Consider the following 57,671-nt stretch of genomic DNA (forward strand, 5'->3'; position numbering starts at 1 on the left):
ACTAACGGTTCCGACTACTACGGCCCGCAACGGACTTTCACCGTCTAGTTGATGCCCATGCCGGGCGCACTGAAATTCTTGTTGCAGCCTTGGCTGTTACAAGAAGGCTTGTCTTGGAGACAATTTTGCAAAAATTGGCTTCAAGCAATGCCCACTACGTTCCAGCGCTAAGTATTCTTTCGCCGCCACGACACCTCGCATGTTTCATATGCAACTTTTGCGCAGGCGCGCAGAAGTACAAAATGATAGTTTTAGTTTCCACTACCTTTATTAGCGAAGCCCAATGCGTTAAATAAGTAACAGTAAAAAAATAAGGTTCGACCACAATAATGCGGCTGAACCTTATCATACAAATTAAATTTTCAAAAAACGACGCATTGAGATTGAAGCACCAAACGCGCCAATCAACATGGCAATTACTAATAACGCAATATTCAGTGGCCACAATAATGCATTAGGCGACCACAAATGATAGCCAGAAGTCGCCAATTGTTGCCCAATACCTTGATAAACTGAACGGTAGCCTAAATCAATCACGATCAACGGTAAGATTGAACCCAGCAATCCGGTCCATGCACCTTCAAGAATAAATGGCCAGCGAATATACCAGCGAGTCGCACCAACCAGACGCATAATTTCAATCTCACTTTGTCGCGAAAGAATCGTAATTCGAATGGTATTCGCAATTAAGAAGACCGCCACAACTAGTAATAGAATTGAAAAAGCTGTGCCCCAATTACGAACGCCATTCATGGTGCGGAATAGATTCTTTGTTTGATCACCACCATAATTAGCCCGTGCAACATGCGTTAATTTTCGAGCTTGTTTGGCAATCGTCACCGTTTTCTGTGGATCAGTTGCCTGCAAGATAAAGACATCGCTTAGTGGATTATCATCACCATCAAACATTTTGAAAGAGTTTCCGTATTGCCGCACCACTTTCTTCAATTCGTGCTCTTTCGAAGAATAGGTAATTTTTTCGACATTTTTAATTTTTTGGAGTTGCTTTTTTAACGACGCCTCTTGTTTAGCCGTCGTTTTTGGTTCAATCGCTACTTGAACGCGAACGTCGTTTTCCACATCATGAGACAGCTTGGTCACGTTGAAAACTAAGGCCAAAGAAATACCAACTAATAAGATCGTCACCGCAACGCCGCTAATTGCAGCAAAAGCCATCCAACCATTCCGCCAGATACTTTTAAAACTATCACGCAAATGATTACGCATTGTCGTCCAATTCATGAGTATATTGGCCCCCTTCCTCATCACGAATGATTCTGCCACCAGCGACTTCAATGACCCGATGAGGTAATTCATCAACAATTTGTTGATTATGAGTGGCCATAATCACCGTTGTGCCATTCTCATTAATCCGCTGAAAAATCGTCATGATTCCTTCAGACGTTTTAGGATCAAGATTACCGGTTGGTTCGTCGGCAATCACAATTTGTGGTGAATTAACGATCGCCCGGGCAATTGCGATTCGCTGTTGCTGACCGCCAGAAAGCTCGTCAGGAAAACGATCCGCTTGTGCCTGCAAATCAACCTCCGCTAAAACTTGCGCCACCGCACTCTGAATTTCTTCGTTAGACTTACCTAATACTTGTAAAGCATAACCAATATTTTCAGCAACTGTCATTTTAGGTAATAATTTAAAATCTTGGAAAACTACGCCTAAGGTCCGCCGTAACTTTGGTACTTCGCGTTCACGTATGTTGCGTAGGTCAAAACCATTAACCACAATTTCGCCGTTCGTTGGTGTTAACTCACGATACAATAATTTGACTAACGTCGATTTACCCGCACCACTTTGACCAACTAAATAAACAAACTCACCGGTTTGAACAGTTAACGAAATATCTTGCAATGCCGCGACGCCATTCGGATAAATTTTTGCAACATCTTTTAATTTAATCGTGCCATTATTATTTTCCGTCATTTTCTCACCTCGTTAAACTAACTAATCAGGATTCTTCTGTTGGAGCTCCCATTGTAAATAATGATAAATAAACTCATCTAAATCGCCATCCATAACAGCTTGACCATTGCCGGTTTCATAATTGGTGCGATGATCTTTAACCATGGTATACGGATGAAAAACATACGAACGAATCTGCGAGCCCCAACCAATATCAGCTTGCACACCCTTAATGGCAGCCTCTTTTTGCCGTTGTTCTTCCTGCTTCAATTGATAGAGCTTAGCTTCCAACATACTCATAGCTGTTTCGCGGTTCTGTAATTGGGAACGTTGAGCTTGAGAACTAACGACAATTCCCGTCGGTAGATGCGTGATGCGCACTGCTGAAGAAGTCTTGTTAATATGTTGACCACCAGCACCGCTAGAACGAAAAACGTCAACTCGCAAGTCATCCGGATTAATTGCTACCTCGATATTATTGTCAAGCTCCGGCATAATTTCAACCGAAGCAAAAGATGTGTGACGTCGACCAGCAGCGTCAAATGGTGAGATCCGCACTAGCCGATGAACACCATTCTCAGAGCGCAATAATCCGTATGCATTGTGGCCTTTGATCAACATCGTAACACTCTTCAAGCCAGCCTCATCACCAGGTTGATAATCAGCAATCTCAGTAGTGAAATTGTGACTAGCAGACCAACGTTGATACATTCGCAACAACATCGCACCCCAGTCTTGTGATTCAGTGCCACCAGCACCAGGATGAATTTCTAAAATCGCATTGTTAGCATCATACTGCTCTGACAACAAGAGATCCATTTCATAGACATGCAGTTGTTCTTGTAATTCGGCGAGATCCGCTTCAACTTCACTAAGTAAGTCAGGATCATCATCTTCTTGCAATAATTCTAAACTCACTTCAATATTTTCAGCCGCAGTCACTAATTTTTCGAAATTGTCATACTTTTCTTTTAGTACATTATTCTCATCAATTAACTGTTTAGCGGCTGCACCGTCGTTCCAAAAATCTGGCGCCGCCATTCGATGTTCATTTAAAGCGATGGATTCCTCTAAGGCATCGAAGTCAAAGAGACCCCCTGAATTGCTTTATTTTGGCATTGGCCGTACTTAATTGATTCCTAATTTCACTTAATTCCATTCTTAAAACGTCCTTTCAAATCTTAATCGTCGTGAAACAAAAGACTCCTACTTTTATTTTTATATTAAAACTCGCTCAATGCAACTAATTGCTACGTCTAATTGGAAATCCTATCTGGGTTAGCCACCCAGCTGTGCTTTCGGTTAGAACTACGCAATCAACCCGTTGCTTTGCGCACTCTGATCTAAAATGTGCTCCGAACAACTGATGGCGAGTAATTTAAGTGAAAATCTTGCTGCGTTGACTCGCAATGATCTTCTCATTTAAAGCCATGTTGCCAACCCGTTGCTTCTTCGCACTCTTTTAAAAAAAGGCGCGCTCAAATAATGGAACTTTGAAACGCGCCCGTAAAAATATTCAGTTCTAACGCTTAATGTTGCGCCGAATTTCGGCTTTCATAAACAGACGGGTAACATCGTAATCGATATCAGCAATCATCTCTTCGAACTTACGATAACCTTCTTCTTGATATTCAACCAATGGGTTCATTTGACCATAACCCCGCAACCCAATTGATTGACGCAATTGATCCATTTCATCAATATGTTGAGTCCAATGATCGTCAACGACACGTAAAACAACAACCTTTTCGAATTCAAGCATTTGGGCAGGATCGACTAACTGTGCTTGTTTGTCAGCAAAGTTCTTGTCAACAAAGTCGAGTAGCAGCTTCTTCAATTCATCTGCAGACTTGCCTTGTAAACCTTCTAGATGTAAATCATCTTCAGTTACTAAGTTAGCCAAGGCATAGTCATAAATTGCTTGTAAGTTCCATTCTGATTGTGCACCTTGTGTATGCAAATCAACTTGATGGCCGATTGTGCGCTTCATCATTGGCTTAATGACACCTTCCAAGCCATCTGTTGCTGAAATAACTTCCATCCGTTGATTATAAATGACTTCACGTTGTTGCCGCATAACGTCATCATATTGCAAGGTATTTTTACGGGTATCATAGTTATTACCTTCAACTCGCTTCTGAGCTGATTCTACTTGCCGCGTAATCATCCGTGATTGAATAACCTGATCATCTTCAGAAAGATTTAAACGATCCAAAAATGATTTGATTCGCTCTGAACCGAAACGCTTCATTAAATCGTCTTGCAATGATAAATAGAATTGAGTTTCACCAGGATCACCCTGACGACCAGAACGACCTCGCAACTGGTTATCAATTCGCCGTGATTCATGACGTTCAGTCCCAATAACGGCCAAGCCGCCTAAATCAACCACACCAGGTCCCAGCTTAATATCTGTACCACGACCGGCCATGTTGGTGGCAATTGTAACGGCACCACGTTGACCGGCATTCATAATGATTTCAGCTTCTTTAGCGTGATTCTTAGCGTTTAAGACGGCATGAGGAATGCCTTGTCTATCCAGCATATCAGATAATAATTCAGAAGATTCAACGGCCACTGTACCAACTAACATTGGTTGACCTTTTGAATGACGTTCCTTGATATCTTCAACAACAGCCTTAAACTTACTTTCCAAACTTGGATACAACAAATCAGGCAAGTCTTTACGAATAACCGGTTTGTTCGTCGGAATGGAAATAACATCCATGTTGTAAATTTCTCGGAATTCTTCTTCTTCAGTCTTGGCAGTACCTGTCATACCAGCTAGCTTCTTGTACATCCGGAAGTAGTTCTGATAAGTAATATTAGCCATCGTCTGCGATTCGTCTTCAATCTTGACGCCTTCTTTTGCCTCAATGGCCTGATGTAAACCATCAGAGTAACGACGACCTTCCATAACCCGGCCGGTGAAGGAATCAACGATCATAACTTTGCCATCATGAACCACGTAATCAACGTCAAGTAACATCACGTAGTTAGCTCGTAATGCTTGATCCAAATGATGATTCAAAACCGTATTGTCAATATCATAAAGGTTCTTAGTCCCGAAGTATGCTTCAGCCTTCTTGATACCATCTTCAGTTAAAGAAATTGACTTTGTTTGCCAATCAATCTTGTAATCATCGTCTTCTTTTAACGTCTTAACGAAACGGTCAGTCCGAACGTACATCGCCGTTGAACGTGACGCTTGACCAGAAATAATCAGTGGTGTCCGCGCCTCATCAATCAAAATCGAGTCAACTTCATCGACAATAGCGTAATTTAATGGCCGTTGAACCATTTGTTCCTTATAAACAACCATGTTATCCCGCAAATAGTCGAAACCTAATTCACTATTGGTTGAATAAGTAATATCGCAATTATAGGCATCACGTTTTTGATCGGTGTTTAATTCGTTTAAGTTCAAACCGACCGTTAAACCAAGCCACTTGTATAATTCACCTAATTCTTCCGCGTCACGACCAGATAAATATTCGTTGACAGTAACGACGTGCACACCTTTACCAGCAAGTGCATTCAAATAAACTGGCATTGTCGCCGTTAAACTTTTACCTTCACCAGTTTTCATCTCGGCAATATTACCTTCATGCAAAGTAATACCACCAATAATTTGAACTCTAAATGGATAAAGACCTAAAACACGTTTGGAACCTTCGCGCACAACTGCAAATGCTTCTGGAAGGATCTCGTCTAAAGTTGCGCCATCTTCAATACGTTGTTTAAATTCAGGTGTTTTAGCCTGAAGCTCTTCGTCTGAAAGCTTAGCCATACTGGCGGCAAGTGCTTCAACTTTATCGGCAATCTTGCCCATTCGATTGACTTCACGTTTGTCACTTTCAACCCATGATTTTAAAATATTTGCCATCGTTTAAAAATCCTCTCTGTCAATTTATTTCGTAACTGTTGACAGTATTCAATCTATTTTAGTTTAGCATTTATTGGATATGATTTAAATAGTTTACCACAACAGTAATTGCCATAGTTGTAAATCGAACAAATTAAACCTTTTTGTCATTGTTTAAATACAATTTTGGCACTAAATTCACTTAAAATTACGGCCAATTTGTAAAACATCGTCAGTTTTGCTAATCTCTACAACTATTTTTGAGTGCTTAGCTCTGTTAAGACGAGTTAACGAAAAGTACGGCCTTGAAAATTGGCAGCGCTTATTTTTGAATCAAATTTAAAAGGTTCTGAGTTGCCGGTAACCGCATTTTAGAATTTACGATTTATTCTCATCTTAATTAGCTTACGACATCAAATTATAACGTGTCTAAGCGAGATCACGTAAGACATTTACAACGCAATTGTTGTCGTCTATAAAATAGTTCCTGATATGTATTTCAAAAATGATCACAATGGGAAAATCTATGCTGGATATTGGCATGACCAGCTTCGGTAAAATCGGCCCAAACTTCATTCCTCATTCTGTAAGAACACAATATTAAAATGGCGTTTATCTTATTAGTTCGGACTACCGTACAAACAACAAGTACTAGTTGCTTAGAATATATTTGTCCGCGCAAAATAAAAGAAGCCGGAATTTTCCAGCTCCTTCATTTCAAAATTAATTATTCGTCAGTTTCAATCAAACCATAACGGCCATCACGACGACGATAAACAATACTTGTGCCATTTGTTTCGGCATCCTCAAAGATAAAGAAGTTATGGCCCAACATGTCCATTTGTAAAATGGCTTCCTCAGAATCCATTGGCTTTAATGAGACACGCTTGGTCCGGACAACTTCTAAAGTATCCTTTGGTGTTTCTTTTTCAGGAGCATCGACAGCGCCATTAGCAGGACCAGTTAATTCAAAATTCTTAATACCTTTTTCACGGCTCTTGCGATTGATCTTAGTCTTATATTTGCGGATCTGGCGCTCTAACTTATCAGTTACCAAATCAACACTTGCATACATGTCAGGTGAAGTTTCCTCTGCACGTAATACTAAATAAGGCAAAGGAATCGTAACTTCAACCTTGGAAGTCTTATCAGCCGGATAAACCTTCAGATTAACATGGGCAATTGAATCTTGTGGTTCCTCGAAATACTTATTCAGTTTGCTAAGGCGTTTCTCAACATAACTCCGAATTGCCTCTGTGACTTCGATATTTTCTCCACGAACATTGAACGATAACATGGTCGCTCGCTCCTTTCAAGTAACAATACTAGCCAATGAATTATTGGCTCAACTTCATTATATCGAAGCGTTTACCAAGAAACAATCAAAACGAATGATTCCTTGTTATTACTGACTTTTTAAGAGTTATTTTCACTATAGTCATCATTAAAAAATGATAACCACCGTTTTTTGACGCCGATTTATGCTGGTGCAAATAGAATTAACGGGCCAATGTTAAAGCGCAAATTTCACCGGTAAATCCAGCCGTTCGCAGTGCAGTTGCGCCGCGGCGTAAAGTCGTTCCAGTCGTATAAATATCATCTAACAATAAAATTTTGTTCTTATCGACTATGGCAAGTCGTTCTTTTTGGGCAGCGAAGGTTTGCGGTGCTTTAAGCCGTTCTGCGCGTTTTAATTCTGATTGGTGCCAATCTATCTCATTACGACCTAGCAACGCTGTTAACGGGCATAAATCGCCAAATAAGCCTAACACCGGGTCAAACTGACGTTGCTGATAATGTTGAACGCTAGTGGGAATATAAACAAATAAATAATCAGCTTGATATTTCTGCAACGCTTGACGTAAGCTCCCTGCAAATAAAAGTCGCAAACAATAATCTCCGTGACGCTTATAAGCCTGAAAATAATCGTGCATCGCCGTATTATATTGAAGAAGCGCCTCATTCTTTAATGGCTCTAGATCCGCACGTTGCGCTTCTCGGCAATCCTGACACAGTGCCGTTGTTGCACCTAAGCGACCACATTGCGCGCAGGCATGGTTACGGTCAATTCTGACAAACTGACGTAAACAATGTTGACAAATTTGATCACCGTAAAAATGAGTTGTCCATAAAATCGCATGCAGTGTATAGTGACGCACAATTGACTGTCGGCACAATAAACATTCCATCCATTAAAAACCACCTTGCGTATTTAAATGACGAATCATCCGCACAGCGCGTCTCATCTTTAAGGTATAGTACTCGCTATAAAAAACCACCGTACCATTGGCGAACTCAGCCGCTCGGCCAACCCGACCCGCAATTTGAACTAAACTAGCCGTCGAATAATTACGATGATCTGCCGCCAAAATTAAAACATCAATATTGGCAAACGTTACCCCGCGTTCCAAAATTGTCGTAGTTAAAAGGACGGCCAATTTTTCATCACGAAAATTCTGAACTTTAGTTGCCCGCTGTTCATCGGCGGCATAGACAGTCGCCATTGACACCTGTGGGAATAATTGCTTAAATTTCTGAGCAATGGGTGCTAAATCGACAATTTCGGGTAAAAAGATTAAAAAGCGGCGTTGTCGCTGCACCCAATCACGTAATAAATTTTGTAAAGTGCTAGAAAATTCTTGACCAACCATAATTTTACCGAACTTGACTTCAGGAACCGGTAATTGACGCCCATGAAAGCGCCGGGCTAAATAATGCAACGGCAATTGTTTCCTTTTGGCGGCGCTTAATAATTGCGACGGCGGGGTTGCACTCAAATACAACCGATTACCCTGAGGCTTAACCGCAGTGGCCACAGCACGTTGTAACATTGGGTCACCGGCATAAGGAAAGGCATCAACTTCATCTACGATTAACAAATCGAAGGCCTGATAAAATCGTAGTAACTGGTGAGTTGTCGCGATAATTAATTGTTCATTTTGATACTGCTCATGAACTTGACCGTGAAATAAACCAACGGAACAGTGCGCAAAAGCCGCTTTAACACGTGGAAATAACTCGTTACAAACATCTACTCGCGGTGACACAAAACCGACTCGCTGTCCTTGCGCCAAAAACGCCGCGATCACTGGAAAAGTCATTTCAGTTTTACCTGCACCTGTTACCGCCCATAATAATTGTTCTGGTCGCTTTTGTTGCCGAAATTGTTGTAAGATATGATCAGAAACTTGCTGTTGAGCCGTCGTTAATTGGCCTGACCAAGTTAGACAATCTGACTGATGCGGATATTGATAATCTTGTTGCAACCGCACCAAATAATCAGCACTTGTGACTCGCCCTAGCGCTAAACATTGACGACAATATTCATGGCCCGTTGGCAAGCGATTGGTCGCGGGCACCAAACTACCACAGCGCTGACAAACTTGGTCGCCATGCCGCTCTTGAATGGCTGGTAGTAATTGAAAATATGTCAACTGCTGGCGGTTTGCCCACAATCTTTCGCTAACCTCTGTTGGCAATTGATTCAATAATAACTGGCGCCCATTAAATAGCTCTTGTTGTTCTCTGCTGAATTCTCGTTCATTGAAAGTCACCGCTATCTCACCCACTTTGTTCCTGCTATTATTAAATACGCAAAGGAGTCGATTTCTCATCGAAAAATATCGAACAATCGCTAAAAATGGCCAAACAGAATTAATCATTAAAAAGTCACGCTTCATTGCTTCAGTTGCACGAGTTGAAGATGAGACGGCTGCTCAAGATTTTTTAACTGCCACTAAGAAAAAATATCCCAAGGCCAATCATCATTGTTTTGCCTACCAATTAGGTTTCGACAGCGAAGCCCAACGTATGAGTGATGACGGTGAGCCCTCTGGAACAGCCGGTTCACCAATTCTAGAGGTTTTAGAAAAGCAAAATCTGGTTAACGTGATCTGTGTCGTCACGCGTTACTTTGGCGGCATCAAGCTTGGCGCTGGCGGCTTAATTCGTGCCTATGGTTCCGCAACAGCCGCCGGAATTGAAGCCGTCGGTAAAGTTGCCGGAATTTCTCAAGATCAATATGAGCTCACCATCAATTACAATCGCCTTGATTTGCTGACCCATTGGCTGACCGAACACAATATCGTCACGACAGATATTAACTACACGGATCAGGTTTGTCTCAAAATCTGGCTGGATCACGACCACGCAATTAAAACGTTAGCCGCAATTACAGATTTACTAGCAGACCAACTGACGAGTCAAAAAATAAATAGTGGTTTTAACGAAGTCCCCATTCAATAATAGGGATCACAACACCAAAAAAACGTCGACTTCAACTAAGAAAAATTATCTTAGTTAAAATCAACGTCTTTTTTTACTCTAAATTACAAAAAATCTTTTCGAATCGGGCTAAATGTGTCAAGCACTTCGGACCCTTGCTCCAACACAACGCAACCATGAGGAACATTAGCGGCAAACTTCAAAACAGCGCCGGCTGTCACAACATAGGACTCATCGCCTTCGTAAAAGCGCAACTTACCGCTCAAAACATAAGTGATCTGTTCCTCAGGATGATGATGTAAACTGACTGTCTCGGTAAAATCTTTAATTAACATTTATTATTAAAATAAAGTAGAGAAAACGGACTATCGGCTTCTAAAAATTATTGAACTTTTCTCAATCAAGGTGCCCTCTTAACTTGAAGACACACCCTAAAAATAACCAATAACCATAGATTATTCTCTTAAATATAAGTTTATTTGTTTGAATCATGCAAATCATCATTGTTAATATGCCCAGATAATTTTTGCGCGATTTTCAGTAAATGCAAGTTGGTAATCCCAATGGCTTCCAGTAACAAATCAACCCCGACTAAAATCGCTAATGTCAATAAAATATTGCCGGCTCTAGATGACAAAGGATACAGCAATGAAACAAACGAAAAAATCAAGGACAACCCATAGATAATCAGCACCGTCTGTCGCTGCGTAAAACCAAGTTTCAATAATTGGTGATGTAAATGCCGCTTGTCTGGCCGCATAATTGGCTCTTTGTTCCATAAGCGTCGGATAATCGCATAAGCAGTGTCAATAATCGGAATGCCTAAAATGACGATGGGAATAATCAACGATACAAAAGTCACATTTTTTAATCCCTTTAGTGAAAGAACCGCGATCATAAAGCCAATAAACAAAGAACCTGTATCACCGAGATAAATACTAGCCGGGTAAAAATTATGTGGCAAGAAACCGATCAACGCTGCTGCCAAACAAAAAATTAGAATACTGGGATAAGCATTGGCCACATTTAAAAAGAAAAAACCAATTACCCCCATTGTAAAAAGTCCAATGATCGACACCCCGGTTGCTAGGCCATCCAGCCCGTCAATTAAGTTGACCGCATTGGTAATCGCCACAATCCACACAATCGTCACTGGAAACTGCCACCAGCCTAAGTTGAAGTTACCAATGAATGGAATCGTTAAATTATTCATTCGAATGCCTGCCAAGAAATAAATTACCAAGCTGGCCATCACAATGCCAATCAGTTTCTTCCAAGGCGATATTTCTCGAATGTCATCAATAATTCCGACTAGAACAATTATACATTCTGCACAAAACACAGCAATTAATTCATGAGTAGGAAATTGATTCCGCAACAATACAAAAGTGGCGAAAGTAAACGCAACAAAAATACCGAGACCGCCTAAAGTCGGCATAGGTTTGGTGTTGATACGTCTAGCATTAGGTTGGTCCTCTGCGCCCAAGATAATCGCAATTTTACGAACGAACGGCGTCACAACAGCAGCTAAAATCATGGTAAAAATAAGTTTTACAACAATCGCAAACACTGACTTCACCTGTTTTCAGATTGATTTGTCTTAAATATAGCATACTCAGACATTTTTTTGCGTTTTCATACGACAATTAGCACGCCAAAATTTAATGATTGCCACAAAAAATAGAGCTGAGAAAAATCCCGGCTCTATTTTTGACGTTTTAAAACAACTGATTGCTATGCTTAACTAGAAATCTCATCTGGGTTACACCCAGCTGTACTTCCTCTTTAAGGCCACGCAATCAACCCGTTGCTTTTCGCACTCTCTTATTTTGCGTACTCGATTGTTCGCGTTTCGCGAATAACGGTAACTTTAACGTGTCCTGGATATTCAAGCTCTTGTTCAATTTGATTCTTAATTTCTCGAGCAAGAACAATCGCTTTATCATCAGAAATCTTATCGGGTTTCACAACCACCCGAATTTCTCGTCCAGCTTGAATTGCAAAACTATGATCAACACCCTCATGAGCATTGGCAATGTTTTCCAATTTTTCCAAACGATGAATATAGTTCTCTAATGACTCAGAACGTGCTCCTGGTCGTGCTGCTGAAATTGCATCGGCCGCTGCAACAATCACAGCGATTGATGACGTTGGTTCAACATCACCATGATGCGATGCAATCGTATTGATCACAACTGGAGATTCATGATATTTCGTTGCCAATTCTACCCCAATCTCAACATGAGAACCATCAACCTCATGATCGATTGCCTTACCTATATCGTGTAATAATCCTGCGCGTTTTGCTAAATCAACGTCTTCATCAAGTTCAGCCGCTAAAACACCAGATAATTTTGCTACTTCAATGGAGTGATTAAGGACATTTTGTCCATAACTTGTCCGGAAATGCATGCGACCGACAATCTTAATTAAGTCAGGGTTCATTGAATGAATTCCCAACTCAAAAATAGCCTGCTCGCCCAAATCGCGAATTCGCTCATCCATTTCTTTACGTGCTTTTTCAACCATCTCTTCAATTCGCGCCGGATGAATCCGACCGTCTTGAATCAACTTCTCTAATGCGAGTCGCGCAATTTCCCGTCTGATTGGATCAAAGCCGCTAAGAACTACCGTTTCTGGCGTATCATCAATAATTAAATCAATACCCGTCAACGTTTCTAGAGTTCTGATATTACGGCCTTCACGACCGATAATCCGGCCTTTCATCTCGTCATTAGGCAGTGTCACAACTGTCACAGTATTCTCAGTTACAAGATCCGCTGCACTACGCTGAATAGCATCAACAATTAGGCTACGTGCCTTCTTATCTGCTTCTTGCTTACCAGTTGCTTCACTCTCACGTATCATCACGGCACGCTCATGAGTCAATTGCTCACTCAATTCATCAGTGATCTCCTGACGCGCCTGTTCTTTCGTTAAACCAGCAACGCGTTCTAATTCCTGCTGTTGCTGCTCAACGATTTTCCCAACATTAGCTTGTTGCGTTTCAACCTCTGCCTGCTTAGCAGTTAACCGATTCTCACGATCGTCAAGATTAGTCTCCTTCTTATCGAGAGCATCGTCCTTGCGGTCAAGGGTTTCTTCGCGTTGTAAAACACGATTTTCGGAGCGTTGCACTTCATTACGACGTTCCTTCAGCTCATTTTCAACGTCAGTCCGATATTTATGACTTTCCTCACGAGCCTCAAGTAGTGCTTCTTTCTTAGCGGTTTTAGCTTCTTGATTAGCTTTTGCCAGGATATCTTCGGCCGTTTTCTTAGCCTCAATCATATTCTTTTCATAGGTATTCTTGCGGAACGTATAACCCACAGTTCCACCTACAGCTAGTCCGATGACGACAAACACGAGGATTATTAGTGTTGTTGCAAACATACACTACACCTCCGTATCATCAAAAAATACTAAAGTAAATTTTAAAGATGTTCAATTTTTAAAGATTATCTACACATGAATTATTTTAGCTTTAATAAATATCAGTGTCAATCAAGCAACTAGTGAATCCGCCCAATATAAAAAAATAAAGCCTGTCAATACAAGCTTTATCATCTATCTTTTAAAATATATCGTCGTTATAACGATTGTGCTATTCTGACAGCAAATCTGTCTCTTCAACCTTTTTGTCAGCTTCTGTTTCTTCAGCAGTCGCTGCTGGACCGTCCATCTCATAGGCAACGCGGACCTTTTGTCGAATCTCAGCTTCAGTATCAGGATGATCAACCAAATACTGTTTAGCATTTTCACGGCCTTGACCGATATGTTCGTCGTTATAAGAGTACCATGAACCACTCTTCTTAACAATTTCCTTGTCAGCGGCCATATCAATCAATTCACCGGTCTGGGAAATACCATGACCGTACATGATATCGACAATTGCCAGTTTAAATGGTGGCGCAACTTTATTTTTAACGACTTTGATTTTAACGCGGTTACCAATAATATCGGTACCTTCTTTAATCTGTTCAGCACGCCGAACTTCTAGACGAATCGTTGCATAGAATTTCAACGCACGACCACCCGGAGTTGTCTCTGGATTACCAAACATGATGCCGACTTTCTCACGAATCTGATTAATAAAAATAGCAATTGTTTTAGTCTTATTAATCTTACCAGAAAGTTTACGTAGTGCCTGCGACATTAAACGTGCTTGCAAACCCACATGTGCATCACCCATTTCGCCTTCAATTTCGGCACGAGGTACCAATGCGGCGACAGAGTCAATCACAATAATATCAACGGCACCACTGGTTACTAAGGCATCAGCAATTTCCAAACCCTGTTCACCTGTATCTGGCTGTGAAAGCAACAAGTCATCGATATTAACGCCTAAAGCGGTAGCATACGCTGGATCCATGGCATTTTCTGCATCAATATAGGCAGCCGTTCCGCCATTGCGTTGTACTTCAGCAACCGCATGCAACGCAACGGTTGTTTTACCTGAACTTTCAGGACCATAAACTTCGACAATTCGGCCACGCGGATATCCGCCAACACCAAGTGCGTTATCCAAAGCTAATGACCCGGTCGAAATTGTTTCAATTTGCGTATCGACTTTATCGCCCATGCGCATAATGGCACCCTTACCATAATTCTTTTCAATCTTTTTAAGTGCAGCGTCTAAAGCTGCTTGACGTTCATCTTTAGCCATACTAATCTCCTTTAACAGTTATGATGATGGTTAACTAATCAGAGCCTTTAATTATTGTTAACAAATCGATTATTCCCGTAATTAATTCACAACTAATTTTACCGATATTTTTCCTAAAAGGCAAGCAATAAACGAACAAATGTTCTATTTATTATTTAGTTGATCATAAAGCATCTTTAAACCTGCTTCAACAGAACGACCGCGAATTTCATTGCGCTCACCAGCAAAGTGATACTCCGCGACAATTGTTGGTCGATCTCGCATCGCTAAGGCAATAAAAACAGTACCTACTGGTTTACCTTCTAATTCATCTGGGCCGGCAACACCAGTAAAGCCTAACCCAAAATCCGTAGATAATTTGCGTTCTGAAAGTTCGGCCATCTCCTCGGCAACTTTGGCACTTACCACACCGTTGTCTTCAATCGTTGCGGATTTAATCCCGAGTAACTGTTCTTTCACCCCATTAGCATAAGTGACAAAACCACCTGGAAAAACTTCTGAAGCGCCAGAGATTGAAGCTAACGTTGCCTGAAATAATCCCGCCGTCAAGCTCTCTGCAGCAGTGACCGTCAGCTGTTTTTCTTTTAATAAACGAACAACTTCATCACTCACACGACGATCTTCACCCGCACCGACATAATACTCACTCAGGCGATTTTTTACCTCTGTAATTAGCGGCGTCAGCAACTGCATCGCCGCTTCTTCAGAATCGGCTCGTGCAGTTAGGCGGACGCCTACTTCGTAATCTTTAATATACGTGGCAATCGTCGGATTTCGCTGTTGGTCAATTAAATCGGCCAAACAATCAGCAATAGAGCTTTCACCACTACCAAAGAACCGCAACATCCGCGACATAAAAATCTGTTGCCTACCAGCTAACCGAGCCAAACGTGGTTCAACTTCATGATCAACCATTGGCAACATTTCTCGTGGCGGTCCAGGCAACACAAAATAATCATGATCATCCTTACTAAGATAACTACCAACGGCTAAGCCCGTTTGATTCTTCAATGGTTCACCACCATCAAGATAATAAGCTTGGGCCAAATTATTGGCGGGCATTTTCTTTTGGGTTTGTTGCTGCCAAGCCGTTAATTTTGCTAATGCATTAGCGTCCGTTTTTAACGAAATTCCCAGATGTTGTGCTAACGTTTGCTTCGTTAGATCGTCCGGTGTTGGTCCCAATCCACCAATTAGAAAAATAAGATGACTACGTGTTTCTGCCAATTCAATGGTACTTGCCAAACGTTTCGGATTGTCACCGACAACTGTTTGATAATATGAAGGGACACCGTAACGTGCCAATAATTTTGCAACATATTGCGCATTTGTATTTACAATTTCGCCAAGTAACATTTCCGTTCCCACAGCAATAATTTCTGCATTCATTGATTACCCTCCATAGTTTAATTACCCGAAAAGGTGATAGATTTTTTAAGAAATTTTCGAATTACTGCAACGTTTTAATTGTACGGCAAAACTACCATAAAAGCTCGCACTGACTGTTTCAAATTATTCGAAGTGATTACAAAAACGGGCAATATCAAATAACAAAGGAGCCAAGATAAAAATCTCTGCTCCTTTGTTTTGCCATAAGATTTAAGCCTAAATTTTAATGTCTTAACTATGTTGCCTTCTTCTTGTGATTTAAAGTAATGTCTGTCTCCTCAAAGTTAATTCCCAGACCACGCATAAATATAATATCTTTTCGATATAAAACTTCATCAGTCATCTTGGTGGCAACAAGAAAAATCTGTGCATCCTCACTTTGCCTGACACTGATATTTTTCTCTAGCAGATCAACGATAATGTTTAACAAGGTGATATGGTGTTTAACATAGAGAACATTCTGATCGAAATGAACGTCTTTCAAGCCTCCAATGAGTTTATGATAATTAATTTCACAAAACAAGGAATACTAAGAAGAGAGAGCTAAATCCAAAAATTGAATTTAGCTCTCTCTTCTTAGTATTCAAATCACTCATTCGTATCTTTAAAAACATCGCGGCCTTTGATGAAGTAATCAGCACCTGAATAAACTGTAAAGAATAAGCAGATGTATAACATAATTTCACCAAAAGGTAGCGAAATTGCTGCAAAGAAAATATTATTTAACAACAAGAAAATAATGGCCAACATTTGTGTGGTTGTTTTAATTTTGCCAGGCATTGCCGCGGCCATTACTTGACCGTTTTGTTCGACGATCAATAAGCGCAAGCCTGTCACTGCTAATTCACGGCACACGATAATTGCAGCCACCCAAGCCGGTACCTTACCTAACGACACTAAGAAAATAAAAGCAGTCATGACTAACATCTTGTCAGCTAGCGGATCAGCAAACTTACCAAAGTTCGTAACTAAATGATCACGTCGCGCCAACTTACCATCAAGCAGATCGGTTAGAGAAGCAACAATGAAGACAATCGCCGCAACAAATTGTTGTACGGGAATATCCGCGCCGCCAATACCAAGTTGTCCCCATTGCCAATTAATGGCAAGTAACAACATGAAAACGGGAATTAAAATAATACGAAAAACTGTCAATTTATTCGGTAAATTCATTTTCATTCTGGCTTAACCTCTAATTATCTGATTCGAAGTTCAATGTGTAATTCTGAACGGATGTGGCATCTGCTGAGATCGGCACATCTTTATCGTTGATCTTCATCGATGTTGCCGCTGCATTGCCTAAACGAATGGCAATTGATGTGACACCATCTGGAATAACGACATCATGCGACTCACCTGCTGCCAAAACTGCCTGCCAAGTACTGCCCGTACCACCAGTAACAGTGACCATTACCCACGCACGTCTAGTTGCTTCCACAACAAGTTTGTTACTACCTGAAGGTAAATGTTTAACATTAAACGTCTTAGCATCAGTAGCATCTTGTTTGATCGATAATTCTTGCTTCTTTGAACTTGACTTTGAGCTAGCACTTGTCGCTGAGCTCTCTTTGGAACTCGAATCAGTTGCAGACTTCTTCGAAGAAACGGCTTGAGAACTTTGATCAGGTATTTGTGTCTTAGGTTGGTTAGACAAACGCGAAACATAGAAATATAGACTAGCAATGATCACTAAAGCAACCAAGCCAATAATGATTTTACCTAAATTATTGCGAATTCGCTTGCCTACAGAATTATTACTGCGACCAGTTGTCCGTTTATTGTTCTCTGCAACTTGTTCATAATCTCGAGGACGCGTCACCGGTGTTTGGTCTTCATAATCTTGAACCATTTGTTCGCTATCTAGACCGACCGTTGCTGCATATTGTTTAATAAATCCGCGCACATAAAATTCACCAGGAAGTTCAGCAAACTTACCTTGTTCTAGTGCAAGTAAATAACGTTTCTGAATCTTTGTGATTTGTTGAAGATCATCTAATGTGTACCCTTTCTCAATTCGGGCACTGCGTAATCTCTTACCTACTTCATCCATGCTAAATTTCACCACCAGCTATTATCGTTCTTAATTATATCATATCCACCAAGGCGGACCAATTAAGATTGTCTTATTATTCTGGATTCGGCGCATACCAAGAAGCGTCATGCGTCAGTGCATGTTGCTACTTCAACCAGCCACCGTCAACATAAATTGTTTGACCAGTTAAATAATCAGCCTCTGGTGCTAATAAGTTGTTCACCCAAACGGCAATCTCCTGCGGACGCGCCATTCGGCCAACAGGAATTTCTGCAGCCAAGTCAGCTAACTGATCTTCAGAAAAGTCGGCGTTCATTTGCGTATTAACTGCTCCGGGTGCTACGACATTAACCGTTAAACCATTGGCCGCTACTTCACGGGCATAAGCGTTAGCAAAGCTGCTTTGCGCCCCCTTCACCGAACTATAGGCCACTTCCATTGCACTGCCGACACCGCCGTAAATCGAGCCAATAAAGATAATACGACCGTGTTGATGTTGTTGTAATCGTTCTTGAGCGGCCTTTATTAAACCCATCGGCGTAAATAACTGCTGCTGAAATAAGGTTTGAATTTGTGCATCACTGGTTTCGACAAATAACTGATAATCTGTCGTACCTTGTGCAAAAATCAAAGCCTGATAGTCACCACAACCAGTTAAAATTGCCTGATAGTCCAGATTAGTTTGACAAAAATCCAAAGGCAGACTTTGGAACTCCTGTTGGGGAAATTCTTGTTGCAATTCAACAATGCACTGCTCAACAACTGCTTGGTGCCGATGATATTGCATCATCAAAGACCAACCTGATTCCGCTAATGATTGACAAATCGCTTGCCCAATATTTCCTGATGCGCCAAATACTAACGCCCGCTTAAATTCAGTCATGCTAATTGACCTCCTAACAATGAATAAGACCGGAATTCACCGCTTTTTAAAAACGTTGCAACATTGATCAAACTTTCTGTCAGCGTTCGTTGACGCAATAGTTGACCAAAAGTTTGCCAGTCACAATCATAAAAGCCTAATTCTAGATTTTCTAAACACACGCCGCCTAAATCATCCTCGGCAAAGAGACTATTACCAACCATTAGTTGTTGGACCGCTGTAAAATTCTTAAAGTACTTGTCATTTAATTCTTTTAGAAGTGCTTCAATGTTGGTGGTCAACTGCTCGCCATCATCCGTATTGGCAGTGAACACCACATGACTGTATTGACGTTCTAAAGTTACCTGATATTGAAAGCTATCATCAATCAGACCTTGATGCCGCCAAGCTTGAAAAATTGGCGAAGTTTCACCGAACAACGTCGTTAATACTAAATCTAAATCCAGTTGTAATAAAATTCGTGCCGCTGGTTCAGCTGGCGTTGGTGAGATTAAACCTAGTGACCATTTATTGTTAGTTAACGTAGGCACGGAAATAGCTTGATCATGATTCTGACTAGGTTCTGCCGCAATCGTCGTAAAACTAGTCGCAAAATCTTCTTTGGCGGCCAGCTGACACCACAAATTCGATTCTTGCTGGAAATACTGAACTAATTGCTGATTGGCTAAATCGGCAACGACACATAATCTCATGTTAGTGGGCCGATAATAGGCCTGGTAAGCGGCATACAACACTTCTGGATCAATTGCCTGCAAAGATTCTGGCGTGCCAGCAATATCCTCAGCTAGCGGATGCCACGCACCATATAACCGCTTTAACAAACCCGTTTCTAATTGAAAATCTGGTTGATCCTGATACAAACTTAATTCTTGAGCAATAATCTGGCGTTCACGTGTCACACTCTCTGCTTGAAAATATGGTTGCCCGACCAATTGTGCCAACAAATCAAGATTAGCGGTTAGTTGACCTGTACTATTAAAAAAGTATGCTGTTTTTGACGGACTAGTAAATGCGTTTGTTTCAGCACCATTTTGAGCAAATTGTTGACTGATATCGCCAGCAACTTTGTTAAACAGTTGGTGCTCAATAAAATGAGCAATTCCTGCAGGTAATGGTTGCACTTGACCGTTACGGCGATATTGCTGGTCAACACCACCAAAATCAACCATCACGGCCGCAAATTGCTTCTTAAAACCGGGTTTATCAATTAACTGAACAGTTAACCCGTTGCACAAACTAAATTCTTCCATCACTGCACCGCCTGCCTATTCCTAACAACTGTCAGCACTCGCAACTGTAACTGTGCTGCCATTTGTTGCACTTCGGGCGCTGTCACTTGAGTCATTGAAGCAGTTATTTGTTCAAAATCGCGTGCCCACTCTTGAAAAATCACATCACGAAAAACTCGTGACTGTAAGAAACGAATATTATCCATCGAACGCAACTGTTGATTTAACAGATTATTAACTTCAGTCGTTAATAACACTTGATCAATTTGGTCAACCGCTGTATTAATAACCGCTTTAATCGCCGTTATTGCTGCAGCAGTCTGTTGAACATCAACACCGGCTTCCACAACTAACCATCCCAACAACAAATCCTCATGAGTACTAATATCATAAGCCAGCCCCAACTTTTCACGGACCTGTCTGAATAATAACGATTGTTCATCGCCGCCTAAATAAGCTGTTAACACTCGCAACACGTCACGCTGATGATTAGCGCCATGCGCCAAATTAGGAATTTGATAAGCCAACACTAAATGCGTTTGTTGACCAACGACTTCTCGGGTAATTTCTTGAACTGGTACGACTTGTTTAGATACTGCCACGTCTGGCAACTGAATCGCCCGCTGCACAAACGGCCAATCACTTAGGACCGTTTCATTGGGCAAGAACTGACCTGAAGCCACGATTTCCACACGCCAAGTTGCACATAATTGTTGATAAAGGTCAGCAAGTTGTTGATAATCTAGCACAGCTAACTCCTCTAAGGAACCAATAGTTGGTTGTTGTGCGTAACTTTGTTCAAAAAAAGCCGCTTTGGTTAAGGCGAAAGCTTGAAAATCGTGATCATTTTGTAAATCTGTTAATTCGTTTTTTAACGATTGATACTCAATTTCAAACGCCTGAACGCCAAAATGAGCCACTTTAAAAAGTGGCTCAAAGATGAGTTGTTTTAATAATTGTAAAGCTTGCTGACCAATCGCACCATGACCATCAGGATCAACATAACTGATCTCAAAATACAAATCATGCCAATTGCCTAACAGTTGATGTTCAACCTGTAAGTTGGCGCCATAAAGTTGCGCTAAAGCTAAGTTTAATTGATCATTTTGTGGATAAGCTTGGCAGCCATGACCTAAAACTCGTGTCAACAACGTTAAGGCGGTTTGACTGACATTCGTCGCTGGACCAATGAAATGACAAGTGATCACATTTGTTTGCCAGCGATCCGTTCGATTGATATTAAGCTTAACGCCAGATTTTAGTTGTTTTTGCAAAACTTAATCCTCATTTTTATGATAAATATTCATTTGAACTAGGTGTTTCAGGATTACTTAAGCCAAAATATTGTTGATAATTGGCAGTTCCCCATAAAACTTTGCGACCTTTACTACCTTCAGAAGCGCCAACAACACCAACCTGTTCCATATCATCAATAATTAATGCCGCACGATTATAACCAATGCGGAATCGACGCTGAATCATTGAGGTGCTTGCTTTTTTCTCTTGAATAACATACTCAACAGCTTCTTGGAAATGTTCATCGTGTTCTTGTTGATGATCATCCTCAGTCACATCATTAACGTGCGCAATCAAATCTTGATCGTAGTTAGCTGTCTGTTGATCTTTAACAAAGTCAATAATCTTTTGCACATCACGACCAGAAATGTAAGCCCCTTGAATTCGAATTGGTTTAGAGAGCCCAACTGGCGAGAACATCATGTCACCACGACCTAGCAATTTTTCAGCCCCGTTGGCATCCAAGATTGTCCGTGAATCAATCCCACTAGAAACGGCAAATGCAATGCGTGAAGGAATATTCGCCTTAATCAAGCCGGTAATGACATCAACTGAAGGCCGCTGTGTAGCGATAATTAAATGCACACCCGCTGCCCGAGCTTTTTGAGCTAAGCGTACGATGGCCGTTTCCACTTCATTGCCAGCAGCCATCATCAAATCGGCTAACTCGTCAATCACGATTACCATAAATGGCATTTCTTCCATCACTGGCTTAGTCTTATCGGCATTGTTCTCACGGACTAAGTTATTATACTCATCAATATCACGTACACCAGCAGCTTCGAAACGCTGATAACGATCTTCCATCTCACTAACGGCCTTATTCAAAGCATTAGCTGCTTTTTTAGGATTCGTGACAACTGGCAGTAACAAGTGCGGGATATCATTGTAAACCGACAACTCCACCATCTTAGGGTCAATCAACATTAACTTAACTTCATCAGGACGTGCCCGCATCAAGATGCTGGTGATAATGACATTAATCATTACTGATTTACCACTACCAGTCGAACCCGCAATTAATAAATGGGGCATCTTCGTTAAGTTTGCGGTAATGACTTCACCAGTAACTGATTTACCAAGTGGTACTTCCAAGATTTTGCCCGGATGCATCGGTTGTTTCTCAATCACCTCGCGGAAAGAAACTGTGGCAATCGTCCGATTAGGCACTTCAATACCCACATAAGGCTTGCCAGGAATTGGTGCTTCAATCCGAATATCTTTAGCAGCCAAAGCTAACGCTAAATCATCAGCCAAATTAACAATCTTGTTAACTTTAACCCCTAACCCTGGCTTAACTTCATATTTGGTAACGGTTGGTCCTAAATCAGCATGAATCACTTTAACATCAACACCAAAGCTTTTAAAAGTTTGCTCCAAAGTTGCGCGATTCTTTTGAATTAAGGCAACTTCACTACTTTGATCGGTTGGTGGAATCATACTCAGTAAATCTGACGTTGGTAATTGATAATTACTATAATCATCGTGTTCAGGAATCAGTTGCGGATCAGCCGCTAGAATTTCACCAGTCTGTGGATCAATCTTTTTGACAACTGGCGCTTTTGTCGTGTTTTTCGTCGTAACAGATTGTTGATTACCCGTGGTTGCTTCAGTAACAGCAGCCCCAGTTGGTGAGAAGTGAACATCGAAACCATCGTGAGGCTTAGGTAGACCCTCAGCAGTTTCTTTCGGTTCATGAGTTGTCGCGTTACTTTTAGTAGCCGCAGACACTGGTTGCGCGGTTGCTGCTAACTTCTGATCTCGCATCACATTATCAATTGAAGACTGACTTTTATGATTAGACTGCGCACCACTCACTGAGAAAACATCATCGTCAGTTGACGCAGTTGATGGCGTGTCATTATCTGCAACATCATCTTGATCTTCTTGATCTTCTTGATCTTCAAAAAAGCTTGCTTGGAATGTCTTTGCCTTATGACCAAGTGAGTGCAACAAACCACTCGTCTTTTTAAACAATGTCTGAATTGCTTGCGTAATATCGTGAAACGGAATCATGGTGAACATTAAAATACCGATGATTAAACTCAAAATTGCAATTAGGATTGTGCCCCAATTACTTAATAGGAAATAAGTGGCTCGATATAAATAACCGCCAATCATCCCACCAGCAACAGTTTCGGTTACCTTGCCGCGTCGAAAATCTGCTTTAAGTGACGCCCATAGAATTTGAGTGAATTGACGATGCACATCAAGATGAGCAAAAAAGATTTCCGTATTCAACAATAACGTACTGAGATAAACTAAAAACATACCCGCTAACCGTTTAAACGGCAAATCGTGGGGCCAATGACCGATTGTCAGCAAGTATAATCCTAGCATGCCGAAAATTGTCGCTGCTACAATATACGTATCACCAACAAAAAGTCGAAAACAGTTAGCAAATAGGTTGCCTAAGAAGCCCCAGCGAAAAATTGCTAAAATTGCGATTAGCGCAAAGATAAGACCAGTTATGTTGAGACGATAATTATTTTGTTTTGCTGAATGATTTCGACGACGTTGTACTGTTGTTTTTTTACTTCTAGTTGATTTTGTCGTTTTTTTTCGTTGTTTCTTTTTGGCTGTAGCCATAATTTATTTCACCCCACCTTTCGTACGCAATCACAGCAGACAAGACCATTACTAGACAACCTTATTTGAGCTTGTCGTGTTCGTAATGATGCGTTAATTCCAGTCCGGCAAATTGTTGTTGCCGTAATGCTTCATAGATGACTAATGCCGCCGTATTTGACAGATTTAAGGCACGAACTTTATCCGTCATCGGAATTCGTAAGCACTTCTCTGTATTCTTACGCATAAAGTCTTCTGGTAAACCAGTCGTTTCTTTACCAAACAAGAAGTAATGGTCCACCTTAATATCACTGAAATCTACATCGCTATAAACTTTTTCAGAGAATTTAGAAATCAGATACAAATATTTGTCATCAGGAATTGAATTTAAGAAATCTGCCAAATCGTCATGATAAACAATCTCAACATTATCCCAATAATCCAAACCAGCACGCTTTAAATGTTTGTCATCGGTTTGAAACCCTAATGGCCGAATTAAATGTAGAATGGTGTCCGTTGCTGCGCAAGTTCGTGCAATATTACCAGTATTTGCCGGCATCAGTGGCTGATATAATGCAATATGATTGGTCAATTAACTTACCTCGATTTAAAATTTGCGAAAACTCAATTATTTTTTATTTTTCAGAAAACAATCAAAAAACTAATTCCAGAAAACGATGATTTTTTTTGGAAGGCAACTGATTTATTTTAACACAGAAATGCTTGCTAGAACTAGCCGTCACTTATTATCATGGCATAATTATTACTTTATTTAAATGGTTAGGATAACTTTTTAAGATAGTATTTAACTTTACTTAATTCTCGTTTTGACTGATAATAATAAGTGTCATATGGCATTCAAATTTTTTGGGAGGTTGAACTCATCTTATGCGCAAATATATTTCCGAATTTTTAGGTACATTTATGCTTGTTTTCATCGGGACAAGCTCAGTCGTCATCGCAAAGGGCAACGTTTTGACAATTGCTTTATCATTCGGTTTAGCAATTACCGTTTCTGCTTATGCTTTTGGAGGAATTTCAGGTGGTCATTTCAACCCTGCAGTTACCACTGCAATGTTGATTAATCGTCGTATTTCTGCAACAGAAGCTGTTGCCTACATCATTTCTCAAGTGCTTGGTGCAACCGTTGCCTCGTTATTTGTGAAGATTTTCGTCGGTGCTTTAAGCTTACCAACTAATCAATTAGGTCAAACAGACTTTACGAAGATTTCTACTGGCGTTGCTTTTCTCGTTGAGGTTTTAGCGACCTTCTTATTCTTACTGGTTATCCTTAATGTAACCAGTAAAGATCATGGCGATGCTGCACGCGCCGGTGTTGTCATCGGTTTGACATTAGCACTTCTAATTATCTTTGCATTGAACTTAACTGGTGCTTCATTAAATCCTGCTCGTTCATTTGGGCCAGCAATCTTTGCCGGTGGTTCAGCATTGAAGCATATCTGGCTCTACATTCTCGCACCAGAAATTGGCGCTGTCCTTGCAGCACTTTGCTCGAAGTATTTACTCGGCACTGAAGATTAATTTAAGTTCTTTTGAGGAATCTGGGATTTCCATTTCAGATTCCTTTTTTATTGGCTTACTTATTTATGTAATCATCACACGAAAGCTCGAGTTTAAATACCTGAATAACACCATTCTACTTAACTTAAAAATTTTGTTAAACAAAGTAGCTGAATTAATCATCGGCTCAATCTAGCCCGGTCCGACTTCTTTTTTCGCCCAGAACTAAGCGTTGACAATCATCCGTACTCTTCTGAAAAGACAAAAAAATGTAGCCCCTCGGTTTTGACAACGGCGAGAAACTACATTAGTAAGATCTTAATCGATACTTTTAGCAAAGGAAACCCTTGATAAAAGCGCGAAATCAACCTTGAACATAATATATCACTAGATTATACAACTTACAAGAAAAATATTTTCAAGATCGCCTTCTTCGTGAAAACAGAATTGAAATTTTGATTAAGCTTGCTATTCACTCAATAATTGAGTAGAATATTTAGTGTTATGGGCCCTTAGTGTAATGGATCGCACGTAAGATTCCGGTTCTTGAAATCTCGGTTCGACTCCGAGGGGGCCCATTTTTCATACTTTACCCGATAATATACAGGTGCAAAAGCCTGTTGTTATCGGGTTTTTGTTTTCTCTAAATCTTATTGAGTTGTATATAATTGTCTTAAATAGCCATCAATATGACCGTCACTCAAATTAGTAAAGTTGCTATTTTGATGATGTTCTTTCCTATGCAATCTTATCTGACAGTAAACTCAAAGACAGACGCTGTATAGTTATACCACCGCACACAAATAAATAAGTACTATTTGAAAGATTGTAGAACAAGAATAAAAAGATGTCATCAATTGATAAGTTAATTTATCGATTAATCGGTGATACGTATAGTACGTGTTATAATATATTCTGTCAAGAGGTATATGCGCAATGCCTATGACGCAAAAAGAATGGTCAAACTGCTAAAGTCCAAAGGCTGGATAAAAACAGACGGGGGCAAGGGATCCCATATCAAAATGGAAATGCCTGGCAAGCGACCTATCACTGTCCCACACGGTGAACTGAACAAGTACACTGAACGAGGGATAAGAAAGGAAGCTGGGCTTTTATAGTCCTGCTTCTTTATCTTTTTTGGGAGGTATAAACTTATGAGAGTATCATATCCTGCATTGTTTTATTATGATGAGTCCGAAAAAACTAAATATTTCGTGACGTTTCCTGATTTTGAAAACTCAGCAACACAAGGAACAGATATTTCAGATGCGATGTATATGGCCGCAGATTGGTTAGGTGGTACTGTGGCTTATGATATTGAACATGATATTGATATTCCTAAGCCCTCACCTATCAACGCCCTATCACTCGTTAAGAATGATCCGTTTAAAGACGATAAAGACTTCAAGTTAGAATATGATCCCGAGAAGTCCTTTATATCTATGGTTACCGTAGACTTATCAGAGTACCTCAACGGAGATACACCAATTAAAAAAACTTTAACCATTCCAAAGTGGGCAGATAAAATTGTCCACGAATTGAATTTAAACTTCTCACAGACACTAACCGATGCAATAATGGCGCATAAAATCACACAAGGGTAGTTATTAAGTCGATGAAATCATCGCCTATTTTTGTATTCAACCACGAATTGAACAGACTATAAAAATAATACAACAGTTAATTTTCCTAGTTGTTTCTCTAATCATTAGTAGCATAATATGTAAGTAATAATAGTGATATGGAGGTCGTGATAATGACTGAATGATGTAAGAGTTCTATACCTATCAAGACTTATTCAACAGCTGATATTAAAGAGATACTTAGCAAAGCAGATCAATTACAAGCTAAATATGAACAACACTTTAAAACTAAAATGCCTAGTAGAATGATTGGCTGGTGGAATCCTGTGAATATCGTTAATTATCCCGACCAGTTAAACAATGGTCTTAGAGCTATGGCACATGATATTAACGAGGCTATTCTGACGAATAAACCATTTAAGGAAGTTCCGAAGAAAATATGGGATGATATAAATTTTTAACACAGGCTAGATTGGAGCAAATAATAATGTGTTGCTTGATGCGCCTAGAGACCCTGCGTATTAGAAAAAACGGCACTGGTATTACGGATGACAGTCTCAAGTAAGCTAGAGAAGAATACTAGGAGCATACGAAAGTCGTGTGCAACACGCTTAATAATTCTATACCGAAAGACAATTTGGCCGTATTTAACGGTCTTTATAGAACCAACGAATAATTTTCTAAAGTTATCCTTAAACCACGTCATACTATGTCTGCGATCAAGAAATGATACTGATGCAACGGACCCAACTTATAAAGTTAGATTTTGTACGCTTGTTGTGACTACAGCACCCTACTTAATTATCGTTAATTACTAAATCAATAACATCATTCAAATTAAGTACCTCCTTTCATCCGCAATTTATCGTCATCATGGCTGAAATCCTGTTTACCTGAAGTAAATATTCACTTATGCACAAAAAATTGCAAATTCTGATACAACATATCATTGTGATGCGGTATAATCAACAAGATAAGAGATTATTATTTGTATAATAGCCGACAAATAGTGGGCAGCTATTTTTTGCAATTAAATTTATGGAGGAGTAAATATGGACCAGGGTAAATTTTTCTGTCCTAATTGTGGTCACGAAGTTGAAAAAGGGGCGGCTTTTTGTGGTAACTGTGGCTTTAATTTAGCTGATTATTTTAAGGATCAATCTAATCAAAGTCAAGCGACTGAAACGCAAAAAGCCACTAATGATAATACTACGACAGCACAAACGGGCACTCAAGCACAATCACAGCATGCAACAGCGCAGCGACGCACAGCCGTACATAAGCCACCAATGTCCAAGCGCAAAAAGATCTTAGTGAGTCTACTCTCAGCGTTAGGAATTATTCTAATTGCCGGTTACTTCTATGCTAAGAGTTATTATAATCCGGAAAAGCAATTGGATCGCGCAATCACAGCATTGAGTAATAATGATACCAACGCTTCGTTAGGTTACTTAACCACAGATGATACTGAACTAAAATTAACCAAACAAAGTATCAAACCATTTTTAAGTTACCTGGCTAAACACCACTCGGTCATTGACAGCTTAAAGAATGGTTCAAGCTATTCTTTTGTGCCTTCAGGAAAACGGATGTTATTTTTCCCAACCTATAAATTCGAAATTAAGGGTGTTTATCCACGAATTACCACCAATACTGCTGGGACGAAAGTTAGTATTTCCGGAACCAAGTTAGGAACGACTGGTCAAGTTGCCGATAAAGAAGTTGGTCCACTAGTTCCGGGTCAATATATTTTCACCGCTAAAGCAAAAATTAGTGGTAAAAATGTAACCACTGAAACAACACGCGACTTTGTCAATAGTTCTGGTGACACGAACATCGATCTTGAATTTCAAACAATTAGTTTGACTGCAGTAGGCTATCCTGATGCCACTGTCATGATTGATGGTTCCGAAGTTGGTAAGATTGACCAATATCGTCAATTAGAGATCAATAATTATCCAGTTACAGATACCAGTAAGTTAACAGAGGTTTACGATACGGGTAATGGCAAGGTAACATCACGCGCCGTTTCTATTGCTGGTCAAGATGGAATGGAGATTTCTGTTGGTTATCCTGGCGTCATTAGTCATGATAACGCTGGGTATTTGATTTCATCTATTTATGATGATGTTTCATATTTAGCCAGCAGTGCTGACAGCAACACCGAAGACGACCTTGCTAATCTATTTACAGATGGTAGTAGCAATAAATATTATCAAGACCTGGTTAAGATGGTTGAAGGTTACAACGATGATGACACGATTGATAGCGTCAGTGTTAGTACTGATTTTAAACACGTTTATCCAATAGCCAAGAATCAGGCTAAGGTTATCTTTAATGTTGAGTATGTGTTCTATCTCGATGGCGGCACGCATACGCAAGTGTTCCAATATGTCGGCCAAGTTAATAAGGTGCACGACAATGATTATCGTTTAGTAAGTTACGAATTAGGCAAAAAAGTCGAAGATAAAAAGGCCGACTATTAATTAGTCACCAACAATCAATTTGATTTATGGAGGAATAATCATGAGTAAAATCTGTCCAAACTGTGGTGCTGAAATGAGCGCAACCGCAAAATTCTGTACGGCATGTGGCTTCAATCTTAGTAATGTCACACCAACAGAAGCAACAACGAATGGCAATACCAACAATGTCCAATCAACAGCTGCTGATGCTGCTAATCATCAACAACAGGCTGCAGCACAAGCAACAACACAGGATACAACACAACAAGCGCAGCAAGCAGAACCAGTTCAACCAAATCAACAACAGGCTGCAACTGAGCCTAATCCTAATGTTGAAGCAACGAAAGAATATGCACGTGGCTACTGGAGTTACTTATTAGATTCAGTTAAACATCCATTTACAATTGATAAGAATTTCCATCAATATTTTGGCTTGACCAGTCTGATTGTTACCGCGTTATTTAGTGCTTGGTCAGTTTTCAACGTGACGAATTCAACGATTGGTAGTGCAACTGGTACTATTGATAGTTTATTGGGAACAAGCACTAGTCAAAACAAGTTAGGCTTCAAGGCTTTCATTGAATTATTGATCATGATTGCTCTCTTTGAATTTGTAACAGCAAGCATTAGTTATGTCGTTGCGTATGCGTTCTTGGGAGACAAGCGTTATAACTATCTCAATTCATTAAATAATTACGCCCACTTTACAAATATCGCTGTCTTCGTATCGGCTGGCGCACTACTTTTCTCGTTGTTGGGTGATACTAAAGGTTTTGTATTCTTCTTATTAGCGCTCACCATCCTTTTATTCAGCGTTGCCTTTGTTACCCAAGTATTTAAAGCACAAGCAACAACCAATTTTGATCGCGTTTATGCGTATATTCTAGGCATGGTTATTTTAGCCTTTGCATATTTCATTATCTCAATCATTTTTGGTGGTATTTTTGCCAGCTCCGCAATCAATATGTTTTCTAATTTGAACTACTAATTTCAGCCTAATCAAAGAACTCATAGCTGAGACACTAACCAGGTAATAGCTTGATCAACCACAGTAAAATACAATCTATATTTTGAAATTACCATTTCTGCGTATTGCGCCTTAACTGCAACGAAGAAATAAGCTAATTGCAAAACGTGCGAAAAAGTCCAACCTCTAGACAAGTAGGTTGGACTTTTTTCATATCGTCATTGCAACTACAGTGAACAAGGTGAACGTCTAGCGATCAATTCGCCGCAACTAATTCTGCCAGTGAGATAATTGTCACCAAAAACGTTCAATAAGCTGAAATCGAGCGCCACTCATCACGATTGTCGCTAGGAAGTTACTCTGAATCATCAGCGGATTCCGGCGCGATAAGCATGATATTCCCTGCTACCTCTTTACTCGAAGGTGTTTGGTTCTTCATGATAAAAGTTCCATAAGTAAAATTCTCATAGTCAACTTTTCCAAGATTCCGCAAATAGTCCGTATATTGTTCATCACCTTCAAATACGCCCTCATTAAGGCTTAACCCTTCTGTATTAAGAAGGTGTGTGCTTGGCAACACGACAAGGTACTCGACGCCGTTACTAATGACAAAATAAAAGTGTTCTTCCTGTGTATTCTTAGGATCAATTCCCCCCAAGATACCGGTCAACTGCTCATCAAGACTTCCGAGCCTATCATACTTTTTCGTCCAGCCGGTGCCGATGGTTCTAATCACAATCTGTGGCTTGGCGAGGTGCAATTGAGTCGCTCGTAACGTAATATATTTTCGCCACTGGGTATCAGAAAATTGTGGCACATACGCTTTTTTATAATAACGTTTCCCTTCGGCAAGTCCTTCCTTATTTTCACGTTGATATTTTTCTTCGCTCCGTTTTTTCGAAGCTTGATCCGCGAGATATTTCTGGTGAGGTGACTCCGCTTGCAGTCTGCATTTAGCCGTAACACGTCGAGCAGTCGTCCATGACAATCTGTGAGCTAGCAACCACGCAATCTTCTTTTCTCCTGTGACATGCTTTTCCGCGTTTTGCTGCTCTTGTTGCTCGACTTTTGGATCATCATAGCTCGCGTCAATTTTGCGTTTTACACGACGCAGATGTTGTGTTCCCCCAGCAAGCGAATAGGTCTCAGTCACAGTGGTCGAGTTACCACCACCCTCTTCATTTGAATTGTAATAAAGATACTGTATCTTCTTGTTTATAAGGTCATACGTGATGTCTTCATAATATCCGTCATCCGCTTCGACATCTGAAAGCTGAAGTTTAGAAATTGGCGTATCAGAACCTAAAGTGTCAGAAAAACTGTAATGATAACTCAAATCATAAGTCACAGAACGATGCTCATTTTCTTTCGGCACAGTAATCGTCCTGGCGAACCCCCAGTTATACACTCCGTAAACGTCTCTAGATTGACTTCCGGCCCAATGTATCAGCTTGAATCCCAAATATTGTCGATTCATGAGTATCAACAAAACCAAACAAAATAGCACTGCGATTTTTGCAATACCTCGAGCAGACTCACGCGTTATTTTCATCTTTTCACCCTCATACTTGCTTATGTCTTGATTGCGAGTTGTGTTTTCCTACACCTTGATCGCTAGTCGTGCTTTCTCGAGTGTCATTATTTGAACAAACGACAAATAGGCCTGACTAGTAACTAGCAGACCAATTGATACGATGCCAACATCGACAACCACCGGGTTCTTTTGCCGACCTCATCTTAAATTTCCCCCACCGTCATGATTTTTAATTCGTTATTAAATCATAAGTAAAGAGAGCATAGCATGCGTGATATAAAAGCGCAACCAAAAACATCTTTTTGAGAGGATGACTACTGCATAATTTTTTCAAACTCGCTTTTTTCCTAAATCGGTAAGTTACTTAAGTGCTTTCTGGCATTTTCAGTTAACTTCTATGATTTAAGCGTGAACTGTCACTTGATCCAAGCGAATAATTTGGTCGTAATCTTTTAGTTGCTCTTCAGCAACTTGATGAGCAACTTCAATTAGTGTTTTGTGACTCGCCATAAACAACTGATGAATTTGTTCGGCAGTTTGCTGATCAAGTGAAGAAGTTGCTTCATCAGCCAGAATAATCGGCCGGTCATATAATTGTGCTCGCGCAATTTCTAATCGTTGTAGTTCGCCACCAGAAAGATTCTGACCGTTTTCACCGACTTGATAATTTAAACCTTCGCTCGTGCTAAATTGCGGTAGGCCAGCATGCTGAAGTGCTTGTTGAATTTGACTAACACTAAATGTTTGACCTAAAGTCAGATTAAATTGAATGGTATCGTCAAAGGCAAATGGTTTCTGGCTGATCCAAGCGAATTGCTGTTCAATGTCAGCTGACGAAAATTTAGCAATCGGCTGACCGTTGAACGTATAACCGCCGGCGCTAGGAACAAGTTCGCCTTGTAAAACTTCTAATAAAGTTGATTTACCGAAACCAGAAGGTGCCATGATCAATACTTTTTCACCTGACGAAATTTTTAAATTTAATTGCTTGAATAATTCACGCTGATCAACAGTAACGGCAAGATCATGCAACTGCAAGTCATTGAAGGCACTGATTGTCTGCTCATGATCCAGTTCCTGCTGACCCTTTTCTTGAGATTGATTGCGCTGAGCATTGAGTACCCGTTCTTGAATCTCGGAAACAGTTTGCCGTTGGTTGTTCGCGCCAACAATGGCCATCAAGGGATTGGCGATACTATTCGACAATTGCATCACAGAAACAAAGCCGGCTAATGTTAATGAGCCCAAAATAATGCGATAAACACCAACACCAAACGGCACAGTCATCGCCGTGAGCATCGCGACCGTATAAGCTAACGAATTCACAACGCCAATCGTCAAGTTCATGCGTCGCAGACTATCCTCTAAGTTTGCACCCAACGCAACTAATTTCTGACCCAGCGTTGCTTCAGCTTGATAAGTGCGAATCGTCCGTTTACCGGTTAAAATATCTTTGAGCCGATTCGTAAAACCGGCATTGGCTTGCGACCATTCTTTACCACGTGCACTAATCTTACCTTGCGTAAAACTAGAAATTAAAATCGGCACTAACGATCCCGCGAAGAATACCAGCGTCGTCCAAATATCATAAGTTAAGGAAGCAACCAATGCAAAAGCAAAAGTTAACAGATTCGAGACGATGTTCATTTCTGCTGTAATGCCATTGGTTTCCAATAATTTCAAATCATTGGTCATGAAAGAAATATTCTCCGAAATCGCCTTATTCTGCGGTGCTCCCGTTAACAACTCTTTGATCATGATCTGCTTGATCTCCAAGTTTGCCGAAGCGACATAACGCGTTTCTGCATTAACTTGTAGCAAACTAACGCCACAAAAAATGAGAAACCCAACAATTGCAATCACGCTATTTTGCAAGAAGAGTGCCATGTTCGCCTTAGTCGCCGCCGCAATGAATCTACCCAGAATAAAAGCCATGAACACACTTTGCAGACTATCTATTACCGTCCAAAACAAATAATTGATGAGCTTGGACTTCTTCCCAAATTTAAAAATCAGCATATCATTCACCCCTGAAAAAGATTATTGTCGACTCAGAACCTTGACGATTTCATCAATGAAATCAAGAAAGCTGTCGTCGATCTGTTTCTGTTGCATTTCTGCTTGCATGGATCGAAATATTGCGACTGTTGAAATTCACCATAGCCATACCCCAAAATTTAAACAAGGTCTTTATTGTGGAAAATTGTGAAATTCACCACGACAATTCTGTATTCACTAAATTCATGTTGAACATCACCTTTCCTTAACGTTAAAATAAGTATAGAAATAAATATAATGTATTGATTTGAAAAAAGTTTTGTTTGTTAAGTATTGCGTCATAAATTAATTGAGGTGCTCATAAATGAACGATGGCCAATTATTTCGAAAGCTTCGTCTAGAACGTGGTCTTACTCAGGAACAACTAGCTAAGGACATTACTAGTCGAACTGCTTTATCATCTTTTGAGTTGAGGGAGACTGACATTAGCTTGCCCCATGCAATCAAATATTTGAATCGCTTAAATATTACGCTAGAAGAATATGAATTTATGTATCGCCAGAAAAATCCTTCCAAAAAACATAGCTTTTCACAATATTTGAATGGTAATGATGCACATGAGGCTCAAGCAAATAGCAAATTATTGCTTGAAAAATATACTGAGAGTGGTGATAACTACTTCTTTTATTTATACATCCAAAACGAGTTACTAAGCAAAGTGAAACATGGTCAATCCACATCAGAAAGTTATGACACTTTGGCGACAAGAGTTAAAAACTATCTAAACAAGATCGAAACGTGGGGCCATTTTGAAATTATCATGTTTTCGAATTGTATGTACATTTTTAATTCCGAATATATTAACTTTGTGCTTAAAAACGTACTACCATTAACCGAGGAATACCAAGAAACAATTTATTTTACAAATACAATTGTTTATTTGTGTCAAAACGGTATTGGACTAGGCATTCACCGTCAAGATTCAGAATTAATTAAAACTTTCAAGCAAAAACTTTACTCGCTTGAGGAAAATGATCATACTTGTGTCAGCGCTATTCTTCGCCTCTTCTTTCACAGTGTCGATAATTTCCGAAAATTCGGCGATAAAGTTGAATTGAATCAAAATTTAAATAATGTTTGGCAATTAGTTACCTTACTTCACCAAGAAAAATGGGAAGCTATGTTAAAGAAATATTTAAGTGATAATAACATCACCGAAGTTTAGAAGTTGGCTAATCACCTTAAAGCAACGAAATATAATCCCTTTAAAACTTGCAATTAGCATGTTACTAATATATCGTAAACTTTTAAAAGTGTGTGCACTTGGTGACGCTATGTGCCCAATTTAATTTTGAGTAGGTGAGTAATTGAGGAAAATTAATGAATCAGTTCGCGAATTGCGCCAAAATCGCAACTTATCACAGAATTTTTTGGCGGAAGGTATCTGCTCTCGCGAAGCGCTAACAAGGTTTGAACAGCGTGGCACTAGAATATCAGCAGAAACACTTTTCCAGATCCTTGATAAAATGAATATAACTATCGAAGAATTTATGTTTGCCCTGAATGATGGTGAACTATCTTTCAAGCAAAGCATCTTTCAAAAAGGTATTTCTAGTCTTCATAACGCCGTACAGCATAAAGATTATTTAGATCAACTAGACGAACTCTATCAATCAACGAACGACAAATATTATCACTTATTATCTTGCCTATTCACAATTGATGTTAATTCTCTTTCACACACATCCACAGACCAAAGTAAAATTCAATACCTGACTAATTATTTGAATCAAGTCGATACATGGGGACGCTTTGAATTGGCTTTATTTGTTGATGGCCTTTCTTTCTTCCCATCGGTATACATTCTAAATTCATACAAAACTAATATTTCTAGAATGTACGAGTACACTAAAAATCCTCACTACCAAGATCAACTATTAGATTTCTTCAATAATGTTGGTATGACTTTGATAAAGAGGCAAGATCTTCATATTCTCGCTGAATTACTCCCAGGATATGATTCCCTAACACAAAACAAGGCGTACGCTAGTGATCGTATCACCTATCTAATTCTGAAAAAAATTGTTGACGCTGGCGCTACCTTTCAAATTTCCATGATTGATCAAGAGCTAAGTATCTTGAATTACCTAGGATTTGAATCCGTTGCAAAATCTCTTCAGTCATTTCTTGAAACTATTTATCCAACCACCTGACGATTTACTTCTTGTGTTTGCTGATGCTGTAAATTACTAATCGTCAATTTAGCAACTGCAAAACTTTTCTAAGTTAACGATAGCCGAGATCGGCGATAAAATTTTAGCAAGCAATTGCATCTGAGTCGTCTTTGATTGACGTTGTTATCGGTAATTGCGTATAATTCAAGCAGCATTATCACCACTTAATTCTTATCAATCCTATTTGGAGGTGCACCATGGCTAAATACAACACATTAAAAGAGTTCCTCGATGCCATCCCCGATCCAGAACATGCAGCCAAACTTGCTGACTTGATTGCTTGGATTCAGCGCGAATTTCCTAATCTACAATTGAGAATTGCTTGGAATCAACCCATGTTGACCGATCACGGCACATTCATTATCGGCTTCAGTGTTGCCAAGGCACACATGGCCGTCGCCGTCGAAGATAAGGCACTGGCTAAATTCCTACCCGAAATTAACGCAACAGGATATTCGAATACGAAAAAATTATTTCAGATTCCTTGGACCGCAGACATTAATCAGGACTTATTTCGTAAGCTAATTCAATTCAACATTACTGATAAAGCAAATACCCAGACTTTTTGGAGCTAAGCGCCAACGCTAAAGGAGGTTTTGCACTTGGCGAACACACGTGTCTATCACCTAAAATTTGCGGCAATTTATCCACTTTATGTTGAAAAGCTGGCACGAAAAGACCATACTCTCGACGAACTTAACCAAATTATCGAATGGTTGACTGGCTATGATGCGCCAGCCATTCAGGCACAAATTACCGACGACGTGGATCTTGAAACATTTTTTAAAAACGCCACAATTAATCCGCGGGCCTCTTTAATTACCGGCGTGATCTGCGGCATTCGTGTCGAAAACATCGCAGACCCCTTGATGCAACAGATCCGTTACCTCGACAAACTTGTCGATGAAGTTGCTAAGGGCAAGGCCATGAACAAAGTTTTGCGATAAATTAGAAGTTGAAGTGGGACGAAAATTTCCACTTCTTATTTTTGTGCTGCCGTGAAACAAAAGATAGATTTGCTCGCTAACTTTGCCGTTTTAACCACCTAATAATTGCTTAACTTAAGCGCTAGACTGACTGCACTAACGAGAGAGAAAAGACATTGCAAGCTAACACCTTCAATCGCTACAAGTTGCCACACAAAAAAGGCATGTACAGTCAATGTCGCGATAAATCAATTCGCGGGCAAATAAAAACACTATCTAGATTTACCTAGATAGTGTTCTACATATTGCTTACATAAATGTTAAATTTTTAGACAATTTTTAGTCATTGAACCGCTGGCTGACACCTTATAGAAACTAATATCCGAGTTATGACGTTGATGCTTACACTCAAGTTTGTGGAGATCAGATTCTATCGGTTAGCAACGAGCATAATGACTTTATTGCGCCAAATATTTCTATTTATCTGTTAAAAATGTTTTCAGCTTAACCAAGTCTGCCTGCGCTAACGGCCGATTCTGCTTAGCAAAACGCCGAATATAGGACGGATGAAAAAGTGGCATGATCGTCCAAACTTTCGTGCCAAATTCAAATTGACCCGTTGCTGATCGATATTCGCGAATCGTGTGCCTAATAAGTTGACCATGAACTTGGGAGATTTTGTAATCTTGACCAAGCAATCTATGCAACGCCGTGTTGCCCAGCACGACAATCACGTCAGTATTCAACTGCGCCAACTCACTATCTAAAAACGGGGCAAATTCTTTAATTTCTGTTTTCGTCGGTGGCCGATCGCGCTTCGAATCATTCTTGATCCGAATTGGCCGTGCCCGAACGACTGCGGTCATATAAATTTCTGTACGTGTCACCCTAAGATAATCCAACCATTGCTGCAATTCTTGACCAGATGGGCCAACAAAACCGCGACCTAATTCGATTTCTTTTTTGCCGGGTGCCTCAGCAATCAGAACAAATTTTGGTGCTAATGAACCAGCGCCTAAGACCAAGCCTTCTAGATTAGAATTAGCGGCAATTATTCGCCGCAGCGCCACAATCTGTTGTTGAATTAGTGCTGTTGCCATCTGCTCATCTCTCCTAATTTAGCACATCGGTTGCTAACATTAGCGCTTAATTTTGCTAGGACTAAAATTATTTAGCCTGAAAAAAGTGATGTTTTCGTTTGCCAATTACCTAAAACAAAAGGAACCGGATTTTTCGTCCTAGTTCCCCATTCAGAATCGTCAATTACAAATATTTCGCATCACCAATAGGATCTTGTGATGTTAAAATCTTCGGTCCATCTTTTGTAATCGCTAAAGTATGTTCGTACTGGCAAGACCAGCCGCCGTCAGCGGTGACGTAATATTCCCAGGGATCGTTAGGGTCACTGACTTCTTTAGTTAGAATTTGCCATGTGCCTTCGTTAATCATTGGTTCAATGGTAATCGTCATGCCCTCTTTTAGACGTAACCCTTTGTGTGGTTCGCCATAATGAGGCACGTTCGGTTGTTCGTGCATCGTTGGTTGAATACCATGGCCGATTAAATCGCGAACATCGCCGTAACCATTTTCGTCTTCGGTATAATGTTGAATTGCATAGCCGATATCGCCAAGACGGTTGCCGACAACTGCCTGATCAATTCCGAGATAGAGCGCTTTTTTCGTGACGTCCATTAACTTTTTGATCTTAGAACTAACTTCACCAACAGCGTAGCTCCAGCAAGAATCGCTTTGATAACCGTCAAGCGTGACCGTCATGTCAACTTTAACTAAATCGCCGTTATGCAAAATTAAATTTTGCCGCGGTGTTGCATGAGCGACTTCGTCATTAACTGCTACGCAAGTTGCATACTTGTAGCCTTCAAATCCTTTTTCGCCAGGAATACCACCATGGCTCGTAATATAATGATCTGCGAATCTTTCAATTTCCATCGCTGAAATGCCAGGTTTAATAATATCGCGCAAGCCAATATGAACTGCTGCCAAAAGCGCACCAGATTTGCGCATACCTTCAATTTCACGTGGGGATTTTAATGTAATCAATCTTTTGCCTCCGTTCAATACTATGTCAATTATACCGCAACATTCAAAATATAAAAGCGCCGAGACCGTCTACAAAAACAGCCGGCTCAGCGCTTTAAAAACCTGTTTAGTTTAATTGTTAAGCATAGTTGCAATAACTAACTAGTGACCGGTGTGTTCAAAGAAAAAAACATTGCGAGGACCATTCCAGTTCAAGCCGCACTACCAGAATACAAGATCTTGCCAACGCACCTTAATTCTCATGCTTCACGCGGGCAACTGCACAAGCTTATAACTTACCCATTTCGTGTAATTTAGTTTTGATTTGATCAATGACAATTTTACGATCGTCAAAGTTTTCAACGAAATCATACTTGTCGCCATCAATTCGAATCTTGGGTGAGTAATCATAATTCTGATACCAAGGTTCATAATAATCCAACAATTTATGATAATACTCAACCAATGACGGATCATTTTGAATTTGTTCGTATGAACGGCCGCGTTTCGTAATCCGTTTGATCATTGTCTCGTAAGAAACATCGATGTGGACTAACAAATCGGGATTTTTCTTAGGCATACCATCAAGTTCTTCCATCATGTTGCCTAATAAATCTTTGTAAATCGCAACTTCAGTTTGATTAGCACGTCCCATATCGGCATTCATCTGGAAAAAAAGCGCATCTTCATAAATTGAACGATCCAAAACATTGTTGTCATCTTGTAACGCCGCTTTAATACTGTGGAAGCGCGTATTTAAGAAGTAAATTTGTAACAGAAAGGCATATTTAGTTGGATCCGCATAAAATAACGGTAAAACAGGATTATCATCGACACTTTCATAAAATGCTGTCGTGCCTAATTCTCTTGCAATCATTCCTGTTAATGATGATTTGCCTGCGCCAATTGCGCCACTAAGTACTAAAACTGTCATCACGTTCTTTCCATTCTTTTTAAGACTTGACCGTCTATCTTACCATTCGTTGTGCCGGGCGATCATTAATTATTATCAATGGCCTATTTCTTAATAAAACCATTCTCAATCATACACAAGATATGGTGGTTTTTCAATCTATTTTTACAATAAATTGTGTTTCTTCGGCAAAAAATAACATTGAGTACTTTTATTCATCGAATTCCCATTCATGCTTGAATGTATCGACAAATTCATGCATAAACTGAATTCGTTGTGCTGCTAAATCTTTGGCCTCGGCTGTATTCATTAAGTCGCCTAACTTAAATAATTTTTCATAGAAGTGATTTAACACTGGCGACTTTTGTCGATAATCTTGCTTGGTCAAGTTAGTTCTAGGTGCAATTGTTGGATCATACATTGGCGCACCAGTATGCGCGCCATAATAAAAGGTACGACCAATCCCAATTGCGCCTAACGCATCGAGGCGGTCAGCATCTTGAACCAGTTGGCCGTCAATGGAGAGTTGATAATGTTGTTGCAAATTTTTAGAGTAGGACATGTGATCAATGATAGCCAGTATTGCTGCAACTTGCTCTTCCGTCAAACCAGCTGCTCGATAAATCGTTAATAGTTCTTCACGCTTAGCCGCCACATCGGTTACTAATTTATCATCAAGAATATCATGTGTTGCCGCCGCAACTAACACGATTTCTTGATCTGCTTCTGGGTGTGCCTTCAATAAGTAACGCGCGAGATTTACCACCCGCTGAATATGCGCCACATCATGTCCAGAATGGTCCTGCTTCATCTGATCAGTAACATATGTACGAATAACTTCAAGATTTGCCACTGTTTTTACCTCGCTTTTAGTTGTTAACTAATTTAGCTCTTATTATAACATGTCATTTCTTTAAGATTAGTCCTACTTCACAGCTTCATCTTAATTTTCATGTTACAATTATGTCTAATTAAGTGAGGAATCATCATGACGATTAAGAAAATTACGCAAGCTGCCAATTTTTTAGCGGCGCATCAACAAATCTTTCGTTGTCCTATTTGCCATCAGACAATGCAGGCACAAGCTACAAGTTTAGTTTGCCCAGCGGAACATCAATTTGACCTCTCTAAAAAAGGGACGCTTTACTTTTTGCAGAAGCAAATTAAAACTGAATATACCACTGAAATGTTAGCCGCGCGCGGGCGAATGATCCAACGGGGAATCTTTAAACCAATGCTGGATTTGATCAGCACTTGGTTACCTCAAGATAATCAACTGACAATTGATGTGGGTTGTGGCGAAGGTGGCCTCTTAACGCAATTGGTGCAACGCGGTTTAACCGGTACTAAAATTGGTTTCGATATTTCTAAGGCCGGAATTTATTTGGCAAGCCAACAAATTACTGATGACACGCTTTGGTGCGTTGCGGATCTAACTAACTTACCATTTGCTGACCATTCGACGACAACGATTCTTAATATTTTTTCCCCATCACATTACCGCGAATTTGCACGCGTCTTAACCGACGACGGTACTTTTATCAAGGTGATCCCTGGCCCTAATTACTTACACGAGTTGCGTCAAGCTTTCTTCAACGGCGCTGACAAGGAGAATTATTCCAACGCACCTGTCATGCAACATCTCAGTGATGTCGCCACAATTATTAAGCAACAAGAAATTAACTATCAATTCGAACTAACTGATACGGCAGCTTTTGCTGATTTATTACAAATGTCGCCGCTAGAGTGGCAGGCAACACCTGAACAAGTTGCCGCCTTGATCGATCAACCATTCTCACATATTTCGATTGATTTGCAAATCGTTCAATGTCGATTAACATAAACCTATCATCAGACAAGCACAGCCGTTGTTTACGCGGAGGTAACCAGATTGAGAAAGCAGGATCGTTTACTGATCACGACAATTATTGTGACAATGATTACGATCATTGCCATTTTAGGGTGGCGAATTTATCACATCCACACGCTAGCTAATACAAACTCGCAAACTGTGACCATCGCTCAGAAAAAGGTAGCCACCAAACGAGCCAGTTCTAAAAAGGCCAGTAAAAAAGCATTGGCCCAGAAAAAAGCGGCCCAAAAAGCCGCCGCTGCCAAAAAGAAAGCAGCATTAAACTTGTGGAAAAAACCGACTGGCGGTACTTATCCCACTTTGAAAAAAACTAACACCTATCAATTAACCGTATCATTGAAGAAACAACGTGTTTATCTCGATGATAAAACCACTAAGAAACGACTTTATACCATGGTCTGTTCAAGTGGGCTCAATAATACTACCCCGACTGGTGTCTATGCCGTTCAAGAACGTGGTCAATCATTCTACAACAATCGGTTAAATGAAGGCGCTAATTACTGGGTTTCTTGGTTAAATCATGGTGTTTATCTCTTCCACACTGTTCCGACCGATCACTCAGGCAATTATAACGTTACTGAAGCTCAAAAATTAGGCCAGCCAGCCTCGCACGGTTGCATTCGCCTATCAATTCCAGATGCCAAGTGGTTACATGATAACATCCCTTTTGGCACTAAAGTTGTGGTTAACAAATAGAAAAAGGAAGTGTGATTTTCATCGTGCTTCCTCTTTTTGTTGTCTAAAACTGTTAGGTTGTACTTCTCCGTGCCTGCGAGAAATACGCGGTGGATCGCTGAGAGCTTGGTTTGAGCCGAATGAAAAATAATTTGTAACGAATACAAGACTTGTTGGGAGTGATAAACCCTAGAACTGTTATGTCGCGGTTCTCCGTGCCTACGGAAAATACGCTGGTGGAACGCTGCGAGCTTGATTTGAGCCAAATAAATTCGTCTCAAACGCAAGCTTTCTTGTAAATGGTAAACCATTAACAAGAATTCCGCGGCTGACCGCGATTTCCCTCCGGCACTGACGAAAGAGATGATGTGGTGTGATCTAATAGCAAATTTGTACTTCTGAAAATTGAACAGGGATTCAACCACTCGTCAATTCAGCGCTTGCGCAAAGGTTGCCATCTTGCTTATTTAGTGAGGGAAAATAAATACCGCTCAGTGGTGAAATTGTTGTTAGTAATTTATTACTTACAAACAAGACCTGTCTTGGAGACAATTTTGAAAAAATTGGCTCCAAGCAGTGTCCACCACGTTCCAGCGACAAGTATTTATTTTCCCTCACGATACTCGCTATCTTTCGTACGCAACCTTTGCGTAAGCGCGAAGAACTACAATCTAGTTTTTAACTAGCAAACTTTCCTTAGCATGAATTAATTCCGTTAGCGTCGCAGATACTGGTGTCTTAAGGCCGAATTGTTCTGCACGTTGCGCGACGTAGCCATTCAAATAATCAATTTCCGTCAAACGGTGATGCATGATCAAATCTTGGTACATACTTGGATAATGCTCGCCAGCCTGACTTGGATCATATAACTTACCAATATAAGCCGCAACTTCGTCAACGTTCAGCTTAACATCTTCGTGAGCAGCCACAGCGGCAAATTCTGCAACGATCTGTTTCACTAATTGATCTGATTGAGGCAAGCTGCCGAATTGCGCAATATTGCATTCCAACAGAGTGCATAAAGTATTCAAAGTACCATTCACACAAGCTTTACGCCAAATTGAAAACATAACGTTGGCACTATACTTTGCTTTTAATCCGGCAACATCAAATACACCACAAATTTCTTCAGCCGCTTTTTTCTGAGTTGGTTCGATATTTTGAATCTCAATGCCGCCGTCGCCAATCAACTTAACATGACCTGGCCCCAGCAACGTCGCGGTCCAAACTGTGACACCCATGAAAATATTGGCTTTATTAAGATACTTTTCAATCGTGGCGATATGACCTAGGCCATTCAATAGACAAACAATTTTGGTATTGGCCGTTAGAATTGGCTGAATATCTTGTAACATTTTGGGTAAACCCATTGATTTCGTAAACAAGACAACTAATTCTGGCTGAAAGTTAACATCTTGTGGTAAAAATGCAGGGATTTCAACCTGTTTACTACCGTGATCCGTTTCAATTTTTAAACCTTTTTGATTGATGGTTTGAACATGCTCTGCCCAAGAATCAATCAAGATGACGTCATTTCCAGCACGTTTCAACATGACGCCGAAACGTGAACCCATGGCGCCGGCACCTGCAATTGCAATTTTCATTATCAACACACTCCATTCAATTCCAATATAGTCCAGTCAATTAATACGCGCAAACAATAACACACCTTATGTTGTCATTAAATCGTCACCTGTTTAACGGAACTGGTGTAAAATCCCTGTTCCTAATTGAACCGCGCCTTGCAAAAGCGGATTGGTGATGGCTGGTTTAATACGGATCGAACACTTTTTGGCGATAGTATTGGCAACTTCTACAATCGACAACTCGTTAGTATCCAAAATTTCTGCAAATTGTGGTGTCTCTGTTTGTTCAGACAACCGTTGTAAATGTGATAAAGTAAAACGATTATTCAAATTACCGTGCTGGCGCAAACGTTGGGCAATAACTGTTGGCGTTGCGGCCAAAGTAAAGTGGCGCACTGTAATGCCATCATGACGCAAGCCACCAATAATTTCGTCAAAATATTGTTGCTTGCTGACTGCCATCGGTACAATAATTGTTTGTTGCGTCTGGGTGGCCATCTTTTTCAGCAATTGATAAGTCCATTGCCGCCACTCTGGATAATCTTCAAAATTATCTTCTTGCAGCGCTTTAGGCAACTGTTTTGTCAACAAGCGGCCAAGCTCATGAGGATCGTACAAAATAGCACCATTAATCCGTCGTTGTAATTCCGCGGCAACTTGTATTTTACCAACACCGAAAGGACCATTTAACCAAATAATCATTTATGCATTCACCCGTTCTATTTATTAATTACATTTTAGCCAGTTTTTCAGAAAATGTCTGCCTTATTAACCGATTATTAACAAACTTAGCTATTTTTTGAGAATTATGTTCACTAAAATGCGATTTTTACTACGCTATCTTGACTCAACTTGCCTAAATCTTATTTTTTGGTATAATTTCATAGATATTACCCGCAATTATGGTCCAGCAAGCTATAATGTGGCTATTAGAACACTGGAGGTAACACACGTGGCAACAGCTAAGATCGTTTACGCAAGTATGACAGGAAATAATGAAGAAATTGCGCAGATTATGGAAGAACAATTCGAAAATTTAGGTGTTGAGGTCGATACTACTGAGGCTTCACAAGCTGACGCAAGCGACTTTGAAGACGTTGATATCTGTGTCGTCGCAACGTACACTGACGGCGAAGGTGAAATTCCTGATGAAGCTCAGGATTTCTATGACGATTTACAAGAAGAAGATTTAGCTGGTAAAATTTACGGGACCTGTGGCTCAGGCGACCGTTTCTATGGCGATCACTTCTGTGCAACTGTCGATGATTTCGACCATACTTTTGCACAAACTGGTGCCACTAAAGGTGCTGAAAGTGTCAAGATTGATTTGGCTGCCGAGGCCGAGGACATCGAACATTTAGATGCGTTTGTTAAGGCACTCGTTGATAAAGCTAATGCCAATGGTTAACTAGTATGAATAACCTTCATACTTTTCTTAAAAATCATCGTGATTTCATTAGCTACACTTTTTTTGGCTTCTTAGCATCTGTTATTAACATTGTTTCTTTCATGGTAATTAAGTCAACCTTTCACGCTCATTATATGTTTGCGAACACCTTAGCCTGGTTGATCTCTGTTATTTTCGGCTTCTTCACGAATAAGTCATTAGTTTTTAAGTCTGAATACTCAACCGGTTACGCCTTAATCACAGAACTGATTGCTTTTTCTTTTTTTCGTGGCATTAGTTTACTTGCCGACTCGGCAATTATGTTCGTCTGCATTAGCGGTCTGAATTTGTCCAGCTTTACGGCTAAAGTAATCGACCAAATTCTCGTTGGCATTCTCAACTACATCACTTCCCGCTATACATTCAGCAAAGATCAACGGCAAATGACGAGACGTTTACGCCAACGACGGCTAGCACATCATCAACAAAAATTAGCGCAACGAAAAAGTTCTCGTTAGCATCGGAAATTAAACAACTGGTAAGACAAATTTAACCATTAAAAAAGTGACTACCTAGCAAAAATCGACAGGCGCTTAAAAACAAGGGACTAAATCCATTTTCGGATTTAGTCCTTTGTTTTTAGATGTTGTTGATACAAAAACCAGCAACGATCATTTTACATCTCATCAGAATCCAAACGCTTCTCACCAGTTAAGGCTTGAATAGCAGTAATATCTTGTGTGGCCTCTAAGCAGCCGATATAGTCCCCAGCTTCATTATGCACAGCAAAATAACGAATATAAGCCATGCGGCCACGGAAGTTAATCCAAAACTCAGCGTCCTGGCGCCTACCTTCGTGAAAATCACTAAGAATTTTTTCGACCTTGTCAACGCTCTTAGGTGGATGGCAGTTCACAACGGCGCGGCCAACAACTGCTTTAGTTCTTGGAAAAATTCGATCACCGTCATCAGAGAACCAGGCCACGCGATCGTTCACATCAACTAAAGTTAAATCAAGCGGCAACACTTTGAAAATACCAGTCAGTTGGCTTAAATCTAATGTCCCGTTATTAAGACTAATCTGTGCACGACCGTTTGCATCTAATAACAAATGGGTTGGCACGTCATCGTCTTTTTTAACCGTTGCTCGCTGTTCGGCAGTCGTTTCTGATTGGCCTGCTGCCAGTTGCGCCGCAATATGTGCAGGCATGCCTGCTGGTACTGCTGGTTGTGCGGTAACGGGAATTTTAACATCGAGTTCTTGTTGCGCGGCTAACGTTTGCGCAGCTTCATTTAATTCGGCGGCAATAGCTGGCACTTGGCGCGGCTTAGCTTCGTCTTTAGCAATTGCTGCTGCACTGGGACGCCATGGCAACGGTTGAGCGATTAACGTATAACCAATCTCATCACTCTCTGCAGCAATCATGCCCCAATCTGCCGCAGTAAAAACTTCTGCAACCATTGGTAACATGATCTGTTCTTCCTTAAAAATCATTTCCATAATTTCCTGATTAGCGGCTTCAATTGCTGCTTCAATCTCATATTTATCAGGTAATGGCGTTTGGTTAACCAATTGAACGACTGTTTTAATCAGCCCGCGAATTTTATCATCGACACCCCACATTACCTTAGGTGGCGCCGTGATGCCGTATTTGTCCATCAGCGGAAAAATCAAGTTTTCTTTACGCGCATAATGCCGGCCAATCGTCTGCAAGTCCACCAACGCGTGTTGCATTCGCTTTAAATAATGTTGATCCTGACCATCTTGTTGCCATTTTTTCAAACAAGGCAACAATTCATCTTTCAACAACGATGTGATAATTAAATTTTCTAATTTTAAAACTTGCACCGGATGGCCGGGTGCTTCTTCATCAGGTGTTGCCACTTGGTTATCAGAAATTTTTCCTTTGAAAACAGCGGCATGAACATTACATAAATGCTGAATCTCCATTGGATTCAGGCCCGTCGCAATTAAAGCGCGTTCTGCTGAAGTAATTTCTGAAACGTCGACCGTTGAAAAAGTCTCATCAAAAATTTTCTTGGCTACCTCAAAAGAACCACCTTCATGTAACATTTTAAGAATCTCAACAATTTTTTGCTGACGATAAACAGCATTGTGCTTTAAATCATCCGCATTTGTATGTGTCGTTTTGTCAGTCATGATCGATCACCTCAAAATTCGCGGCGGTTAATTGAGCCACCAATTGTGTTAAAGGAATATTTTTCATTGCTGCGCCTTTACGCAACGTCATAAAACGGCCAGCCGTTTGTAACAGTGCCGGATTCGTTACACCATCAAGACCAAGATCCGTCATAATCGGGACAATTTCTGGATGGGCATTAACTAATTCATAAACGGTCATATCTAAACTGATTTTCTTACTCATCTTTTTACTCCGTCAATTATTGATAGCAACACTAACTTCCGTGTGCTTCCACATTAATTGTTCCATATTTTAACGATAATAACCAGACTTTACCCTAATTATTTACAGCTAATTTAGTCGCAATTTGAAACACCACACGATTTACCAAGTCAACCATTCTCGCAACTCTCGCAAAAAATTGAGATAAAATTGAAGTGCCCTATAATTATTAGACAAGTAGTCTAATAATTATAGGACACTTCACAAAAATCCCGGTTCTTTTTAAATATTGTCATGCTATGAAAGTTTGAGTACCAAGTTCTTAACGACATCGTTTTATTCGAACAATAAGATTGTATTAAACAAAACCACAATCAACAAAACACAATCCAACTTTCAACACATTTTCTTATTCGTCAATTGATAATTAATCGTGGTCGCCATTGTAAATGGTATGAGGGACCTGTACATAATCAACTTCTTTTAACGCGGCTAATTCGCGTCCTCCGGCATAAGAAATCGCCGACTGTAAATCCTCTTGCATACTTGTCAACTCGTCGTGTAAGTCACCTTTAAGGGTAATAAGGACCTTTTTACCTTCAACATGATGCTGACTTTGTTTTTGATACTGAGATGCTGACCCAAAATAAGCTTTGTAGGTCTTACCATCATGTTCAACTTCTTCACCAGGTGATTGCTCAAAACCTGCCAACATCGAACCAATCATCACCATGGTCGCACCAAAACGAATTGACTTGGCAATATCACCATGTGTGCGAATACCACCGTCTGCAATGATCGGCTTAGTCGCCACCTGACTACACCAAGCCAAGGCAGATAATTGCCAACCACCCGTACCAAAACCTGTTTTTAATTTCGTAATACAGGCACGGCCCGGTCCAATTCCAACTTTAGTGGCATCCGCACCTGCTTCTTCCAAATCACGAACGCCATCTGGTGTCCCGACATTGCCAGCAATAACGAACGCAGCGGGCATTTGCTTCTTAAGGTAGTGAATCATCTCAATCACACTATCGGCGTGACCGTGCGCAATATCAATTGTAATAAATTCAGGATGACTTTGGTCTGCAACCAATTGATCGACAAATTGATATTCATCTGGTTTAACACCAATCGAAATTGACGCATACAGATTGCGCTCGTGCATATTTTTAATGAAAGCAGCACGCGTTTCTGGTTCAAAACGATGCATCACATAGAAATAACCATGACTAGCCAACCAAATCGCAATTTCTTCGTTAATAACGGTTTGCATATTAGCCGGAACAACTGGAATTTTAAAACGATACTGTCCCAATTGAACCGACGTATCTGCTTCTTCACGAGAATTTATTTGGCAACGCCGCGGAATTAATTGGATATCATCATAATCAAATGTTTGCATGTTCTCACCTATCGTTTGCTTTTATTAACGTCCAGAAACCAGTCTAACTGATTTATTAGGATAATTCAAGTAAATAAACGTACATTGTTCTTTATTATTATTTTTATAGTTCGTATTTTTTAAAAACAAACATATCTAGCAAAGTGAAGGAACGATTATTGGGTTTGGCGATTAACTTGATTGTTCTATTTCTACAAGTCTTTTAGTCAGGCAACATCTAATCGTTAAAGTATTTGATTATCTCCGCTTACCGTTTTCGAACAACATAAAAAAAGAACTGAGATTGCTATCCCAGTTCCAACCTTTGATTGATACAATTAACCTATTTTTGCTGAACGGAATTCAAAATCATCCGCTACTTCGTTTGCAGGATTAAACCGATCATTGTAAATAAAATCTTCCAGTTGTGCTTGCAAAATTTCAACAATTTGCGTTTTAGAGATGCTTGCGTAACCGCTCGAAGTCAAATTGGCGATGCCATTGACAATAATCCAATTACCAACTAGAATGCGGTGAATCTTTTCTTCAGAAAGTTCTGATGAACCAGGCCGTTTAGCAAAGCGTGCCGTTCCTAATTGCGTTGCGAATCGCTTCATTTCGGTAATACTAGCCTTATCCTCAATCCACAATGTCCGATATAACATTGGTTGCTCACAAGCAAAGTGAATGTATGCCAAATCTAAATCAATCAACGGATCGTCATGATAATGCTGACTAAAAACCTGCTTCAATAAATATGACTGAATCTTAATGATTGATTGCTGTTTTAAATCATCCATACATTCAAACTCTAAATAAAGCGGTTGAGTAGAACAATTCAGTTCGTCAGCAATTTTACGAGCTGTAAAATTTTGAAAGCCATCACGCATTGCTAAATTAACTGCTGCATTCAAAATATCGTTCTTCATAATTGTTTTTTTCCGGGCCATAATTGATCTCTCCTTCAACTTGTGAAATAATTTTTATTTTTTAGCTTATCGTTACGATAACTTTTGTATTTGAATCATAACATAATAAAAAGTAAAAGAAAACCTTTTATTTAAATTTTTTTATCAAAATAGTTAGTTCCTTCCGTAATCAGGATTGATTGTTTTCATCATAAAACTTATTTAAATCGATAACCGAACTATTTTATCGCAAAAGCGCTTGATGCAATGCTTATTTCAACATGTTAGAATAAAAGTAAATACACGAAAGCTGGTCCCGAATAGCAATGAATGATTTTCACACACAACTGCAAAAATATGCCGAGCTAATTATTAAAATTGGATTGAATGTTCAAAAAAACGATGAAATCACAATTAGTATTGCCATTGATCAAGTTGAATTTGCTCATCTCTTAATCGAGCAGGCGTATTTAGCTGGCGCCAGAAATGTCATCATGCAATGGCAAGACGACCAAAAACGGCGTCTTGATTTAACTTATCAATCCGAAAAAGAGTTAGCTCAAATTAAGCCGTATAGAGAAGACTTACAACTTTATATTGCCAACAATCGCGTCAAGCGTCTATCGGTTTTGTCTAGCGATCCTGATGTTTTAATCGGAATCGACCCACGAAAGATTGCTGCTACTCAAAAGTTGAATAGTTCTGGTACACAGGCCGTCAAAACTGCTACTGAAAATAATCTATTGAGTTGGACTGTTGTGGCAGCAGCAAGTCCTGCTTGGGCCAAAAAAGTTTTTCCCAACGAAAATAAACAAACTGGCACGATGCATTTATGGCAAGCAATCTTTGCTGCAACACGAATTGACAATGCCGATCCTGTCGCGGCATGGCAAATCCAAAAACAAAAATTGATCACGAAAGCTGCCATGCTTAATCAATACCAGTTTGACCGTTTGCATTATCTAGCACCAGGAACAGATTTAACAATTGGGTTGCCCAAACATCATGTCTGGGAAGCTGCTGGTGCTACTAATGAACATGGTGACGAATTTATTCCAAATATGCCGACCGAAGAAGTTTTCACTGCACCAGACGCTAATCGCATTGACGGTCATATTCGGGCTACCAAACCGCTCAGCTATGCTGGCACAATCTTAACAGGAATTTCTTTCACTTTTAAAAATGGTCGCGTCGTTAAAGCCGATGCCGATCAAGGCTTATCAACATTAAAACACTTACTAAAAACTGATGCCGGTGCTAGTCGATTAGGTGAAGTTGCCTTAGTACCTGATCTTTCACCTATTTCGCAATCTGGTCTAACTTTTTTCAACACGTTATTCGATGAAAATGCCTCAAACCATTTAGCTTTAGGCGCAGCTTATCCGTTCTCGGTGGCAGGTGGTACAGAAATGAATCAATTGCAACTGCAAGTAGCCGGATTAAATGTCAGTCAAATCCACGTTGACTTTATGGTCGGCTCTGCAAAAATGGCGATTGACGGTATCACCACCAATGATGAAGTTGTGCCAATTTTTCGCAACGGTGACTGGGTATGACCAACAACTTCGGATTGCTTATCGCGAGTGGTTGTTTGATTATTGTCAGTTGCTTCGCCATTAGTTTGGCCATTATGAACTGGCGCCAATGGCAACACCGCCGCCTCGTTATATTGTTAACTGCAGTCCCGATTATCCTGACAGTAATTGCGATTTATTTCTTATTCCATCTCCGTTAATTTAGTTAATCAGCACGCTTCGTACCTGTGGAAATACCTTGGTGGAACGTTGTAAGTATTAATTTGGGCTAAATGCTAAGTCCTAAAACCGCTATATTGCGTTTCTCCGTGCCAACGGAAAATACGCTGATGAAAGCGCTGCGAGCATTGGTTTGAGCCGAATCAAAAACCAAACCTAGTTATAAGTGCAAAGTCCTAGAACTGTTATGTTGAAGTTCTTCGTGCCTGCGGAAAATACGCTGGTGGAACGCTGCGAGCTTGATTTGAGCCAAATAAATTTGTCTCAAATACAAGCTTTGTTGTAAGTGGTAAACCACTAACAACAATTCCGCGGCTGACCGCGATTTCCCTCCGGCACTGACAAAAAAGCTGTGGCGGTGTGATTTAACTTCAAGTTTGTACTTCTCAAAATTTTAGAGGGCAGTCCAACCACTCGTCAATTCAGCGCTTGCGCAAAGGTTGCCATCTTGTTTGTTTAGTGAGGGAAAATAAATACCGCTCAGTGGTAATATTACTGTTGGTGGTTTACCACTTACAGTAAGACCTGTCTTGGAGACAATTTTGAAAAAATTGGCTTCAAGCAGTGTCCACCACGTTCCAGCGAAAGTATTTATTTTCCCTCACGGCACCCGCACGTTCCGTATGCAACCTTTGCACAAGCGCGAAAAAGTACAAAATAACAGTTTAGTTCCCCCATCACTCACACCACTCAATTTTTAACGATGGATTACTAACTAACTCACCCCGTTGCAAAATCGGTAGTTATTCGCTACAATTAATTGTACTTGCGATAGTAGCTCACCTGGATAGAGCAATGGTTTCCTAAACCATAGGTAGAGGGTTCGAGTCCCCCCTGTCGCATAATTGGCTAAATATTCTCTGTTAATTTGCTCAATAAGCCATCACTTTCATCCAATTGTTTTTACAAAAAAAACGACCTAGAGAATTTTCTAGGTCGTTTTACTGTTATCATTTTATTTAGAAATAATCCCACAACATCGGCTTATTGGGATAACTTAAACAAGACTGTAATTCCGTTAACACCGCTTGTGATTCAATTTGGCAATTTCCCGTTTGCACCAATTGGGCTAAAGTCCGATAACCAAGAAATGCCTTTGCAAGTTGACGTGTATCGGCAATTAAATCTGCGTCCAACTCACTGCTGTGCCGCAATTGACCGCGACCATCTACAATTGACAACTGCCACTTACCATTATTCTCAGGAATAAATTGATCTTTAATCTCAATAATTAATGGCTGCTTCAAATCGGCTGTAAAGTGCCAATTCTCAACCAGTAATTGCCAATTATTAATGCGTGCCATCATATAAGGCTCGAGTGTCGTTTGCACATGATAGGCTTCCGGCATCAAATCATTATACGGCGTTTGGTTAGCACTAGTATAAACAAACTTAGGATAAACACCGGCATGTTTGCCGACAAAGCTTAGCAACCGTTGAAAACTACCAAAGCTATTTGGCATTAACTCAACCATTTCAAACTGTTGTCCAGAAATGCGTTGATAGATTAAGTAGCCATCAAGTTGATGTTCATCATCATAAGAAAGTGCCACTTCAAAGTTAGGGTGCTTGCTGTAACGATATTGTTGCCACCACGAATGGCGAATTAGTCCGCCATTTTGGCTCTGCTCGTTTTGCTGATAAATTTGTGCCATTTGGTCCAAGTTATCAGTAAAATTGCCACGTTCAACCGAACCGGTCACTTGCTTAGACACGCGGGGAAAATCCGCTGCGCGAACCTCGTAATGAAGTCGATCAAACACTTCTTCAAAACCAAAACGGCGATAGAAAGTATAAGAAAATGGTGCCAAATATGAAAGTATCACATGATCCGCAAGCATTTGCTCCGTGGCCTTCTGCATTAACAGCGTAATTGCCCCATGACCACCGAACTCAGGATAACTCGCTACGTAACCGACGCCACCCATTTGATATTCTTGACCATGCCAGTTGGTTGGTAAATAAGTTACCATAATCGCACTTTTAACATGGCCTTGTGCATCAACGATTGCATAATTATGACTGTGCATCGCCAGGTTAAGCCACTTGGTCTGATAAGCCTCGTTATTAGGCCGGTCAAAAGCATAGCAACACAATTCGTAATACTCGTTTAATAAGTCCACATCAGCGTGATCAATTTCAACAACTTCAGACATTACTTATCTGCTCCGAAATCTTCACCATTAGTTGCAATGACTTGCTTATACCAGTAAAAACTATCCTTAGGATAACGGGCCAAATCTTTCTCATTCTTTTCATCACGATCAATGTAGACGAAGCCGTAACGTTTCTGATAGCCGTTTAACCAACTTAATAAGTCAGTGAAGCTCCAAGTTGTATACCCAATCACTTGAATGCCATCACTAATCGCATCATGAATAGCTTTAACATGCTCACGTAAGAAGTGAATTCGGTAATCGTCATGAATTTCATGATCGCTTTCTAATGTGTCAAAGGCACCGAGCCCATTCTCAGTAATTAGTACTGGTAAGTGATAACGACTATTGATTCGGCGCAATGCAATACGTAAACCAATTGGATCGATGTTCCAATCCCAATCAGTTGTTTGCAGATATTCATTGGTTGCTGACTTGAACATTCCTGGAATACCTGATTCTTGCTTACTGCCCTTCTTGCCGGTCGTATTTTCGGCAGCTAAACCAATCCCGTCTGCTAGTGGATTAGCCTGAACAGTAGCGGTTTGATAATAATTCAAACCCATGAAATCTGGACGCGCCAAAGGATCAGTTAACAACGTTTCATCTTCTGGCGTGATTTCGGGTGCAATACCTTGTTCTTCTTGCCATTTACGAATAACGTCTGGATAATGACCGTAAGCGTACATATCCATCCAGTAATATGAATTCATTTGCTCTGCGTTGTCAGCAGCTAATTGGTTCTCTGGATTAGCGTCGACTGCATAAACTGGGCCATAGGCAAAGCTTGGACCAATTTCACCTGTGAAATGTTCATGGAAATATTTCGTGGCAGCAGCATTAGCCAAGTTAGCAATATGATTGGCCGCATACATCCGTTTCGGATCTTGAACTGCTGGTGGATGGCTTGCTAGTAAATAGCCATGTTGAATGAAGACATTTTGTTCGTTCAATGTCACCCAATGTTTAACGCGATCGCCATAGTTTTCAAATAAAGTCTTCGCATAGTTAACGAAATCGGGAATAATTTTCCGTGATTCCCAACCTTGATATTCGTCTTGAAGTGCTTGAGGTAAATCCCAATGATAAATCGTTACAACCGGTTCAATATGATGAGCAACCAAGTCGTCAATCAAATCATTGTAGAACTTAATTCCAGCAGCACTAGCCTCACCATTACCATTAGGAAAAATCCGGGTCCAAGCAATTGAAAAACGGTAAGCCTTCAAACCGGCCTTAGCCATTAATTCAACATCTTCTGGATAACGATGATAATGATCGACTGCAACATCACCATTAGTCCCCTCAAAAGTCTTACCAGGGATCCGCACAAACTTATCCCAAACCGAAAGGCCTTTACCATCTTCCTGATAAGCACCTTCAATTTGGTACGCCGCAGAAGCAGAACCCCAAAGGAAATCTTTAGGGAATGGTGTTAATTTTTTATGTTCCATTTTCAACCTCCATTTGTAATGATAATTCATGATTAATTTAGTTAAAAGTAGAAGAGTGGGACAAAACAAAAGCTTTGTCCCACTTCCTTTTTTGGTTACAAATCAAAACGTGTCACAATGTCTAGTCGGACTGAGTTCAAATAAAGATCTTGCTGCGTTGGCACGCAATGATCTTTTCATTTAAATTTAGACCGGCAACCCGTTACCTTGCGTGCTCTGATTTTGAAACGTGCTCAAGCCAACTGGGTGTCGTGTATTTAAGCGTGAATCTCCTTGCGTTGACACGCAATGATCTTCCCGTTTAAATACAAACACCCAATTCGTTGGCTTTCGCACTCTGATTTAATATGATGCTTCAATTTGTAGTAGCATCTTTTTGAAATTACGGCGGCGGACGTAACCGAGAATTGAGCCGACTAAGACATCGTTCATTTGCCTCATAAAGCCACCCTTTGATGCGACTTCTTCTTGGTAAGTCACTTCGATTTCCTTTTCGCATAATTGCTTAATATCATACTTAACATCAAAATCACTTTGATTAGAATGGGTTGTATAGTGATAAGACTCATCGGGAACTAATTTGGTCACCGTAATCCGGGCCGAGGTGCTTTTGGTGAACTGCTTAATATATGAATAGCCTTCTAATTGTGCCTCAGAGAGTGTCTCACCTGTTTGCGTACGAATGTCATACAAAACTGAATCGACAACCTTATGATAGAAAAAGTTGGCCGGGATATTAAGCTTCTGTTTAATCTTCATTTCTTAGTCACCTTCTTTGCCGTTGACTCGTTTGACGATTTAACGGCGGTGTCTGCGTCATGTGCGTGCTTTTCAGCCTGAGCCTTTTCGTTCTTCCGGCCGCGACGGTAGAAGTAAAAACCGGCGGCGACAAAGGCGATGCCCAAAGTTAAAATACCCAAGCGAACTTGATTGATATTATGATTTGCCGGGCTCATCATAATCATCGCAAAGCCAATTGCCATTAAAAATAGGCCATTGGTTGCCATTATTTTTCAACTCCAGCTTGGAAATAAAGAACCGTACCCCAAGATTGTTTCTTGATTGTTGCCTTAGCCAATTTAGCGGCGGCATCAAGGTCCTCCATGTTTGTTTCGAAGACTAACTTCATACCGCTTTTACTCTTAAGTTGGAAAGAAACACCATCTTCGTCGTAATTGTTTAATAGATCAATGATTTTATCCTGTTGGATAGGCGCGTTTAAAAAGATCATTTTGACAACTCCCTTACTTTGATAATAAATATCTTACACTTAATAAGAATAAGCCATTAGCCGCTTTGATTGCAACTAATGGCCCATACTTTATTCAAAATATTTAATTCACTTAATAACTAAATTAAGCAGCTGTTGTGTCATCTGTTTCAGCAGCAACTTTGCTTGACATTCTTACAAATGGAACCCAAATGAAGAATGCGATAACCATATTAACGATTGCTAGCAAGGCAGCACGCCAGTCAAAGTTCGTTGCCATCCAAGCATTTAAGACTGGAGGCGTAATCCAAGGAACTGCGACTTGAACTGGTGCAACCCAACCAAGTGAGCTAACAACATAAGCGATAACAGTGTTAATGAATGGTGCAATGATGAATGGCACGAAGTAAATGGCATTCAAGACGATTGGCAAACCAAACATTACAGGTTCGTTGATGTTGAACAAGCCAGGAGCAAAGGCTAACTTAGCAACTGTCTTTTCATCAGCACGCTTAGAGAAGAGTAAGATAGCAAGAAGTAATACGATTGTACCACCTGAACCACCAAACCATACATAAGCATCAAATGAACCACGAGTCCAGAAATACTTGAACGGTGTGCCATCTTTTAATGATTGAATGTTAGCTAATTGAGCAGGTGTCCAAAT

The 57,671-nt window shown here is 40.2% G+C and carries 53 protein-coding genes, 1 tRNA gene and 1 pseudogene (1 of these 55 running past the window's edge); 16 read left to right on the plus strand and 39 right to left on the minus strand.

The window, feature by feature from the left end:
* Positions 1-354: 354 nt before the first annotated feature.
* The 7 genes from ftsX to EKM65_RS06865 all read right to left on the minus strand — a co-directional run bounded on the left by ftsX (position 355) and on the right by EKM65_RS06865 (position 9,337).
* The gene (gene ftsX / locus EKM65_RS06835; protein ID WP_125606967.1) at positions 355-1,242 is read right to left on the minus strand and encodes a permease-like cell division protein FtsX; all 888 of its coding nucleotides are present in this window, start codon (positions 1,240-1,242) and stop codon (positions 355-357) included.
* Complete coding sequence (ftsE, locus tag EKM65_RS06840) at positions 1,220-1,939, minus strand: cell division ATP-binding protein FtsE (RefSeq protein ID WP_125606969.1); 720 nt, start codon at positions 1,937-1,939, stop codon at positions 1,220-1,222. Before ftsE ends, ftsX begins: the two co-directional genes overlap by 23 nt.
* A 21-nt stretch (positions 1,940-1,960) precedes the next feature.
* Positions 1,961-3,077 (minus strand): peptide chain release factor 2 gene (gene prfB, locus EKM65_RS06845; RefSeq protein ID WP_125606971.1). Its coding sequence is split into 2 segments (ribosomal slippage): positions 1,961-3,004 and positions 3,006-3,077, totalling 1,116 coding nucleotides; the frame shifts between segments, so codons are not numbered across the junction.
* Positions 3,078-3,440: 363 nt separating this feature from the next.
* The gene (gene secA / locus EKM65_RS06850; RefSeq protein ID WP_125606973.1) at positions 3,441-5,804 is read right to left on the minus strand and encodes a preprotein translocase subunit SecA; all 2,364 of its coding nucleotides are present in this window, start codon (positions 5,802-5,804) and stop codon (positions 3,441-3,443) included.
* A 706-nt stretch (positions 5,805-6,510) separates the two neighbouring features.
* Positions 6,511-7,080 carry a ribosome hibernation-promoting factor, HPF/YfiA family gene (gene hpf, locus EKM65_RS06855; protein ID WP_125606975.1) on the minus strand — a complete coding sequence of 190 codons (570 nt, stop codon included), beginning with the start codon at positions 7,078-7,080 and terminating at the stop codon, positions 6,511-6,513.
* Positions 7,081-7,282: 202 nt separating this feature from the next.
* Positions 7,283-7,972 carry a ComF family protein gene (locus EKM65_RS06860; RefSeq protein ID WP_125606977.1) on the minus strand — a complete coding sequence of 230 codons (690 nt, stop codon included), beginning with the start codon at positions 7,970-7,972 and terminating at the stop codon, positions 7,283-7,285.
* Between the two features lie 3 nt (positions 7,973-7,975).
* The gene (locus EKM65_RS06865; RefSeq protein ID WP_164506856.1) at positions 7,976-9,337 is read right to left on the minus strand and encodes a DEAD/DEAH box helicase; all 1,362 of its coding nucleotides are present in this window, start codon (positions 9,335-9,337) and stop codon (positions 7,976-7,978) included.
* Between EKM65_RS06865 and EKM65_RS06870 the strand changes: the two genes are divergently transcribed.
* Positions 9,327-10,028 carry a YigZ family protein gene (locus EKM65_RS06870; protein WP_225420427.1) on the plus strand — a complete coding sequence of 234 codons (702 nt, stop codon included), beginning with the start codon at positions 9,327-9,329 and terminating at the stop codon, positions 10,026-10,028. The two genes, EKM65_RS06865 and EKM65_RS06870, sit on opposite strands and share 11 nt — an antisense overlap.
* Positions 10,029-10,111: 83 nt before the next feature.
* Here the strand turns inward: EKM65_RS06870 and EKM65_RS06875 are convergent, their stop codons facing one another.
* From EKM65_RS06875 to trmL, 13 genes are all read right to left on the minus strand, one after another.
* Positions 10,112-10,342 carry a cupin domain-containing protein gene (locus EKM65_RS06875; RefSeq protein WP_125606981.1) on the minus strand — a complete coding sequence of 77 codons (231 nt, stop codon included), beginning with the start codon at positions 10,340-10,342 and terminating at the stop codon, positions 10,112-10,114.
* Positions 10,343-10,482: 140 nt separating this feature from the next.
* Positions 10,483-11,577 (minus strand): glycosyltransferase family 4 protein, encoded by a 1,095-nt coding sequence (locus EKM65_RS06880; protein ID WP_125606983.1) that lies wholly within the window; start codon positions 11,575-11,577, stop codon positions 10,483-10,485.
* 254 nt (positions 11,578-11,831) lie between these two features.
* Positions 11,832-13,400 (minus strand): ribonuclease Y, encoded by a 1,569-nt coding sequence (gene rny, locus EKM65_RS06885; RefSeq protein WP_125606985.1) that lies wholly within the window; start codon positions 13,398-13,400, stop codon positions 11,832-11,834.
* A 211-nt stretch (positions 13,401-13,611) separates the two neighbouring features.
* Entirely contained in the window at positions 13,612-14,673 is a 1,062-nt protein-coding gene (recA, locus tag EKM65_RS06890; protein ID WP_125606987.1) for a recombinase RecA, read from the minus strand.
* A 144-nt stretch (positions 14,674-14,817) separates the two neighbouring features.
* Positions 14,818-16,062, minus strand: coding sequence for a competence/damage-inducible protein A (locus tag EKM65_RS06895; RefSeq protein ID WP_125606989.1), 1,245 nt, complete (start codon positions 16,060-16,062; stop codon positions 14,818-14,820).
* A 235-nt stretch (positions 16,063-16,297) separates the two neighbouring features.
* Positions 16,298-16,546 (minus strand): hypothetical protein, encoded by a 249-nt coding sequence (locus EKM65_RS06900; RefSeq protein ID WP_125606991.1) that lies wholly within the window; start codon positions 16,544-16,546, stop codon positions 16,298-16,300.
* 104 nt (positions 16,547-16,650) lie between these two features.
* Positions 16,651-17,235, minus strand: coding sequence for a CDP-diacylglycerol--glycerol-3-phosphate 3-phosphatidyltransferase (gene pgsA, locus EKM65_RS06905; protein WP_125607068.1), 585 nt, complete (start codon positions 17,233-17,235; stop codon positions 16,651-16,653).
* A 19-nt stretch (positions 17,236-17,254) separates the two neighbouring features.
* Complete coding sequence (locus tag EKM65_RS06910; RefSeq protein WP_125606993.1) at positions 17,255-18,112, minus strand: helix-turn-helix domain-containing protein; 858 nt, start codon at positions 18,110-18,112, stop codon at positions 17,255-17,257.
* Between the two features lie 127 nt (positions 18,113-18,239).
* Positions 18,240-18,977, minus strand: coding sequence for an elongation factor P 5-aminopentanone reductase (gene ymfI, locus EKM65_RS06915; protein WP_125606995.1), 738 nt, complete (start codon positions 18,975-18,977; stop codon positions 18,240-18,242).
* Positions 18,974-20,227, minus strand: coding sequence for an EF-P 5-aminopentanol modification-associated protein YfmH (gene yfmH, locus EKM65_RS06920; protein WP_125606997.1), 1,254 nt, complete (start codon positions 20,225-20,227; stop codon positions 18,974-18,976). Before yfmH ends, ymfI begins: the two co-directional genes overlap by 4 nt.
* Positions 20,227-21,480, minus strand: a complete 1,254-nt coding sequence (locus EKM65_RS06925; protein WP_125606999.1) for a M16 family metallopeptidase — start codon at positions 21,478-21,480, stop codon at positions 20,227-20,229. Before EKM65_RS06925 ends, yfmH begins: the two co-directional genes overlap by 1 nt.
* Positions 21,481-21,496: 16 nt before the next feature.
* Positions 21,497-24,091: a DNA translocase FtsK gene (locus tag EKM65_RS06930; protein ID WP_125607001.1), complete on the minus strand. Its 2,595-nt coding sequence runs from the start codon at positions 24,089-24,091 to the stop codon at positions 21,497-21,499.
* A gap of 61 nt (positions 24,092-24,152) precedes the next feature.
* Positions 24,153-24,662, minus strand: a complete 510-nt coding sequence (trmL, locus tag EKM65_RS06935) for a tRNA (uridine(34)/cytosine(34)/5-carboxymethylaminomethyluridine(34)-2'-O)-methyltransferase TrmL (RefSeq protein ID WP_125607003.1) — start codon at positions 24,660-24,662, stop codon at positions 24,153-24,155.
* A 296-nt stretch (positions 24,663-24,958) separates the two neighbouring features.
* On the opposite strand from trmL, the gene EKM65_RS06940 reads away from it, so the two are divergent.
* From EKM65_RS06940 to EKM65_RS06965, 5 genes and pseudogenes are all read left to right on the plus strand, one after another.
* Positions 24,959-25,612, plus strand: a complete 654-nt coding sequence (locus EKM65_RS06940) for an MIP/aquaporin family protein (protein WP_125607005.1) — start codon at positions 24,959-24,961, stop codon at positions 25,610-25,612.
* 915 nt (positions 25,613-26,527) lie between these two features.
* A pseudogene (locus EKM65_RS06950) lies at positions 26,528-26,709 on the plus strand (type II toxin-antitoxin system HicA family toxin).
* A 36-nt stretch (positions 26,710-26,745) separates the two neighbouring features.
* Positions 26,746-27,195 (plus strand): type II toxin-antitoxin system HicB family antitoxin, encoded by a 450-nt coding sequence (locus EKM65_RS06955; RefSeq protein ID WP_125607007.1) that lies wholly within the window; start codon positions 26,746-26,748, stop codon positions 27,193-27,195.
* A gap of 1,031 nt (positions 27,196-28,226) precedes the next feature.
* Positions 28,227-29,660: a zinc ribbon domain-containing protein gene (locus EKM65_RS06960; RefSeq protein WP_125607009.1), complete on the plus strand. Its 1,434-nt coding sequence runs from the start codon at positions 28,227-28,229 to the stop codon at positions 29,658-29,660.
* Positions 29,661-29,700: 40 nt separating this feature from the next.
* Positions 29,701-30,627 (plus strand): zinc ribbon domain-containing protein, encoded by a 927-nt coding sequence (locus EKM65_RS06965; protein ID WP_125607011.1) that lies wholly within the window; start codon positions 29,701-29,703, stop codon positions 30,625-30,627.
* A 334-nt stretch (positions 30,628-30,961) separates the two neighbouring features.
* On the opposite strand, the gene EKM65_RS06970 is transcribed toward EKM65_RS06965, so the two are convergent.
* The gene (locus tag EKM65_RS06970; protein ID WP_125607013.1) at positions 30,962-32,158 is read right to left on the minus strand and encodes a hypothetical protein; all 1,197 of its coding nucleotides are present in this window, start codon (positions 32,156-32,158) and stop codon (positions 30,962-30,964) included.
* Between the two features lie 384 nt (positions 32,159-32,542).
* A complete protein-coding gene (locus EKM65_RS06975) occupies positions 32,543-34,159 on the minus strand; it encodes an ATP-binding cassette domain-containing protein (protein ID WP_125607015.1) in 1,617 nt (538 codons plus the stop codon).
* A gap of 343 nt (positions 34,160-34,502) precedes the next feature.
* On the opposite strand from EKM65_RS06975, the gene EKM65_RS06980 reads away from it, so the two are divergent.
* From EKM65_RS06980 to EKM65_RS06995, 4 genes are all read left to right on the plus strand, one after another.
* Entirely contained in the window at positions 34,503-35,363 is an 861-nt protein-coding gene (locus EKM65_RS06980; RefSeq protein WP_125607017.1) for an Rgg/GadR/MutR family transcriptional regulator, read from the plus strand.
* 142 nt (positions 35,364-35,505) lie between these two features.
* Entirely contained in the window at positions 35,506-36,351 is an 846-nt protein-coding gene (locus tag EKM65_RS06985) for a helix-turn-helix domain-containing protein (protein ID WP_125607019.1), read from the plus strand.
* A gap of 218 nt (positions 36,352-36,569) precedes the next feature.
* Complete coding sequence (locus EKM65_RS06990) at positions 36,570-36,947, plus strand: iron chaperone (protein WP_125607021.1); 378 nt, start codon at positions 36,570-36,572, stop codon at positions 36,945-36,947.
* A 27-nt stretch (positions 36,948-36,974) separates the two neighbouring features.
* Positions 36,975-37,319 (plus strand): DUF2200 domain-containing protein, encoded by a 345-nt coding sequence (locus EKM65_RS06995; protein WP_125607023.1) that lies wholly within the window; start codon positions 36,975-36,977, stop codon positions 37,317-37,319.
* Positions 37,320-37,774: 455 nt separating this feature from the next.
* Here the strand turns inward: EKM65_RS06995 and EKM65_RS07000 are convergent, their stop codons facing one another.
* The 4 genes from EKM65_RS07000 to EKM65_RS07015 all read right to left on the minus strand — a co-directional run bounded on the left by EKM65_RS07000 (position 37,775) and on the right by EKM65_RS07015 (position 41,104).
* The gene (locus EKM65_RS07000; protein ID WP_125607025.1) at positions 37,775-38,398 is read right to left on the minus strand and encodes a uracil-DNA glycosylase; all 624 of its coding nucleotides are present in this window, start codon (positions 38,396-38,398) and stop codon (positions 37,775-37,777) included.
* Positions 38,399-38,561: 163 nt separating this feature from the next.
* The gene (gene map / locus EKM65_RS07005; protein ID WP_125607027.1) at positions 38,562-39,359 is read right to left on the minus strand and encodes a type I methionyl aminopeptidase; all 798 of its coding nucleotides are present in this window, start codon (positions 39,357-39,359) and stop codon (positions 38,562-38,564) included.
* 268 nt (positions 39,360-39,627) lie between these two features.
* Positions 39,628-40,272 (minus strand): deoxynucleoside kinase, encoded by a 645-nt coding sequence (locus EKM65_RS07010; protein WP_125607029.1) that lies wholly within the window; start codon positions 40,270-40,272, stop codon positions 39,628-39,630.
* A 190-nt stretch (positions 40,273-40,462) separates the two neighbouring features.
* On the minus strand, positions 40,463-41,104 hold the full coding sequence (locus EKM65_RS07015; protein ID WP_404803136.1) for an HD domain-containing protein: 642 nt from the start codon (positions 41,102-41,104) through the stop codon (positions 40,463-40,465).
* A gap of 135 nt (positions 41,105-41,239) precedes the next feature.
* On the opposite strand from EKM65_RS07015, the gene EKM65_RS11630 reads away from it, so the two are divergent.
* Together EKM65_RS11630 and EKM65_RS07025 are read left to right on the plus strand one after the other, a co-directional pair.
* Entirely contained in the window at positions 41,240-42,094 is an 855-nt protein-coding gene (locus tag EKM65_RS11630; RefSeq protein WP_125607031.1) for a methyltransferase domain-containing protein, read from the plus strand.
* Between the two features lie 48 nt (positions 42,095-42,142).
* Positions 42,143-42,820, plus strand: a complete 678-nt coding sequence (locus tag EKM65_RS07025) for a L,D-transpeptidase (protein WP_225420428.1) — start codon at positions 42,143-42,145, stop codon at positions 42,818-42,820.
* A 396-nt stretch (positions 42,821-43,216) separates the two neighbouring features.
* Here the strand turns inward: EKM65_RS07025 and EKM65_RS11260 are convergent, their stop codons facing one another.
* The 3 genes from EKM65_RS11260 to EKM65_RS07035 all read right to left on the minus strand — a co-directional run bounded on the left by EKM65_RS11260 (position 43,217) and on the right by EKM65_RS07035 (position 45,087).
* A complete protein-coding gene (locus tag EKM65_RS11260; protein WP_164506857.1) occupies positions 43,217-43,372 on the minus strand; it encodes a hypothetical protein in 156 nt (51 codons plus the stop codon).
* Between the two features lie 98 nt (positions 43,373-43,470).
* Positions 43,471-44,403: a 2-dehydropantoate 2-reductase gene (locus EKM65_RS07030; protein ID WP_125607032.1), complete on the minus strand. Its 933-nt coding sequence runs from the start codon at positions 44,401-44,403 to the stop codon at positions 43,471-43,473.
* Positions 44,404-44,496: 93 nt separating this feature from the next.
* Entirely contained in the window at positions 44,497-45,087 is a 591-nt protein-coding gene (locus tag EKM65_RS07035) for an AAA family ATPase (RefSeq protein WP_125607034.1), read from the minus strand.
* Positions 45,088-45,337: 250 nt separating this feature from the next.
* On the opposite strand from EKM65_RS07035, the gene EKM65_RS07040 reads away from it, so the two are divergent.
* Positions 45,338-45,793 carry a flavodoxin gene (locus tag EKM65_RS07040; protein ID WP_125607036.1) on the plus strand — a complete coding sequence of 152 codons (456 nt, stop codon included), beginning with the start codon at positions 45,338-45,340 and terminating at the stop codon, positions 45,791-45,793.
* A 5-nt stretch (positions 45,794-45,798) separates the two neighbouring features.
* Positions 45,799-46,290 carry a GtrA family protein gene (locus EKM65_RS07045; RefSeq protein WP_125607038.1) on the plus strand — a complete coding sequence of 164 codons (492 nt, stop codon included), beginning with the start codon at positions 45,799-45,801 and terminating at the stop codon, positions 46,288-46,290.
* 158 nt (positions 46,291-46,448) lie between these two features.
* Here the strand turns inward: EKM65_RS07045 and EKM65_RS07050 are convergent, their stop codons facing one another.
* The 4 genes from EKM65_RS07050 to EKM65_RS07065 form a co-directional block, all read right to left on the minus strand.
* Positions 46,449-47,933, minus strand: coding sequence for a DUF438 domain-containing protein (locus EKM65_RS07050; protein WP_225420429.1), 1,485 nt, complete (start codon positions 47,931-47,933; stop codon positions 46,449-46,451).
* A complete protein-coding gene (locus tag EKM65_RS07055) occupies positions 47,926-48,159 on the minus strand; it encodes a DUF1858 domain-containing protein (RefSeq protein ID WP_125607040.1) in 234 nt (77 codons plus the stop codon). The genes EKM65_RS07050 and EKM65_RS07055 overlap by 8 nt, the downstream gene beginning before the upstream one ends.
* Positions 48,160-48,565: 406 nt before the next feature.
* On the minus strand, positions 48,566-49,543 hold the full coding sequence (locus EKM65_RS07060; protein ID WP_125607042.1) for a GMP reductase: 978 nt from the start codon (positions 49,541-49,543) through the stop codon (positions 48,566-48,568).
* Between the two features lie 317 nt (positions 49,544-49,860).
* A complete protein-coding gene (locus tag EKM65_RS07065) occupies positions 49,861-50,472 on the minus strand; it encodes a TetR/AcrR family transcriptional regulator (RefSeq protein WP_125607044.1) in 612 nt (203 codons plus the stop codon).
* Between the two features lie 284 nt (positions 50,473-50,756).
* Between EKM65_RS07065 and EKM65_RS07070 the strand changes: the two genes are divergently transcribed.
* Complete coding sequence (locus EKM65_RS07070; RefSeq protein ID WP_191987318.1) at positions 50,757-51,986, plus strand: aminopeptidase; 1,230 nt, start codon at positions 50,757-50,759, stop codon at positions 51,984-51,986.
* 966 nt (positions 51,987-52,952) lie between these two features.
* Positions 52,953-53,026, plus strand: a tRNA-Arg gene (locus tag EKM65_RS07075).
* 117 nt (positions 53,027-53,143) lie between these two features.
* Here EKM65_RS07075 and EKM65_RS07080 read toward each other — a convergent pair.
* From EKM65_RS07080 to EKM65_RS07105, 6 genes are all read right to left on the minus strand, one after another.
* Positions 53,144-54,340: a GNAT family N-acetyltransferase gene (locus EKM65_RS07080; RefSeq protein ID WP_125607048.1), complete on the minus strand. Its 1,197-nt coding sequence runs from the start codon at positions 54,338-54,340 to the stop codon at positions 53,144-53,146.
* Positions 54,340-55,794: a glycoside hydrolase family 1 protein gene (locus EKM65_RS07085; RefSeq protein WP_125607050.1), complete on the minus strand. Its 1,455-nt coding sequence runs from the start codon at positions 55,792-55,794 to the stop codon at positions 54,340-54,342. The genes EKM65_RS07080 and EKM65_RS07085 overlap by 1 nt, the downstream gene beginning before the upstream one ends.
* 342 nt (positions 55,795-56,136) lie before the next feature.
* Positions 56,137-56,553, minus strand: a complete 417-nt coding sequence (locus tag EKM65_RS07090) for a DUF3284 domain-containing protein (RefSeq protein ID WP_125607052.1) — start codon at positions 56,551-56,553, stop codon at positions 56,137-56,139.
* Positions 56,550-56,801: a DUF3188 domain-containing protein gene (locus tag EKM65_RS07095; protein WP_125607054.1), complete on the minus strand. Its 252-nt coding sequence runs from the start codon at positions 56,799-56,801 to the stop codon at positions 56,550-56,552. Before EKM65_RS07095 ends, EKM65_RS07090 begins: the two co-directional genes overlap by 4 nt.
* On the minus strand, positions 56,801-57,025 hold the full coding sequence (locus tag EKM65_RS07100) for a hypothetical protein (RefSeq protein ID WP_125607056.1): 225 nt from the start codon (positions 57,023-57,025) through the stop codon (positions 56,801-56,803). Before EKM65_RS07100 ends, EKM65_RS07095 begins: the two co-directional genes overlap by 1 nt.
* A gap of 124 nt (positions 57,026-57,149) precedes the next feature.
* Positions 57,150-57,671, minus strand: the 3' end of a protein-coding gene (locus tag EKM65_RS07105; RefSeq protein ID WP_125607058.1) for a PTS sugar transporter subunit IIC. The gene runs 852 nt beyond the window's last position; the window shows 522 of its 1,374 coding nt (coding positions 853-1,374); its start codon lies beyond the right edge, outside the window; the stop codon is at positions 57,150-57,152.

The sequence above is a fragment of the Lapidilactobacillus bayanensis genome, from assembly GCF_003946695.1.
GTDB lineage: Bacteria > Bacillota > Bacilli > Lactobacillales > Lactobacillaceae > Lapidilactobacillus > Lapidilactobacillus bayanensis.

Bases quoted from the DNA above. Each gene is read 5' to 3' on its own strand.
- ftsX (WP_125606967.1), bottom strand. From the start codon at position 1,242: ATGAATTGGACGACAATGCGTAATCATTTGCGTGATAGTTTTAAAAGT.
- ftsE (WP_125606969.1), bottom strand. From the start codon at position 1,939: ATGACGGAAAATAATAATGGCACGATTAAATTAAAAGATGTTGCAAAA.
- secA (WP_125606973.1), bottom strand. From the start codon at position 5,804: ATGGCAAATATTTTAAAATCATGGGTTGAAAGTGACAAACGTGAAGTC.
- hpf (WP_125606975.1), bottom strand. From the start codon at position 7,080: ATGTTATCGTTCAATGTTCGTGGAGAAAATATCGAAGTCACAGAGGCA.
- EKM65_RS06860 (WP_125606977.1), bottom strand. From the start codon at position 7,972: ATGGAATGTTTATTGTGCCGACAGTCAATTGTGCGTCACTATACACTG.
- EKM65_RS06875 (WP_125606981.1), bottom strand. From the start codon at position 10,342: ATGTTAATTAAAGATTTTACCGAGACAGTCAGTTTACATCATCATCCT.
- rny (WP_125606985.1), bottom strand. From the start codon at position 13,400: ATGTTTGCAACAACACTAATAATCCTCGTGTTTGTCGTCATCGGACTA.
- recA (WP_125606987.1), bottom strand. From the start codon at position 14,673: ATGGCTAAAGATGAACGTCAAGCAGCTTTAGACGCTGCACTTAAAAAG.
- EKM65_RS06895 (WP_125606989.1), bottom strand. From the start codon at position 16,062: ATGAATGCAGAAATTATTGCTGTGGGAACGGAAATGTTACTTGGCGAA.
- pgsA (WP_125607068.1), bottom strand. From the start codon at position 17,235: ATGAATTTACCGAATAAATTGACAGTTTTTCGTATTATTTTAATTCCC.
- EKM65_RS06910 (WP_125606993.1), bottom strand. From the start codon at position 18,112: ATGGATGAAGTAGGTAAGAGATTACGCAGTGCCCGAATTGAGAAAGGG.
- ymfI (WP_125606995.1), bottom strand. From the start codon at position 18,977: ATGACTGAATTTAAGCGGGCGTTAGTATTTGGCGCATCAGGAAATATT.
- yfmH (WP_125606997.1), bottom strand. From the start codon at position 20,227: ATGGAAGAATTTAGTTTGTGCAACGGGTTAACTGTTCAGTTAATTGAT.
- EKM65_RS06930 (WP_125607001.1), bottom strand. From the start codon at position 24,091: ATGGCTACAGCCAAAAAGAAACAACGAAAAAAAACGACAAAATCAACT.
- EKM65_RS06940 (WP_125607005.1), top strand. From the start codon at position 24,959: ATGCGCAAATATATTTCCGAATTTTTAGGTACATTTATGCTTGTTTTC.
- EKM65_RS06955 (WP_125607007.1), top strand. From the start codon at position 26,746: ATGAGAGTATCATATCCTGCATTGTTTTATTATGATGAGTCCGAAAAA.
- EKM65_RS06960 (WP_125607009.1), top strand. From the start codon at position 28,227: ATGGACCAGGGTAAATTTTTCTGTCCTAATTGTGGTCACGAAGTTGAA.
- EKM65_RS06965 (WP_125607011.1), top strand. From the start codon at position 29,701: ATGAGTAAAATCTGTCCAAACTGTGGTGCTGAAATGAGCGCAACCGCA.
- EKM65_RS06970 (WP_125607013.1), bottom strand. From the start codon at position 32,158: ATGAAAATAACGCGTGAGTCTGCTCGAGGTATTGCAAAAATCGCAGTG.
- EKM65_RS06975 (WP_125607015.1), bottom strand. From the start codon at position 34,159: ATGCTGATTTTTAAATTTGGGAAGAAGTCCAAGCTCATCAATTATTTG.
- EKM65_RS06980 (WP_125607017.1), top strand. From the start codon at position 34,503: ATGAACGATGGCCAATTATTTCGAAAGCTTCGTCTAGAACGTGGTCTT.
- EKM65_RS06990 (WP_125607021.1), top strand. From the start codon at position 36,570: ATGGCTAAATACAACACATTAAAAGAGTTCCTCGATGCCATCCCCGAT.
- EKM65_RS07000 (WP_125607025.1), bottom strand. From the start codon at position 38,398: ATGGCAACAGCACTAATTCAACAACAGATTGTGGCGCTGCGGCGAATA.
- EKM65_RS07010 (WP_125607029.1), bottom strand. From the start codon at position 40,272: ATGACAGTTTTAGTACTTAGTGGCGCAATTGGCGCAGGCAAATCATCA.
- EKM65_RS11630 (WP_125607031.1), top strand. From the start codon at position 41,240: ATGACGATTAAGAAAATTACGCAAGCTGCCAATTTTTTAGCGGCGCAT.
- EKM65_RS07030 (WP_125607032.1), bottom strand. From the start codon at position 44,403: ATGAAAATTGCAATTGCAGGTGCCGGCGCCATGGGTTCACGTTTCGGC.
- EKM65_RS07035 (WP_125607034.1), bottom strand. From the start codon at position 45,087: ATGATTATTTGGTTAAATGGTCCTTTCGGTGTTGGTAAAATACAAGTT.
- EKM65_RS07045 (WP_125607038.1), top strand. From the start codon at position 45,799: ATGAATAACCTTCATACTTTTCTTAAAAATCATCGTGATTTCATTAGC.
- EKM65_RS07050 (WP_225420429.1), bottom strand. From the start codon at position 47,933: ATGACTGACAAAACGACACATACAAATGCGGATGATTTAAAGCACAAT.
- EKM65_RS07055 (WP_125607040.1), bottom strand. From the start codon at position 48,159: ATGAGTAAGAAAATCAGTTTAGATATGACCGTTTATGAATTAGTTAAT.
- EKM65_RS07060 (WP_125607042.1), bottom strand. From the start codon at position 49,543: ATGCAAACATTTGATTATGATGATATCCAATTAATTCCGCGGCGTTGC.
- EKM65_RS07065 (WP_125607044.1), bottom strand. From the start codon at position 50,472: ATGGCCCGGAAAAAAACAATTATGAAGAACGATATTTTGAATGCAGCA.
- EKM65_RS07070 (WP_191987318.1), top strand. From the start codon at position 50,757: ATGAATGATTTTCACACACAACTGCAAAAATATGCCGAGCTAATTATT.
- EKM65_RS07080 (WP_125607048.1), bottom strand. From the start codon at position 54,340: ATGTCTGAAGTTGTTGAAATTGATCACGCTGATGTGGACTTATTAAAC.
- EKM65_RS07085 (WP_125607050.1), bottom strand. From the start codon at position 55,794: ATGGAACATAAAAAATTAACACCATTCCCTAAAGATTTCCTTTGGGGT.
- EKM65_RS07090 (WP_125607052.1), bottom strand. From the start codon at position 56,553: ATGAAGATTAAACAGAAGCTTAATATCCCGGCCAACTTTTTCTATCAT.
- EKM65_RS07095 (WP_125607054.1), bottom strand. From the start codon at position 56,801: ATGGCAACCAATGGCCTATTTTTAATGGCAATTGGCTTTGCGATGATT.
- EKM65_RS07100 (WP_125607056.1), bottom strand. From the start codon at position 57,025: ATGATCTTTTTAAACGCGCCTATCCAACAGGATAAAATCATTGATCTA.